General features: G+C 27.9%; 52 protein-coding genes (1 of these 52 cut by a window edge). 5 read left to right on the top strand and 47 right to left on the bottom strand.

Features of this window, described 5'->3' with window-relative positions:
* On the bottom strand, positions 1 to 343 hold the start of the coding sequence (gene pepF / locus B3603_RS04535; protein ID WP_291561243.1) for an oligoendopeptidase F. Its footprint begins 1,622 nt before the window's first position; only the first 343 of its 1,965 coding nucleotides appear in the window; the start codon lies at positions 341 to 343; the stop codon falls past the left edge of the window.
* A gap of 195 nt (positions 344 to 538) precedes the next feature.
* Complete coding sequence (locus B3603_RS04530; RefSeq protein ID WP_291561241.1) at positions 539 to 1,513, bottom strand: MBL fold metallo-hydrolase; 975 nt, start codon at positions 1,511 to 1,513, stop codon at positions 539 to 541.
* 647 nt (positions 1,514 to 2,160) lie between these two features.
* Here B3603_RS04530 and B3603_RS04525 point away from each other — a divergent pair.
* Positions 2,161 to 3,474 (top strand): sodium-dependent transporter, encoded by a 1,314-nt coding sequence (locus B3603_RS04525; RefSeq protein WP_291561239.1) that lies wholly within the window; start codon positions 2,161 to 2,163, stop codon positions 3,472 to 3,474.
* A gap of 186 nt (positions 3,475 to 3,660) precedes the next feature.
* Here the strand turns inward: B3603_RS04525 and B3603_RS04520 are convergent, their stop codons facing one another.
* The 3 genes from B3603_RS04520 to B3603_RS04510 are packed head-to-tail and all read right to left on the bottom strand — an operon-like array spanning position 3,661 to position 6,297.
* Positions 3,661 to 4,218, bottom strand: coding sequence for a GNAT family N-acetyltransferase (locus B3603_RS04520; protein WP_291561237.1), 558 nt, complete (start codon positions 4,216 to 4,218; stop codon positions 3,661 to 3,663).
* Between the two features lie 51 nt (positions 4,219 to 4,269).
* Complete coding sequence (locus B3603_RS04515) at positions 4,270 to 4,734, bottom strand: aminoacyl-tRNA deacylase (RefSeq protein ID WP_291561235.1); 465 nt, start codon at positions 4,732 to 4,734, stop codon at positions 4,270 to 4,272.
* A 42-nt stretch (positions 4,735 to 4,776) separates the two neighbouring features.
* A complete protein-coding gene (locus B3603_RS04510; RefSeq protein ID WP_291561233.1) occupies positions 4,777 to 6,297 on the bottom strand; it encodes a serine hydrolase domain-containing protein in 1,521 nt (506 codons plus the stop codon).
* A 640-nt stretch (positions 6,298 to 6,937) separates the two neighbouring features.
* Between B3603_RS04510 and B3603_RS04505 the strand changes: the two genes are divergently transcribed.
* Positions 6,938 to 7,501: a hypothetical protein gene (locus tag B3603_RS04505; protein ID WP_291561231.1), complete on the top strand. Its 564-nt coding sequence runs from the start codon at positions 6,938 to 6,940 to the stop codon at positions 7,499 to 7,501.
* A 249-nt stretch (positions 7,502 to 7,750) separates the two neighbouring features.
* Here B3603_RS04505 and B3603_RS04500 read toward each other — a convergent pair whose 3' ends face one another.
* From B3603_RS04500 to B3603_RS04440, 13 genes are all read right to left on the bottom strand, one after another.
* On the bottom strand, positions 7,751 to 8,566 hold the full coding sequence (locus B3603_RS04500) for a DNA alkylation repair protein (RefSeq protein WP_291561229.1): 816 nt from the start codon (positions 8,564 to 8,566) through the stop codon (positions 7,751 to 7,753).
* Between the two features lie 253 nt (positions 8,567 to 8,819).
* Positions 8,820 to 9,272 carry a hypothetical protein gene (locus tag B3603_RS04495; RefSeq protein ID WP_291561227.1) on the bottom strand — a complete coding sequence of 151 codons (453 nt, stop codon included), beginning with the start codon at positions 9,270 to 9,272 and terminating at the stop codon, positions 8,820 to 8,822.
* 300 nt (positions 9,273 to 9,572) lie between these two features.
* The gene (locus tag B3603_RS04490) at positions 9,573 to 9,992 is read right to left on the bottom strand and encodes a GNAT family N-acetyltransferase (protein ID WP_291561225.1); all 420 of its coding nucleotides are present in this window, start codon (positions 9,990 to 9,992) and stop codon (positions 9,573 to 9,575) included.
* A gap of 30 nt (positions 9,993 to 10,022) precedes the next feature.
* Positions 10,023 to 10,460 carry a DUF523 domain-containing protein gene (locus B3603_RS04485; RefSeq protein WP_291561223.1) on the bottom strand — a complete coding sequence of 146 codons (438 nt, stop codon included), beginning with the start codon at positions 10,458 to 10,460 and terminating at the stop codon, positions 10,023 to 10,025.
* A 179-nt stretch (positions 10,461 to 10,639) separates the two neighbouring features.
* A complete protein-coding gene (locus B3603_RS04480) occupies positions 10,640 to 11,839 on the bottom strand; it encodes a hypothetical protein (protein ID WP_291561221.1) in 1,200 nt (399 codons plus the stop codon).
* A gap of 15 nt (positions 11,840 to 11,854) precedes the next feature.
* Entirely contained in the window at positions 11,855 to 12,361 is a 507-nt protein-coding gene (locus tag B3603_RS04475) for a GNAT family N-acetyltransferase (RefSeq protein WP_291561219.1), read from the bottom strand.
* Positions 12,362 to 12,533: 172 nt separating this feature from the next.
* Complete coding sequence (locus B3603_RS04470) at positions 12,534 to 15,623, bottom strand: GNAT family N-acetyltransferase (protein ID WP_291561216.1); 3,090 nt, start codon at positions 15,621 to 15,623, stop codon at positions 12,534 to 12,536.
* Between the two features lie 19 nt (positions 15,624 to 15,642).
* On the bottom strand, positions 15,643 to 17,076 hold the full coding sequence (locus B3603_RS04465) for a serine hydrolase (protein WP_291561214.1): 1,434 nt from the start codon (positions 17,074 to 17,076) through the stop codon (positions 15,643 to 15,645).
* Between the two features lie 21 nt (positions 17,077 to 17,097).
* Positions 17,098 to 17,493, bottom strand: a complete 396-nt coding sequence (locus B3603_RS04460; protein WP_291561212.1) for a GNAT family N-acetyltransferase — start codon at positions 17,491 to 17,493, stop codon at positions 17,098 to 17,100.
* 879 nt (positions 17,494 to 18,372) lie between these two features.
* Positions 18,373 to 18,693, bottom strand: coding sequence for a hypothetical protein (locus B3603_RS04455; RefSeq protein WP_291561210.1), 321 nt, complete (start codon positions 18,691 to 18,693; stop codon positions 18,373 to 18,375).
* 18 nt (positions 18,694 to 18,711) lie between these two features.
* On the bottom strand, positions 18,712 to 18,846 hold the full coding sequence (locus B3603_RS04450; protein WP_291561207.1) for a hypothetical protein: 135 nt from the start codon (positions 18,844 to 18,846) through the stop codon (positions 18,712 to 18,714).
* A gap of 67 nt (positions 18,847 to 18,913) precedes the next feature.
* A complete protein-coding gene (locus tag B3603_RS04445) occupies positions 18,914 to 19,294 on the bottom strand; it encodes a GNAT family N-acetyltransferase (protein WP_291561205.1) in 381 nt (126 codons plus the stop codon).
* 270 nt (positions 19,295 to 19,564) lie between these two features.
* On the bottom strand, positions 19,565 to 20,437 hold the full coding sequence (locus B3603_RS04440; RefSeq protein WP_291561204.1) for a transglutaminase domain-containing protein: 873 nt from the start codon (positions 20,435 to 20,437) through the stop codon (positions 19,565 to 19,567).
* Between the two features lie 520 nt (positions 20,438 to 20,957).
* On the opposite strand from B3603_RS04440, the gene B3603_RS04435 reads away from it, so the two are divergent.
* Positions 20,958 to 21,995, top strand: a complete 1,038-nt coding sequence (locus B3603_RS04435) for a zinc-dependent alcohol dehydrogenase (protein ID WP_291561202.1) — start codon at positions 20,958 to 20,960, stop codon at positions 21,993 to 21,995.
* A gap of 168 nt (positions 21,996 to 22,163) precedes the next feature.
* Here B3603_RS04435 and B3603_RS04430 read toward each other — a convergent pair whose 3' ends face one another.
* The 6 genes from B3603_RS04430 to B3603_RS04405 all read right to left on the bottom strand — a co-directional run bounded on the left by B3603_RS04430 (position 22,164) and on the right by B3603_RS04405 (position 28,499).
* A complete protein-coding gene (locus B3603_RS04430; RefSeq protein ID WP_291561192.1) occupies positions 22,164 to 24,197 on the bottom strand; it encodes an FtsX-like permease family protein in 2,034 nt (677 codons plus the stop codon).
* Positions 24,187 to 24,951: an ABC transporter ATP-binding protein gene (locus B3603_RS04425; protein ID WP_291561190.1), complete on the bottom strand. Its 765-nt coding sequence runs from the start codon at positions 24,949 to 24,951 to the stop codon at positions 24,187 to 24,189. The genes B3603_RS04430 and B3603_RS04425 overlap by 11 nt, the downstream gene beginning before the upstream one ends.
* Before the next feature lie 69 nt (positions 24,952 to 25,020).
* Positions 25,021 to 25,893, bottom strand: a complete 873-nt coding sequence (locus B3603_RS04420; RefSeq protein ID WP_291561189.1) for a sensor histidine kinase — start codon at positions 25,891 to 25,893, stop codon at positions 25,021 to 25,023.
* Positions 25,894 to 26,032: 139 nt separating this feature from the next.
* Positions 26,033 to 26,752 carry a response regulator transcription factor gene (locus tag B3603_RS04415; protein WP_291561187.1) on the bottom strand — a complete coding sequence of 240 codons (720 nt, stop codon included), beginning with the start codon at positions 26,750 to 26,752 and terminating at the stop codon, positions 26,033 to 26,035.
* Between the two features lie 224 nt (positions 26,753 to 26,976).
* Positions 26,977 to 27,939 (bottom strand): DUF4367 domain-containing protein, encoded by a 963-nt coding sequence (locus B3603_RS04410; protein ID WP_291561186.1) that lies wholly within the window; start codon positions 27,937 to 27,939, stop codon positions 26,977 to 26,979.
* Between the two features lie 2 nt (positions 27,940 to 27,941).
* A complete protein-coding gene (locus tag B3603_RS04405; RefSeq protein ID WP_291561184.1) occupies positions 27,942 to 28,499 on the bottom strand; it encodes a sigma-70 family RNA polymerase sigma factor in 558 nt (185 codons plus the stop codon).
* An 865-nt stretch (positions 28,500 to 29,364) separates the two neighbouring features.
* Here B3603_RS04405 and B3603_RS04400 point away from each other — a divergent pair.
* Positions 29,365 to 30,633, top strand: coding sequence for a radical SAM/SPASM domain-containing protein (locus tag B3603_RS04400; protein ID WP_291561182.1), 1,269 nt, complete (start codon positions 29,365 to 29,367; stop codon positions 30,631 to 30,633).
* 271 nt (positions 30,634 to 30,904) lie between these two features.
* Here B3603_RS04400 and murC read toward each other — a convergent pair whose 3' ends face one another.
* From murC to B3603_RS04310, 18 genes are all read right to left on the bottom strand, one after another.
* Positions 30,905 to 32,320: a UDP-N-acetylmuramate--L-alanine ligase gene (murC, locus tag B3603_RS04395; protein ID WP_291561180.1), complete on the bottom strand. Its 1,416-nt coding sequence runs from the start codon at positions 32,318 to 32,320 to the stop codon at positions 30,905 to 30,907.
* A gap of 1,056 nt (positions 32,321 to 33,376) precedes the next feature.
* Positions 33,377 to 35,350, bottom strand: coding sequence for a S9 family peptidase (locus tag B3603_RS04390; protein WP_291561178.1), 1,974 nt, complete (start codon positions 35,348 to 35,350; stop codon positions 33,377 to 33,379).
* Positions 35,337 to 35,603, bottom strand: a complete 267-nt coding sequence (locus B3603_RS04385) for a TnsA endonuclease N-terminal domain-containing protein (protein ID WP_291561461.1) — start codon at positions 35,601 to 35,603, stop codon at positions 35,337 to 35,339. The genes B3603_RS04390 and B3603_RS04385 overlap by 14 nt, the downstream gene beginning before the upstream one ends.
* A 134-nt stretch (positions 35,604 to 35,737) precedes the next feature.
* Positions 35,738 to 36,019 (bottom strand): hypothetical protein, encoded by a 282-nt coding sequence (locus tag B3603_RS04380; RefSeq protein WP_291561176.1) that lies wholly within the window; start codon positions 36,017 to 36,019, stop codon positions 35,738 to 35,740.
* 63 nt (positions 36,020 to 36,082) lie between these two features.
* A complete protein-coding gene (glmS, locus tag B3603_RS04375; RefSeq protein WP_291561174.1) occupies positions 36,083 to 37,909 on the bottom strand; it encodes a glutamine--fructose-6-phosphate transaminase (isomerizing) in 1,827 nt (608 codons plus the stop codon).
* Positions 37,910 to 38,794: 885 nt separating this feature from the next.
* Positions 38,795 to 39,994, bottom strand: a complete 1,200-nt coding sequence (locus B3603_RS04370) for an ABC transporter permease (RefSeq protein WP_291561172.1) — start codon at positions 39,992 to 39,994, stop codon at positions 38,795 to 38,797.
* Positions 39,995 to 40,003: 9 nt separating this feature from the next.
* The gene (locus tag B3603_RS04365) at positions 40,004 to 41,188 is read right to left on the bottom strand and encodes an ABC transporter permease (protein WP_291561169.1); all 1,185 of its coding nucleotides are present in this window, start codon (positions 41,186 to 41,188) and stop codon (positions 40,004 to 40,006) included.
* A 10-nt stretch (positions 41,189 to 41,198) separates the two neighbouring features.
* A complete protein-coding gene (locus B3603_RS04360) occupies positions 41,199 to 42,152 on the bottom strand; it encodes an ABC transporter ATP-binding protein (protein WP_291561167.1) in 954 nt (317 codons plus the stop codon).
* A gap of 463 nt (positions 42,153 to 42,615) precedes the next feature.
* The gene (locus B3603_RS04355) at positions 42,616 to 43,284 is read right to left on the bottom strand and encodes a response regulator transcription factor (protein ID WP_291561164.1); all 669 of its coding nucleotides are present in this window, start codon (positions 43,282 to 43,284) and stop codon (positions 42,616 to 42,618) included.
* Between the two features lie 2 nt (positions 43,285 to 43,286).
* A complete protein-coding gene (locus B3603_RS04350; RefSeq protein WP_291561161.1) occupies positions 43,287 to 44,453 on the bottom strand; it encodes a sensor histidine kinase in 1,167 nt (388 codons plus the stop codon).
* A gap of 141 nt (positions 44,454 to 44,594) precedes the next feature.
* A complete protein-coding gene (locus B3603_RS04345; RefSeq protein WP_291561158.1) occupies positions 44,595 to 46,010 on the bottom strand; it encodes a hypothetical protein in 1,416 nt (471 codons plus the stop codon).
* The gene (locus tag B3603_RS04340; protein ID WP_291561156.1) at positions 45,989 to 46,555 is read right to left on the bottom strand and encodes an RNA polymerase sigma factor; all 567 of its coding nucleotides are present in this window, start codon (positions 46,553 to 46,555) and stop codon (positions 45,989 to 45,991) included. Before B3603_RS04340 ends, B3603_RS04345 begins: the two co-directional genes overlap by 22 nt.
* A gap of 173 nt (positions 46,556 to 46,728) precedes the next feature.
* Positions 46,729 to 48,297: a putative ABC exporter domain-containing protein gene (locus tag B3603_RS04335; RefSeq protein ID WP_291561154.1), complete on the bottom strand. Its 1,569-nt coding sequence runs from the start codon at positions 48,295 to 48,297 to the stop codon at positions 46,729 to 46,731.
* A gap of 12 nt (positions 48,298 to 48,309) precedes the next feature.
* Positions 48,310 to 49,029 carry an ABC transporter ATP-binding protein gene (locus tag B3603_RS04330; protein WP_291561153.1) on the bottom strand — a complete coding sequence of 240 codons (720 nt, stop codon included), beginning with the start codon at positions 49,027 to 49,029 and terminating at the stop codon, positions 48,310 to 48,312.
* 531 nt (positions 49,030 to 49,560) lie between these two features.
* Positions 49,561 to 50,910: a phosphoglucosamine mutase gene (gene glmM, locus B3603_RS04325; protein WP_291561151.1), complete on the bottom strand. Its 1,350-nt coding sequence runs from the start codon at positions 50,908 to 50,910 to the stop codon at positions 49,561 to 49,563.
* Positions 50,911 to 51,399: 489 nt separating this feature from the next.
* Positions 51,400 to 51,753: a hypothetical protein gene (locus B3603_RS04320; RefSeq protein ID WP_291561149.1), complete on the bottom strand. Its 354-nt coding sequence runs from the start codon at positions 51,751 to 51,753 to the stop codon at positions 51,400 to 51,402.
* An 83-nt stretch (positions 51,754 to 51,836) separates the two neighbouring features.
* Complete coding sequence (locus B3603_RS04315; protein ID WP_291561147.1) at positions 51,837 to 52,457, bottom strand: YhbD family protein; 621 nt, start codon at positions 52,455 to 52,457, stop codon at positions 51,837 to 51,839.
* Positions 52,458 to 52,490: 33 nt separating this feature from the next.
* On the bottom strand, positions 52,491 to 53,282 hold the full coding sequence (locus B3603_RS04310; protein WP_291561144.1) for a polymer-forming cytoskeletal protein: 792 nt from the start codon (positions 53,280 to 53,282) through the stop codon (positions 52,491 to 52,493).
* Between the two features lie 520 nt (positions 53,283 to 53,802).
* Between B3603_RS04310 and B3603_RS04305 the strand changes: the two genes are divergently transcribed.
* A complete protein-coding gene (locus B3603_RS04305) occupies positions 53,803 to 54,048 on the top strand; it encodes a hypothetical protein (RefSeq protein ID WP_291561142.1) in 246 nt (81 codons plus the stop codon).
* A gap of 238 nt (positions 54,049 to 54,286) precedes the next feature.
* Here the strand turns inward: B3603_RS04305 and B3603_RS04300 are convergent, their stop codons facing one another.
* The 5 genes from B3603_RS04300 to B3603_RS04280 all read right to left on the bottom strand — a co-directional run bounded on the left by B3603_RS04300 (position 54,287) and on the right by B3603_RS04280 (position 57,669).
* Positions 54,287 to 54,817, bottom strand: a complete 531-nt coding sequence (locus tag B3603_RS04300; RefSeq protein ID WP_291561139.1) for a 2-oxoacid:acceptor oxidoreductase family protein — start codon at positions 54,815 to 54,817, stop codon at positions 54,287 to 54,289.
* A 2-nt stretch (positions 54,818 to 54,819) separates the two neighbouring features.
* A complete protein-coding gene (locus B3603_RS04295) occupies positions 54,820 to 55,569 on the bottom strand; it encodes a thiamine pyrophosphate-dependent enzyme (RefSeq protein WP_291561138.1) in 750 nt (249 codons plus the stop codon).
* Complete coding sequence (locus B3603_RS04290) at positions 55,569 to 56,636, bottom strand: 3-methyl-2-oxobutanoate dehydrogenase subunit VorB (protein ID WP_291561136.1); 1,068 nt, start codon at positions 56,634 to 56,636, stop codon at positions 55,569 to 55,571. Before B3603_RS04290 ends, B3603_RS04295 begins: the two co-directional genes overlap by 1 nt.
* Before the next feature lie 16 nt (positions 56,637 to 56,652).
* A complete protein-coding gene (locus B3603_RS04285; protein ID WP_039635976.1) occupies positions 56,653 to 56,862 on the bottom strand; it encodes a 4Fe-4S dicluster domain-containing protein in 210 nt (69 codons plus the stop codon).
* 135 nt (positions 56,863 to 56,997) lie between these two features.
* Positions 56,998 to 57,669: an ATP-binding protein gene (locus tag B3603_RS04280; protein ID WP_291561131.1), complete on the bottom strand. Its 672-nt coding sequence runs from the start codon at positions 57,667 to 57,669 to the stop codon at positions 56,998 to 57,000.
* Between the last annotated feature and the right edge of the window lie 2 nt (positions 57,670 to 57,671).

Here is a 57,671-nt window from a genome sequence, read left to right as displayed (position 1 = left end):
CTTCATCCATTTTCAAGAATTCAAGTAGCTTATTAGGATCTTTTAACTTACCTTCGTATTCTTTATATTTAGGGAAATATTCTTTTCTTACTTTCTCAATATCCTTTTCCCACGCTTGTACATCTTTATAAATATCCTCCAAATTCCATTTATATTTGTCATCAATCTTCTTTTCACCTTGAGGCTTTATTGTATTGTTCTTAGACTCAGAATACATTATTGATTGTTTTTCATTTACATTTACACCACTTTTATTAACTATTGCAAAAGTATTAATCGTTAAATTCATCATCATACTAGCAGTTATGCAGATAATAACAATTTTTTTTCTTGATTTTAGCATGATACCCCTCCATTTGAATAAAATTTCAATAATTGTAATTTTATTACATATATTAGATACATTATACTCTTTATAAGTTAATTTTCAGTGTATGTATTTTAAAGAAATTATGAAAACTTAAAATTTAATTCTTCAATACTATGATAAGTTTAGATCATAAAAACCTACTATCATTAAAGATAATAGGTTTTTATTCTACTTAAGCTTATAGTATAAAACTCCATTTTCTTCTGTTCTTTCAACTTTTCCCATATATAAAAGATGTTCTAAATGTGACATAGCCTCTCCTGAAGCAAACCACTTTTGAGGATTAGGAAAATCTTCCCACTTATCATATCGCAATTCCCAATGCATAGATGCTGCAGTATCTCTAACTGTTTTCTTTTCTTCTTTTATTATATTCATAACCTCATCAAGACGGCTTTCATGATGGCTAATTAATTCATTTATTCTTGTTTTATGATCTTTTATTATAAATCTATGAGCAGGAAATAAATAATTTATATCATAATCATATATTTTCCTTAAATTTTTTAAATATACTTCCAACATATCACCATATTCAAATCCCCAAAATGCTATATTAGGAGTTATCTTTCCTAATATATGGTCTCCACAGAAAAACAATTTGTGTTCCTCTTCATAAAGCCCTATATGACCTGGCGTATGTCCTGGAATATTAACTACTTTAAAAGAAAATTCCCCTATGTTTATTTCATCATTTTCATGCAATAATATAAAATCTACTGGCTCCTTTGGAGAAAATTTATATCCAGGATGGTCATCAAAATTTATATTATCTTGAGTAAGAGAAAATAGTTTTTTATAGTCATTAAAAGTATTCCAATATTCTGCAGTAGCCATCTTATTTATCATATGGCCATCTGTTTCTCCTGAATATACCCTAAAGCCTTGTTTACTTAAAACAGCAGCAAGTCCTGAATGGTCAGCATGTAAATGAGTTACTAAAAGATCTGTCTTATCTAAATCTAAACCAAGTTCCTCTATACCATTCATAAATGCTTGTCTACATTCTTCTGTATCAAATCCACTATCTATTATTAAATTTCTATCCTCTGACAATATAATATAGCTATTTATAGCTCTTAATGGATTATTAGGCAATGGTATTTCATTCCTATAAACATTTTTATATACTTGTTCAATCATATTAATTCCCCTTTCATATTACCTATTCTTTGGTTTAACATACCTACTTATGAATAAATCCTCATTTATATCATTATACTATGACGCCTTAGAATTTACATTTAAATATTGTTTATAATTGGAATCTCACGTATATAGGGATACAATGCGAAAACTTAATATGCACTCTGGAAAATAAATTTTCTATAAAAACAGNNTTAATTTTTCATTCATAGAAAAGAATTTTTGTTATGGAAATTAAAATCATGCATAATTTAAATTTTCGTTGTGGAACCCTATAGTCATAGATTATATAAAGAAAATAGTAATTAACTAAAGATTTTTTATTGAATTATCTAAATATTTATAGTATAATTTATTAAAATATTCCATGTGAGGAGCAACTTATTATGATTACTATAAAAATGATAAATACAAATGAATATTATTATAGCTATTATAGATAAAGTTTGCTGAAATGAAAAAAATTCATAGATGCAAACTGGGAAAGTATTTTTAAAATACAGTTTGCGTCTATGATGGTTATATAGTTGTGCAATAAAACCACGTAGAGCTCTGCATGGTTTTATTTTGTTAAGAATTTAAACCACGTAGATAAAATGTCTATGTGGTTTTTTTATATAAAAAATTAATAAGGAGGAGTTAAAATGAAAGAAAGAGAGAATTTTTCAAGTAAATTTGGATTTATACTTTCCTGTATAGGTTCAGCTGTTGGGCTTGGAAACATATGGATGTTTTCTTGGAGATTAGGACAGTATGGGGGAGCCGCTTTTCTTATACCATATTTTATATTTGTATTTATATTAGGAACTACAGGACTTATGGGAGAATTCGCTTTAGGGAGAGCAAAAGGAAAAGGTTCCTTAGGCGGTATAAAAGAAATTTTAGATGAAAAGAATATATCTGGTTCATCTATCATATCTCTAATACCAACTTTAGGTGTTTGGGGAATATTTTTATTTTATAATGTAGTGGTTGGATGGGTTTTAAAATATTTTTCAATAAGCACAATCAATAATTTTAAAAATATAGATGTTGCAAATTACTTAGATAGTTTTTTAGGAAGCAATGAAACTATTTTCTGGCTTGCTTTAGCTTTGTTGATAACAACTATTGTTGTAGCCTATGGAGTTAGTAAAGGAATTGAAAAAGCAAATAAAGTTATGATGCCTGCACTATTTATTATATTTGTAATATTACTTATTAGATCTGTAACCCTTCCTGGAGCATCAGAAGGAATACAATATTTATTGATTCCTAAATGGTCTTATTTGTTAAATCCTACCACTTGGGTTATGGCTCTTGGCCAAGCATTCTTTACTGTATCTTTAAATGGAGCTGGTATGGTGGTATATGGTAGTTATATAAAGAAAGATGTTGATATACCTTCTTCTGCAATAAATACAGCTTTTTATGATAGTTTATCAGCTATGCTAGCAGCTTTTATAATAATTCCAGCAGCTTTTGCTTTTGGGCTAGATCCAGCGTCAGGTCCTACTTTATTATTTATAACAGTTCCAACTATCTTTAAATCAATGCCTGGTGGACATTTATTTGGAGCTATTTTCTTTGGTAGTATTGTATTTGCAGCTGTATCTTCAACTATAAATATGATGGAAGCAACTTCAGAAGCTTTTATGCATAAAACAAAATGGAGTAGAAGAAAAAGCGTACTATTTATTGGAGTAATTTCATTTTTAGCTGCTGTACCACTAGCTTTCAATATAGAACTATTTAATAATTTTTCCGATATAATTACTATTTATATAGCTCCTTTGGGTACAGTAATTTCAGCCATAGCTTTCTTTTGGATATATGGAATGGATAATGCTTTAAAAGAAATTAATATGGGAGCAAGAAGACCTTTAGGTAATTGGTTTATACCTTTAGCTAAATATGTTTTTGTATTTGTATCAATAATAGTTATTGTTTTAGGTGCGATATATGGAGGAATTGGTTAATACTTTAAATTAAATTTTATGTTCACTTTAAATGAATATAAAATAAAAAGCATTGCAAGATTTATATATTTATCAAAATCTTACAATGCTTTTTGTATATTCTATTTTTTATACTTAATATAAAAATACTTGGCAACTAATACAATATAATTGCTTTTACCTTAGCAATATAGTATGTAAAAGAATTTATTTAATAAATTCTTCTCTTAGTATTGAATAATAAGAAAGATTTTCAAAATAAGATAAATTTTTAGGTAAATCCTTAATCTTAAAATGATATTTCATTCCTAATTTTTCAACCAATTTAATTGAATGTGTATTTTCAGCATCTATTAGCCCAATAATTTTTTTCAGCTTAATAACTTTAAAACCATACTCAACAAGTGCATAGGCAGCTTCTGATGCTAACCCTTGACTTCTATATTCATTAGACAATCCATAATAAAGTTCAACTTCTTGTAAATCTAAATCATCAGGACCTAGGCCGCAATACCCAATAACTTTATTATCACCCTTATGAATTATAACTAAATTAAATTTATATATCTTATCTGGAGTATTCTTTTTACAACAATTCATAGACCATTTAATAATATCCTTTACCTCATCTAGTGATGGTACATCTTCAGGAATATATTTATAAAAATTATCCTCTCCCACAATTTGAAAAATTCTTTCTGCATCTTCTAAAGAATAAGGCCTTATAAGCAATCTACTAGTTTCTATTTTTGCATCTACAAACATTTCACATTTCCCCCTTCTTATAATAGTTTATTTTATACCTTCAATAATAATCTATTTTCTTACCCTAGCAATTTGACTATTATTTACTTGTTGTAGCAATTTAGTTGAAATTTTCGTTAAGGAATAAGGTGATCCTCCACCTGTATAAACAAATTCTCTTTCCATAACTTTAGGGTCAATTAAAAATATTGCCTCATATCCAAATGAGGGTACTCCTCCACAAGGATATCCAGTACTTTCAAGTATTTCTTCTGGCGTTGCAGTTCTTGGGATTTCGATATTTAATGCTTTTGCTACTCTTGACGTACTTGCTCTATGCTCCCCCTTAACTATAGCTACAATAAGCTTTCCGTTACTATCAATCATACATATATTTTTTACAAAATCTTCTGTAGATGCATTAGCTGCTGTAGCCGCTTCTTCAACAGAATGACAAGTCTCTTCAAAAATATACTGTTCTCCATATATATTATTTTTTAATAAGTATTCTTTTAGCTTATTCTCAAACTCCTTCAAATTTATCTCCTCCAAACATCTTAAAATATAGTTATCATCAGTTTAGTTATACTTATGGTTATTATATATTTTATGGTGAACTTTTTCTTTTGGAAATATCCCAGATATGGCAAATAATATACACCAAGTTGTCACTGCCCACGTAATCCACTTACATTCATATGGTAACATTGGTGCTATAGTCAACTTAATTACTACTTGTCCATAAAAAATCACCCACCAGATTATTCCAATTAATACAGGAATTATAATTCTTATAACCTTACTTAAAAGAGATTTATATTGAACTTTTGAAATAAATACTCTTTTACCCTTTCTTATCTTAACTATTATGGATAACATGTATAATGACAATACGAAAAATAGTCCAATAGACACATACTTAATAATTTTTACAAAACCATTCTCAGGTTTATAGTTTTCAATAGATTCCCCCATACTATACTTTTCCCAATAGCTCATTATATTTATAAGTAAATTAGTTCCATTATCACTATTAGTTAGAATTACAACTCCACTATTTCTCTCTGGTATTATTGTAAAATTGGAACGCCATCCTCTATTTGAACCACCATGTCCTATAGTCTTATATCCATTTTCCAATTCTTTTGTTACATATCCTAGTCCATAAGTATTTTTTACTGGAGTATGTATTAAATTAATATTCTCTTTACTTATTAGAGTTCTAGACTTAGTACTCTTATTGTATCCTTCTAAATTTGCAATCATAAACTTACATAAATCAGTTGTAGTTGTAAATAAACCTGCTGCTGCTTTTTCCGTATACATATATCCAGGAATTTCATTGCCTAAAACACCATAACTGCTTGAAATGTTTTCTTCTATATTTTTATCTAATATAAAAGAGCTATTATTTAATGTTAATTTATCAATTATCTCTTTTTTCATATAATCTTCAAAAGTCATTCCTGTAACTTCTTCAACTATCAATTGAAGAATAGTATATCCTCCACCAGAATATTTAAATTGTTCTCCTGCTTCTTTTATAATCTCTACTTTATTCTTGCTATAGTTTTCTCCTGAAAGTGATTCCTCAATTGTAGGTAGCTTTTCTTTTGGAGAATACCCTGCATAATTAACACCAGATAGACCTGAAGTATGACTTAACAATGTTCTAATTGTAATTTTATCAGTGTTATATTCAGATTCTGGCAGCTTCCATCTTGTAAGATATTTTTCAACTGGCACATCTAAATCAATTTTACCCTCTTCAACTAATTTCATTATTCCCCAAGATGTTATACTTTTTGAAATAGATGCAACTTGAAATACTGTGTTATCATCTACCATCACTTTATCTTTCTTATTTGCCATGCCATAGTTATAAATTCCTTGAATTTTTCCTTCTTCCACTATTCCAATTGAAGCTCCTGGAATATTATATTTACTCATCAATTTAGGCATTTCATCATTTAATTTGTTTATAAATTTTTCTGTATCTCCTAAATTATATTCTTTACCATAAACACTAAAGCAGGTAGTAAAATAAGTCAAAAGTATAGTTAATATTCCTAATTTAAATATAGGATTTAATTTTTTCACCCTAATCTCCCCTTTATCATTATTTTATGCTATATCTAGAACAGTTCTTTAGTTAAGTAAGTATTAAAATTTAAAAACATCTTTAATTAAAGGGTTTTAATTTCATCTGCTTACCTCTCAACAACCTGTCCACTAGTTTAATGTAATCCCTAACTTAATCCAATAATACAACTCACTTTCCTTATTATTATATTATTAAATATATCTTCTACAAATATATGCTTGTTCATTTTTTTCTCTACTTAACCTATAGTCAGCATACTCTTTAAAGAATGCCCCCTAGTTGAAAGAACTCTCATATACACCAACTCTATCAATATCTAATGCATCTTTTCATATATCTACAAGTACCTTTTCTAAATCAATTTTTGAATATATATTGCCCCTCACAATTTAACCCTCCATTTTATCTATTAAAATAGAAATTCATATTCTGTTTATTTACTATAAATTTTACCATATTTTAAAATTCTTAGTTATCTTTATTTATTATTTCTTCAAATTTTATAATTACTTCACAAAGTATATACTTTGTTTTAGAAACTTCTTTAAAGAGCACAAATAAAGGAGAAATACTTTTTTTAAAGAATAAATTATAATGTAAACAATATAAAAATACAATGAGATGCTGGAGGAAAAAATGGTTAATAAGTTAATAGCTGAATTAGAGGAGTTACTTAAGAATATTGGTTATTTTAATTGTGAAACAGAAGTAGAATCTAGGGAGGCTCTAGATAATATTTCAGTTAAGCTCTTTGGTAAAAGATATACAAACGAATCTTACGAAATATATGAAAGAACAGGAAAGTTTACCGATTTGGTATTACTAGATGAATCGGATTGTAAAAATAGGAAAGTATTAAAACCTGATTTAGATTTATCAAAATACTCTATAGAAGAATTAGCTTCATTGATCTCAATTATTAATTCAAAGATTCAACTAGAAAATAATATTAAGGAAAGTAAGGAATATAAGGAATATAAAGTGATAAGTTTTAAGGATAATTATGGTGGATTATTAGATCTTAATAACTTTGAATCACAACTTAATCTCTACGGAAAAGAAGGTTGGGAGATTAGTTTCATTGTTTCAAATGAGTTAGGCAATACGCGTTATGCTAACTTTTCAAATAAGGATGTTACAATTCATCCTAATATACAAAATACAATAGTTATCCTAGAAAGAGTTAAATATAGAGATTAATTATATATTTAAGAAAAGCTTTAAAGCTATTGAAATTTTGTTTTCAATAAAATATTATAAGGATGCTCTGATATTGTTTCAAAGCATCCTTATAATTATAAATACTAAAGCTTATATTTATAAATTATATATTTTTATAACAGTAAAAAACTTAAAATTAGCCGCTTAAAATATAGTGCTTTTTAATTTAAATTGAACCTATATATTACTTTTAATTCCACAAGAAAAATTTAAGAATAGTCTCTCATTTTATTCTTTATTTATTGAGCGCAAACCTCGTTTTATAATCCTTTCAGTATGTTTTATAGGACTTTCGTCTTTCCATTGATTACATGTTTCAATTACCCAATTAGGCTGTGTTTTACTTGCATCATTTAACCAATTTGATACGCTGTCTTGCACATATTTTGAACTATCTGATTTAAGTGGTTCTAAAATCGGAAGTCCTAGTGCTGGATTTACTTTTAATATTTCAATATGTTTGCACCATACCCCTCTAGGTCTTGTAGCTTCTGATGCAAAACGTCTAATATTTTCATCGCTATCTTTTGTCCAATTAGAAAGTATTTCTATACTTTTTTCTAGGTTCTTATCAATTTCTGGCCTTATTGCCATCCATGCAATTTCTCTAACTCCAAAATGGTAATCTGCTGCAAAAAATTTAATCTTTTTTAAATTTTCCTCAAAGGTAGCTTTATTATTAATACTAAAATATGCAGCCCAACACCTTACAGTATCAGATTTATGATTAGAAAGAATTTGCAAATTCTCTTCCCATTGATTATCTTCATGTGACAATTGAGACATTCTTCTTCCTATAATCCCAATTAAGGCCACTGTTGATTGCTTTTTAGAATTTATAATATCTGTTAAAATTAATTCTAAATAGCTTTCTTTATTCATTTCTTTTAATAAATTTTTCAACAAAAAGACTTGATCAATTTGAAGCCATTCAGTTAGGTTTACAGTTTCGATTTCTCCACTATTAAGTAGTTCTATGATCTCCTTTGGTATTTTTTCTGCCTTTGTTGCACCTTTACGGTTTAAAATTTCAGAAGATATCATTTTATAATATTACCTCCAATATTTATATCTAATTGTAAACTGAAATCATGCTCTATTGAATTATTTTTATTACGGTTTAATTTAATAAAAGATGATTTTTAATTTGGCATATAAAAGAAAACAACTAGTCAAAGATACAAAGCATATTTTGCATCAAACAGAAAGAATATATCTCCATAATAATTTGAAACGACGGAGTATGATGAAAAATACACGAGTATACTGGCTAGTTATTTTTGAATATGTTTATTAGTTATTTATATGATTTAATTAAATTATATTTGTCAAGTATTTTATTTCCTATATCTTCATTAAGATATTTTATATCACTTAAATAAATTAATGTACTTCCTTTATATTTTTGAGTTTCCCCAACAAGAGCTACTTCATAACAACTTCTTATAACATTTATTATACAATTATCATAATGATTTTCTCTACAGCTTTTACACTGTTTAAGAATATCAGCTATAGCAATAATTAAATTATCATGATCATATACTTTAGTATCAGCTAATGGTATATTCTCATATCCATTTTCAACATAAGTAACATTATTTTTTAAGCACTTTTTAACACTTTCTTCTGAATATCCTATTAAGCATTTTTCTTTAATACAGCTTGTACAACTATCTTTCTTTAAACAACAATTTCCTAAATTAGTTATTAAACTATCAAAGTTTATTTCATTTGCAAAAACCCCCATGATAATCCTCCCTTAAATTATACTTACTAATAATTATAAAAAATACTATAGTTAGCTTTTAATCATAATATTAGTGAATCTCTATACCTATATATACCGTAACAGATAACCATAAAACATTCAAGAATAGTTACTAAAAGATAACTATTCTCAAATTATAAATTTTAATTTCTATGTAAATATAAATTTTCCTTCAATAATAGAAAAAGATAGAAAAATCTCTTCTATCTTTTTTTGTAATTCATCCTATGTTTTTATTCCACAAAAAAATTAGTAGTGAAAATTCATTTTAAGTATTTCTTAATAGTATATATACATACCATATGAACGTGGATATGTATATTTAAATCCAAATTTTTCATATAAGTTATTTGCAGGGTCATCAGCAATAAGACTTACATATCCTCCCTTAGGTACTGATGTCTCTAAATAATTCATTATTTCCCTCATTATTATTTTTCCAATACCATTACCTTGAAAATTAGGGGTAACCGCTATATCAACAACTTGAAAAAAACAACCTCCATCGCCAATTACCCTTCCCATTCCAATAAGTAAATCTTTATGATATATGATTACAGAATATAATGAATTTTTTAATCCTTTTTCTGCAGCTTCTATACTTTTTTCACCTAATCCTGATATTTTTCTAAGATTTAAATAATCCTCTATAGATGGTGTACTATGTTTAATCTCAATATCCTTTATAATATTATTCATTCTTATCCTCCTTTTTAAATATTAATATAATTACAATCTATTTAAATCATTTTCTGTATATACTTTAATTCCATTATTAATTAATACCTCTGTAGTTAATCCATTTCCTTTTATTAATTTACCTGAAAAGTTTCCATCATATATAAATCCATATCCACAAGAAGGGCTTTTAGACTGTAATATTGCTTTCTTAATTCCTATAATTTTTGCAATAGCCAAAGTCTTTTCTGCACCTTCAGTAAATTCTTTAGTAAAATCTTGTCCATCTTTACTAACTACTTTCTTATTACCACTTTCATCTATAATAATTTCACAACTTGGTCTTGGTGTTGGTAATTTAGCTAGCTGTTCCGGACATAAGGCTATAGCTTTTCCTTCTTTAACTAGCTGTAATATGAATTTATTTTCACTGTTACTTCCATTATATCTACAGTTCACTCCCGCTAAACAGGAACTTACTAAATACATAATTAAAATCCCCCCTTATAACTTATATAGTGTAATACTATTAATCATTTATTATAAGCTATTAATAGATGATTTTACAATAAAATTTATACCACCTTATAGACATTATCAAGATAATCTAATATCTATTGAATTATAATATTATTTTTATTAAGTTCAATAAGTTAATGAACCGTCCCTTATTTATCTATATACAAACTTCTTAAATATCTACCTTGTCCATTTAAATCTTCTGGCTGCTGAACAAAGGATTTTTTTACTAGGTATTCATTAGCAGATCCAAAAATTTGATGCCATAGTTCATTAGTTATTTCTTTTATGTCTACTTTGTGTATTACTCCAGTTAAATCTGGAACATTAGTTTCAAAGTTTTCAAAAATCTCCTTTACTATTGGGAAAATACTTAAAAGAACAATATCTGATATTTCATTGATTATACATTTATCATTAGATTGAAATATTGGTATATTTGTAGATATACTTTTATCTTCATCATTTACAGTTATATAGTTAACTTCATTAAGAAAGTTTAATAAATTTTTATCTTGATTTGTGAGTTCATCATAATTAATAGAGTTATTATATACATCATAAATTAACTCTCCACATCTTTTTGCAATATCTTTATTAACATCATCTATAACTTTTATATAAGATAAATTCAAATCATAAAAAGGTGATGAATTTTCAATACCTTTTTGAACTAATCTAAAAAATCTATATACATCTTTCCTCGCTCCGTTTGAATCTCCAAAACTATTAAAAATAAAATCACCAGCTCTATAATTATTACTACTGCATAGTAGTTTATCACTGTGTTTTTCTACTGTGCTACTATCTTCATAAGCCACTATAATAATATAATCTCTATTATCTTGTTGAAGTTTAGATGTGCAAAAAACTTCCTTAGATTCAAAAAAATCAAAGGCAGTTCCATCAAAAATTTCATCACAGATGATATGATATAATAATCTTTCGTTAGTAAAAGCCTTATAATTTGTTAAGCATGATAGTTTTTCATAAAGTACATTCTTCAAAGATATTATTTTATCTCCAACTACTTCACCTATATTATTTAAATGCTTGTCCATACTTATTACATCTTTCTCTAAAAATGTTGGGAAATTTATTTTATATCCCTTTTCATTATCTTCTATAGCATTTATTAATTTAAGACTATCAATTGCATTATTAAATTTATTTTCTTCAATATTTAATTCTTTCATTATCTCAAATTTACATATTGAAAACGGCTTATGACTTGCAATAATGTATAGTATTTCTGGCACGTATTCTTTATTACATGCATATGCTGGATTAAATTTATCATAAGTACCGATATCCCCGAAAAAATAAAAGTTTAATTTCTTATTCCCCACTTTTTTCACTCTTTTCTAATACTTTTTAAATTGAAATCCTAAGATATCTATTTCTTCATTCTTATCTAATCTCTTATCATAATTTTTCCTAAGTTCAATCATATTTAAATGATCAAACCCACATTCTTTATAAAGCTTAATTGCAGCTATATTTCTTGGAATTACACTAACAAACATAGAGGTTATTTCTTTCTCTTCCATAAGTTCATCTAAAGCTGTCATAGCTTTTTTTCCTATACCTTGCCCTCTAAATTCTTCTGATATATATAGATCCTCTAACCATGCAACATTTTGTCCACCAAATCTTACATAAAAAAATCCTACCAATACTTCATCCTTAAACACATTGTATATTGTTCCTATTTCTTGCCACTCCTTAAGTGTTTCAATAGATTCCTCATCCTTTTGCCAGAACTCCTTTGGCGCATTATTTAATTTTCTATGATAGTTCATAAGTTCTGTTATCATCTTTGCTGTATCCATAAATAATTCTTTTTCTAATTGTTTAATTGTTATATTCATTTTAAAGTCTCCTTTTTTAAGTATCTAAGCTTTATACAAATAAAACTTAGATGCTTATTTATTCTCTTTGACTATTTTTCAAATCTCATAAGTCCTACTTTCTTTATAGAAACAGTTCTCAAATTTTTATAATTCCTAAAATTTTTAAGAACCGTCCCCTATTATTACAAGCTTAGAATCTTATATTTTTTAAATCTTTTAGAAGTTCATCTTCTATATAATCCTCAGTAAATATATAAAAGTCTGGAGAAGTAAATTTTGCTATACCTTCCTCCATGGTTATGTGTCTTGAAATTAAAGCAGTAGTATCATGCATATTTATAAATCCAATACATTTTGCTTCATCATGATTTAAATAAAGTTGAATTTTATCCTTTATATCATTACTTCCATATAGTATTGAAGAATTAGTTGGAATGTCCATAGCTTCTACTCCTACTTTATACTTATCAAAGCCTCCGTTTATATTCTTTAACTTAAGCCAATTATTTTTAAGATTCTCATCAAAATTAAAGAATGTAAAGCTCTCAAAGGGTTCAAGGCTCATAAATTCACCTGTATTTTGTACTATTTCCGCTGTATGACACAATACTGGCACTCCAGGTAGCATTAAATAATATTGATTTATTACTAAACCTTTAAACTTATCATTATTTTCTATATGAAGTTTTACTTTAATCCCTTGCCATTTATTTTTGAAATTATCTTCAATAGTAACAAAGTCTGCTTTAATATTTTCTTTTAATACTGATCTAAAACTTAAATCTTCTGGCAATGTTCCTATGCCTCCAAACCAAGGATTAAACCATGATTTTGGCACTGGCGTCGGGAATGAACTTTCAAGAAATTGATGATTATTGTATTTTAAAGAATATAATACATGGCTAAAAGTCTCGCATGCTTTAATTTCCATAACACCATTATTTACACAGTGAATTTTATTCCCCTGTTCTTCAACTATTTTCGATTCACAGAAAACATCTTTAATTTTAAATACCATTTTATATTCTTCTGAATACATACTTTTAGAATCTACCTCTAATTTCAAAATATCTCTATCAATATCATTTTTTAAAGAAGCTTCAAGTTTTGCTTCAAAGATTTTATCTTCTGCATTTATGCTTTTGCTATATTTTTTAAAATTGTTATGCTTAGATACTATTGAATATTCTCCATCTAGCCCATAATTTTGATATTGCTTAACACTAACAGCCAACTTTTCTTTTACAAAAGGATTACCTTCATTTATAATCATTTCAAAATTGTTATTAAGATGTAAATTTTCAGTATTACTTTCTTCTAGAGCAAAATTTCTAAAGTCTTTCCAATCTTTAAAGGTGTTCAATACCATAAACACAGGCTTTGTTACCTTTTTCTCACAAGCTTTCATCTTCCCAAGATTATGCTCAAAGGCAATCTTCCACCCATTTGATTTAATTTTCAAATCTTTATGCCAGCATAGTCCTATACACGCTCCTGTATCTCCAGCATATATCCAATTTTCTGTTAAGTCATCAAGATTAAAATTTTCCGTCCACATAGCTCTTGGATCTATAATTTGAACAAATTTATTTTTTATTGGCAAAATACCATTAGTTAATTTCATAAATAAATTGTTGCATAAGAAAATGTCACTAGCTATTTCAACGTCTCCATCATTATATATTTCGTAATGATATCCTACTATTCCATTTTGAGAAAGCTTTAATATAGATTCTACTCTTATATTTTTAAAGATTTCAGATATATAAGTTATTTTTAAAACTATTTTATCCTCTTCTTCATAATACTCTATATTATTGGGTCTTCCATTAGAAAATTCTTCAGAAAAAGGTCTTCCTAACATTGGATAGTATAGTTCAAAATCCAAATCATATATTCCAAAAGCTTCTATTGATATACTATTTTCTTCATCTAGTTTTAATGAATATGGTCCATTTGCAATCATATAAAAGTCTTCTGTTTTGCCACCAAATCTTCCTTCTCTACCCTTGAAAGGAGCAACCAATGCTTTTGTAAATACCACTTCTTTTCCATCTGGGAATTTAGCTCTCACTTCAATCAATTCATTATAGAAATTAAAATTATTTAATATATATTGAAGCTTTAAAGACTTTCTCTCATTGGCCTTCATATTTATATTTATTTCTTTATCTATAAACTTAATAGACTTATTATCCTTAAGTTTAATTTCAAAGGTAACATCTTTCTTATAGTTATTTTTTATATCTAAATATAAATATGAATTAACATTTTTATAGCATTCTCCTGTTGGAACTTTTAGAGATATATCTGCTGGATATTGTGAATCTATACCAATTCTAAATTCTACACTTTTTCCATTTATTAAAACTTCTGATATAACAGATGGATAAGTATTTAATGAGGCCACCTTTTCTTTAGGTTCCTCAACCGCAAATTCCCCTTCAATAATTTCTCTATCTAAAACTTCAAATTCACCATTAAATGAATACTTTATATTTTTATCATCTAAGCCCTTAATTTTAATATTTAAAGGGGTTTTAGATTTATTTAAAACTTCATATTTAATCTTATACTTCTCTCCAAATATAAGCTTTTGTTCCTCCACACAAGCCTTAATTAAGTAATCTTCTGCGTCAACTAATCTAATGCCTCGGCTTTTATTTTCAAATTGAACTTTTAATTCCTTTCCTTCTTTTTCCCAACTATACTCATAATAGGTGAATCCATCTTCTTCTATGCCATCTGGTTCCATATCTATAGTTCTCTTTAAATCTTTATACCAATTTACATTTTTAAAATATTCTTTAAATGCCTCTGTATTTAATACTTTTGGGATAAAATTCATCAAATGTGTCGTATCATCTCTCTTTTCTAAAAAAAATCCACATCTTTTATAAAGAGGAAGAGATTTTGTATTTCCCGGCCATGTAAAAAGATCAACTCTTGGCCATCCTAGCTCTGTAGTCCTCTCTACGCATTTGCATACCAGAGCTCTTCCAATACCCATCCCGTGAAGATCATATCTTACATTTAAAAGTCTTATATAAAGGGTGTTATCATCATACTGATATTTAGAAAAACCGCAATATCCTACTACCTCTTCCCCCTTTAATGCTAAATAAGTATTTATATCTGTGATGCTTTCATGTTCTTTTAAAATACTCTCTTCCGTTTCTGTACCATTATTTCCGTTCCATCCTTCAGTACTTCTTCTCCACATATCTGCTATGGATTTTGCGTAAGAGTTATTGTATTCTACTAATTTTATATCGTCCATAATATAGCCCCCATTTTTACTAAATTTCTCTAATTAATTCTTCTACTTTCTTTTTAACCTTTATATTATCAGGATCTAATTCCATTGATTTTTTATAGTTTTCTAAGGCAAGTTCTTTATCTCCATGAAGTAAATACATTTTACCAAGATTATAATAAAGATTTGATGATTCTGGAGATATTTCAGTGGAAATTCTCATAACTTCAATAGCCTTTTTTACTTTTTCCATCTCTACTAATTCATAAGCAACAAATTTAAATTCATCCTCAATAAAATTATATTTATCAAATGAATTTTCTTTTATTAAGTAATATTCTTTTAATGCTGCTTCAAAATTATTATCAAACAATTTTTTTGCCATATGGTGTGCAAGAGATTGCTTTACATATTGAACTTCTTCTCCTAAAAGTATGTCTAAAATAGCCGTGCAAATAAGTTTAAGTCCAATATAATCTGAATTAGTCATAATAACTACAGATATACCCCTTTCAGGTAAGATAATAAAATTGCTTCTAAATCCTGTATCTAAACCACTGTGAGATCTCACCTTATTTCCTTTATATTCTCCTAAAAACCATGCTAATCCAACTTCTGAAGTGTATCCGCCCCAACCTGTAGAACCATGATTATGCCAAAGTTCTGAATAACTATGGGGTTCTAATATCTTCTCTTCTCCAAAACATCCTCCATTCATATTAGCAATAGCATAGTTACACATTTCTCTTACATTTGAACATAGTGTAGAACTTGGTCCATGAGCACGATTATAAGGAAATACCTCACTTACTACTCCAGCATACCCATTTTCAACTCCAAGAATATGAGGTGTTGTAAGTAATTCTTTTGAAACATTAGGATTAAAAAAGTCACTTTCCTTCATTTGAAGAACTTCTAAAATATTTACTTTCATATATTCTTCAAAAGTTACCCCTGAAACCTTTGCAATAACATCCCCTAGAATCTCAAAAGCAATATTACTATAAGCAAATTTTTCTCCTGGCTCCCACATTAATTCTTCATTTTTAATACTTTTAACATACTTCTCTAGAGCATCTTCATCATATTGAGGCTTATCCCATCCATAATCATCAACATCTGGCATGCCTGACATATGACTCAATAATTGTCTTATAGTTATATTCTTATATCTATCATCTTTAAGCTGAAAGTACGGCAGATATTCTGTTAAATGTGAATCCAATTTAATCTTGCCTTTTTCTACTAGCTGCATTATTCCTGTAGCCGCAAAAGTTTTTGAAACTGATGCCATGTGAAAAAGTGAATTTTCATCAACTGGTTCTTTGGTATCAACATTCTTCACTCCAAATCCTTTGGTGTAAAGAATCTCATTATCATAAACTACTCCTACTGCTAGTCCTGGAATGGATTCTTTCTCTACATATTCATTTATTATCCTATCTAAATTTTTTATCATTCTATTTTTAATATCCATAATCTTTCTCCCTCTCTTTATCTATTCCCATCTAAACATTGATATAAAACCATTGCTATTTCTATCAAATCCAAACTTATTGTAAAAGGACTCTTCTGATGGCTTTGTTATTAAAACCGGATTTAATTTATTTTCATTAAGTAATTCCATCATATTCTCAACAATTTTACTTCCTATTCCTTGTCCCTGATATTCTTTATGAACTAATAATCTTAAAACATATGCATGTTTAATATCATCGGAAAGTATTTGGACAAATCCAATTAATTTACCATTGTCATCACGGGCTGTTATCCATCCCCAAGATAATTTCAAAGAATTCTCTAGCTTATCTAAATCTTTTATTCCCCATCCTATAGTACTTAGTAATTCATTTAATTCTACTAAGTCTATTTTTTCTTTTCTTTGAATTTTCATATTTCCCCTCCCAGATTATAAGTTATAAGCGCTTAAAAACCATTCCTACGAGTTTTTAAATGTAATAAAAAAATTAAGGATGCAGATGAACACACTATTCATCTACATCCTTTAAAATTCATATTACATATATCTACTGTAATGTTAAAAGTACAATTTTTTTCACCATAGTTAAACCTATAAGCTTTAAACCTATTCCCCTATGATGATGGTATAGGTATATAGTAGAAATACTATATAATTAAATTTAACTTTGTACTTTAAAATTTTATTACCAACTATTAAAAAATACTTACAAAGTAAACTTATTTATCTTTTATAAGATTAATAGCTATGGCAACTTACAATTGACATATATACTTAAACGTCTTTAAAATTAACTGGCCATTATTGTACAAAATATCGCACATCTTTGACTGGTTATTTATAGTAAACGCCTTATTTAAAATAAAAAACTGTGTTATCAAAAACAACACAGCTCTAATTTCAAATTATTATTAAATAAGCTAAAGTTAATAAATCATTATCCTCTAATAGCTAAATTCTATAAAATTAGCTTTGTAATTCATAATATTTAGTATTAATCTAAGTGACAATTAACCCTTTATATAACTTATTTTAATATGAATGAAAATTAAAGAATTGTAATTGATGTTGTTCATCTATATAATTAAAATCTTAAAATTCACAGCAAACAAACCTATTTTTTAAAAAAGGTTAAAAAATTCTTGCTATAATTTTATTATCAGATTTTTATTTACTAGAATTATAACAACATACTCATCACTAATTCTCCTTTCATTTCCAATAGTTATATTGTAATATATTATTTACCACAAATCAATGACTGACTTATAATTTTAAGAATTTTTTATCAATTTAATCGTGACTATCCCCCTTAGCAAACTCAAAAATTCTTTTTGCTAACTCTCTAGGTTCTTTACTTGTAGTATCAATACATAAATTTGCATTAATATTCTCCCACTCTGTTAACTGACGCTCTATCATTTTTTCTACAAGACTAGGTAGATTTCCTTTCATTCTCGCGGCAAATCTTGATTTAATGATTTCTGAATCAGCTGTAAATTTTATAGTAATTTTATCATTAATAGATTGAAGTTTTGGTAAAATATTTTTTTCTGAAATAACATAAATAATTGATTGACAGGATAAGTCTTTACTACTTGATGTTTCATTCAATTTTTCACTAAAAATTTTTCAAGCTTCGTTTTCATTTTTAGCCATACGTAAATAATCTTTTCCAGTGTATACCTGTACATCCATTAATTCTTTTAATTCATCTGCTGCTGATGATTTACCCGTACAGCTTGCCCCCATGAAAATAAACAACATAAATTATACACCCCCATATCGAATACCTTTTTATAGTAGGTTTTTAATCATTATTCCTTCAAAATAATCATTTACATTTTAGTCGCATAGCATTATTTATTTTTTCGAAGTTAAATTTCTTATAAAATACATCTTTGTCTGGCGTATATGTAAGATAGATATTTGTATTTGAAAATTCTTCTATTAGCATATTCATTATATTTGTGCCAATTCCTTTATTTTGAAATTCCTTTAATACTAAAACATCATGTATGGTAGTATAACAATAATAGTCAGATATAGCTCTTCCAAATCCAATTAGATTTTCATTGTTGTATACCAAAATATAATAAGAATTTTTAAAGGCACTATATATTTGTTCTTTTTCCCTTTTCCAATCAAAGCTATTAAATATATTTAAAACTTCATCAATATTAAAATTTTCATTTACTAAATATTTTACTATCATATTAGTTTTCCTTTCCTTTAGAATATCTAGTTCATATAATAATATTTTTACATAGCATTTCTATAATTCAGAATTATGGAAATATTATACAATTACTATTTTAGCATTTAATATTTCTATATGCCACTTTCCTTTGGAACAAAAAATAAGTACTGTCATAAAACTCCAGTCTTATGACAGTACTTATAAATATGTAATTATTAGTTGTATCCTCTTTATTTTTCATTAAAAAATATAAACTTTTAAGATGATTTCTATAATTCCTATATATTATTGTAAAGTATTACATACAGGATAAGACTTTCTTTCCCATGTACGAGTGCTTTCTATTTCTTCATCTGCCAAATTAAAGAAATAACCTGAAGTTTCATTATACATATGTGTATATGTAGAATCCCAAGTAGCGTCTATGTGATAATTTTTACCGTTTATTTTAACTATGTTCCATGCATGTCCAAGTTTTTCCTTATCTGGTTCTTCTGCATCAATAATATCTCCAATAACGATCTTTGACTCTATATTAGCAGCTTTTAAAAGCCTATTCATAGCTTGAGCATATCCTTTGCACATACTAAGTCCATTAATTAATGCACTATATTCATCATTGTTTTTATCCCATACCCCGGAATTAAAGGTATCCATATCATATTCACAATTATTGACTAGATAATCATATAACGCCTTTTCTTTTTCATACTCTCCCATTTCATTAGTAATTGTATTTTTAACTATCTCCTGAACTTTTTCATTTACTAATTTTTCTTTTCTCTTTAATTCCTCCACACTATCTACATATTTAAAATCAATTTTTAAAACAGTTTTAAATGTATCATACTTAGTAATTGTATATTCCTTTACATTGGAATTAAGAGTCTCTAATTCGTTAGCTTTCAATATGTTGTTCATGGAATCAACATCGTATGTTTTTTTATCAAAATCTTTAATCTTTATAGCTATAGAGCTGTCATAATTATTTACAGCTTGTTTCACTATATTACAATACTCACTATAATTTTCAGCTTCTACTGAAGTTTTCCCAGAGAGTTCAATAGTAGCATTAACCACTCTAAATATTTTAGTAGATATCAATAAAAATAAAACTATAACTATAATTTCAAATAATTTTCCTAAAAATTTTTTCATCTTTAGTTCATCTCCTTTAAATATATTTGTATAATTTTTATTTCAACTTTTATATTAATTATATAAAAGAGAAAATATTACCATAGTAAGCTATTATGTACAATCATAAAAACTCCACTTCAAGACATAAGAAGCAAATCGAAATACATATAAAGTAAATTTTATTACATAATAATTAAGTACCATAAGATTTTAACACAAAACGCAAAAAAGTTTAATAGAAATTTACTGCGCAGATAAATATTTACAATATAAAGTTATTAAATTTCTCTTTCAGCTAACATATAAATTCTTAGAGACTACTAATAAAATTGTGAGTTAAAAATCATTAAAGAAATCAATTATTAAGAGTTGATTTTCATCATAATCGTCAATTATCCATCATCAATTCTCAACTCCTTAACTGTTCCCCGAGGTGATTAATTAAGATATTTTTATAAATGTGTAAAATTTGGTTAATTTTTCGTGATTTATGTATTAGAATGTACTTATATTAAGTTATTTCAGGGGAGGTATTTTTATGAAAGCTTTTTATTTTTCTGATTTTAACAAGGTTGAATTGAGGGAAGTTGAAAAACCAACTATTGTAAATGATACTGACGTAATAGTCAAAGTATCTCTTACATCTCTATGTGGAAGCGATGTTCATATAGTAAAGGGGGTTATCCCTTCAGAGCCAGGCTTTATTTTAGGACATGAATATGTTGGTATAATTGAACAAGTAGGAAGCTCTGTTAAGAACTTTAAACCTAATGATAGAGTTATTGGTCCTCCTGCTCCATTTTGTAGAGTATGTGAAAATTGTTTAAAAGGCAATTTTTCTCATTGTGTAAACGGCTCTTCTTTAAATGTTCATGGAAGTAAAAATCTTGATGGAGTACATGCAGAATATGTTAGAGTTCCATTTGCAGATATGTGTTTAAAACATGTACCTGATAATATAGACGATGAAGAAGCTGTAATGGTTTTCGACATACTATCAACCTCTTATTCGGCTGTAAAAAGAACAAACATAAAACCTGGAGATAACGTTGTTATAATGGGAGCTGGTCCTATAGGGTTAAGTAGCATTTTAACTTCAAAACTATATAACCCAAATAAAATAATTTTAGTAGGCAGAAAAGACTTATTTAGAATGAATAAAGCAAAAGAAATAGGTGCTACTCATATAATAAATGCATCAAAAAGTGATGTTTTAAAGCAAGTATATGAACTTACAGAAGGTAAGGGAGCGGATGTAGTAATAGAAGCTTCTGGTTCAGAGATAGCTATTCAACAAGCTGTAGAATGTGCTGGAATTGGCGGTAGAGTTTCTCTTATTGGTATAGGGGCAGATATACTTTTTCCATTATCAGAAATTTTCTGTAAAAACCTTAATATAACCATGGGTCTTGGAGATTTAAATCTAGCTTCTGATCTTTTAAATTTAATAGCCTCTAAAAAGATAGATGTTAAGCCATTAATTACCCATAGAGTAAGCTTAGATGAAATAGATAGAGTCTATAATATTTTTGATAAAAGAACAGAAGATGTTATAAAAATACTTATAAGACCTTAGTCTTCTTTTATAAATAATAAATTTTAAAATTAATAGAACATAAAGTATCTTTCTCTATTATTATGTTTGAATTTTCAAAAATTCAAACATAATAATAGATTAGATTTATAAGTTAATTTTTATATGTTTTACCATAATATATAAACAAAGCTCAGAATTACTTAGCTTTTATTTATAAGCTCCACTTAAATTATCAATAATATTATTTACATATTTTCTGCTTACTATAAAATAATATATTATCTGAAATAATAAATATGCTATAAATATATAGCTACAGTTAACATATAGTTCTATAGGAATATTCATTATTTTAAATGATGTAAACAAATATAGATAAGCTATAATTCCCCCAAAAATTAATGGTGAAAAAAATATTACTTTAAGTTGGTTATAAATTATATTTTTAAACTCTTCTTCTCTCATCCCAATCCTATACAATTTATTATATTTTACCTTTTCTTCTTCCATCTCTGTATACAATTTAAAATAAATTATTACAGATGATGCAATGAAAAATAGAAAACTAATAAATACTGCTAAGAAATTAGAAAAATTCCCACCTTCAACTCTATTTCTGTATATTTCAATATTTGAAAACAGAGAAAAATGCTCATTATATTTAAAGTATTCTTCTTTTAATCTTTCAGGCAGCTTAGAATTTTGATTTTGAAGCTCTGCTTTAATCTTTTCCACTGTGTCACCAGTTCTTCTCCATTCTTTAAATCCTAGCATGTTAAATTCACCAATATATTTTTTATCTATAGTATTTTTTATCTCATTGTAATCTTCATCATTTAAAATAATTATATAATTGGATATTGGAAACTTAAGATAGTACACATTATCAACTATAATATCTTTAATTTTAAATTTTAAAGTATTTTTATCATTTTCTAATGAAATAGTTGTATCCACACTACAATCTTGTAATTCTCTATTGTAGCTTAAATTAGCTATAATTACTTCACCCTTCTTCAATTGAATATTTTTTAAAGAAGAGTCTTTATTAAAATCTTTAACTACATTATTAAAAATACATTTATTAAGCTCTTTTTGTGATACTAAAGCTACATTATTATATCCACCAGATAAATCTTTTTCTTCAGTAATCAGTGATTCAGTGTTATACAATAAAAATGGTAATTTCATATTATCAACTATTGGAGTTTTACTTTCATTAATAATATTATTAATTTTTTCTGTAGATACATTATTTATTCCTAAAACCTCACTATAACTTATATTATATGGGTACATTTCATCTACTGACCATACGGATATTTTGTCAATTGCATAAAAAATACCCAATCCAAATATAGTAACTCCAATTAAAATGCTGCATGAAAATACAATTCCTTTATTTCTATTAAATTTATGATGCATTTCATTATTAAATAATAAATGATTATGATATATTTTCTTATTCTTCTTTAAGAAATGTAATACTCCACTTCCAACCTGACCTATAATAAAATATAATCCTATTAAGGCGCAAATTATAGATAATGGCAAGTATGGGATTATGTTCTGATCTGAATTGGCCATTGTGTAAAATACAATTAAAATAGCTGTAATTACAAAAATAATTCCTAACAAAAGTATCACTGGAGTATATTTTACAATCTTGTCACCTTTACGGCCTTCTTTTATAATTTCCGTTGGTTCTAATCTGTTCATAAAAATTATTAAAATAAGTAAAACCACTGCAAATATTAATAAAAATAGTATTGAAGTATTTACATAACTTTTAATATTAAAGTGGTGACTTATCTTATCAAATTTAGAAACCTTAACTGTTACTAAAAAGAAAAGCCTAGTGAAAATACTCCCTGAAATTAATCCCATTATTAAAGATAATACAGCAATAAGTATATTTTCAATTAATACTAATTTACTTAATTCCCATTTGCTCATGCCAACTGTAATGAAAAGACCAAATTCCTTGCTTCTAGATTTTATAAAATATGTTTGAGCATATATGATAAAAAATACTGCAAACAGTGATACCACTAGTATTGCTAACCATACCACCGACGTCATAGATATGTCATTTTTAATATATTGTATAAATTCCTCATTATAATTTAAATCTAACATCATAAACAAAACCATTATAGTAAAACTGTTACATAAAAATAAGGATAAATATTTTTTTATGTTATACCTAAAATTTTTATATACTACGTCCTTAAAAGTCACTAGCTTCACCTCCAAGAACAGCCATAAAGTCTAGTATTTCATAAAAGAAATCTTTTTTACTCCCCTTTTTAACTATCTCAGAGTGTATCTTTCCATCTTTTATAAAAATAACTTTTCTACAAAAACTTGCCGCAAATGCATCATGGGTTACCATAAGAATTGTGCTGTTATTTTTTTCATTGATTTCCTGAAAGCATCTCATAACCAAATTAGAAGACTTAGAATCTAAATTTCCTGTTGGTTCATCTGCAAATATAATATCTGGATTATTAACCAATGCTCTAGCCATAGCAGTTCTTTGCATCTCTCCTCCAGATACATTATAGGGATATTTGTCCATAACTTTTTCTAGTCCAATAGTTTCTATAATCTTCTTAGAAACTTCCTCCATATCTTTTATATATCTTTTTTCTAACACCATTGGCAGTAAAATATTTTCTCTTAAAGTCAAACTATCCATTAAATTAAAATCTTGAAAAATGAATCCCATAGTTTTTCTTCTGAATTTTGTGAGTTCATCACTAGAAAATGTATTTAAATTTTTTCCTAAGAAATTAACAATTCCTGATGTTGGCATATTCATACCGCTTAACACATTAAGTAATGTGGTTTTTCCACTGCCAGAAGAACCCATAATAGCTGCAAATTCCCCTTTATTTAATTTAATATCTATCCCTTGTAATACCTCTGTCTTTTTTGTGTTTTTATCTCCTCCATATATTTTTTTAACTTTATTTGCTTCAAGTATAACCATAGTACCCTCCCCCTCATCAACTTAATTTTAGTACTAATAAACATATAGAGAAATCGAAAGAGGTTAAATTTATCTTACATTTACCTTACGTCTATATCTTATACTTACCACAGTGCCAACGCCAACTTTTGATTCAATAGTTATCTTCTGATTGAGCTTCTCAGCCACAATTCCACACATATACAATCCAATACCTGTAGAATTTTTATATATACGGCCGTTTTCTCCAGTAAAAAAGGCCTCAAAAATCCTATCCATATCATAATCAGGTATTCCAATACCTTCATCAACTATTTTAAGTATGACAAATTCTTCTTCTTTCTCAATTTTTAATGTAATATATTTAGGTGATTCTTTAGATGTAGAATATTTTATTCCATTAGATATAATCTGTTCTATAATAAATTCATTCCACTTTTTATCTGACAATACAAAAATCTCTTTTTCTTCTATTTCTATTTTTGCAAATATATTATTATAAATAAAAAAATTCTTATTCTTTTTAATTATATTATTAATAGTACCTACTAAATCTACAGAAGTAGGTACATAGTCTTTAGAGAATTCATCTAATCTAATTAAGTTTAATACATTTTGTAATCCATCATATATAACCATATTTTCCTGTTTTAAAGAGTTAATATCCCCTGCCTTTAATTTTCCACCCTTTTGCTTCTGCAGTATTAAATCTATTATTGTTACTGGTGTCTTTAAATTATGAATTAGTTGAGCTAAAAATTTGCTTTTCCTATTATTTTCTATAGCAACATCCTCTAATTGTCCTATGTAATTATTATGAATTTTATTAATTACTTTATAAATCTCCTTTTGCTCACAGGTCGACAAAACCACTTTATGACTAAAATCTTCTATAAATTTTTCTAATTGAAAATTGAACCTGTAATATCTATACCACTCTATTAATAAATAAATTATAATCAAAAAAATTGTTATAATCGTAGGATATAAAATTTCTATTTCATCCACTGTGCTATAATAAAATAAAAATATAAAAAGTGTATTGCAAAGCAATATTATTATAGATAGTAGCTTGTCCTTTAAAAAATTATTTATTCTTTTCCTATTCAAATTCTTCACACTTTCTACTACAGTTAATTTTATCTATATCAAATTTGTATCCAACTCCCCTTTTGGTCTTTATAACATCATTAAGTCCTAGTTCTTTTAGTCTATTTTTAACCCTTGTAACATTAACAGTTAAAGTATTATCATCTACAAAAACACTATCTTCCCAAAGTTCAGATAACAATTCCTCTCTTCTCACTACCCTATTGTTATCAAGAAGAATTTTCACTATTTTAAACTCATTTTTTGTAAGCTCAATACACTTCTCATTAAAACATAATATCAAATTATCTTCATCCAAATATAAATTAGGTATATTATTTTCTTTTACAATTTCTTTATTATAGTGTTCATTTTCAATTCTTCTAATTAATGATTTTATCTTTGCAATGAGAACATCCATAATAAAAGGTTTCGTAATATAATCATCTGCCCCTAATTCAAGCCCCATAACTTGATCCATGGCTGTATCCCTTGAAGATATTATAATTATTGGCACATTGCTTTTTCTCCTTAAAATTCTACACAGATAAAATCCATCATAATATGGTAAATTTATATCCAAAAGAATTAAATCTGGTTTCTCTCTTTCTATATATTCTATAATGTTTTTAAAGTCGTCACTTTCAGCTACTTCATAATCATATTTAATTAATTCATCTTTAATCAAAGTCTTAAGTCTTAAATTGTCCTCAACAATAAATATCTTATACATGAAAATCCCCCTCGTTAATCTATATTTTACATTCTTCGTAATGCTACATTTACTTCCCCATAATGGATTAATAACTAATATTTTCTAATACCATTTTAGCATTTAATATTTTTATATCACATACCTTTAATTTTAATCTGTTCCGTTCAACGCAAATAATAGGTTGTTAGCACTCGGTAACAACCTATTATTTTTGAAATGCAATTATTAAATTTTAAGAATAGTTATTTAATAGATTCCGCAATCTTTATTAATTCATTCTTTCCAATTTTTTTACCAGTAAGAGAATATATAACATCATTATATTCCCAATCGATTTCTTTACCATCAGATAATATGGCATCTGTCTCATTAATTTTTATTTTTTCTATATTACTACCATTAGATGAAAATCCAGTTTCTTCACAAGCAAATCTTTGCTGCATATATATATTTTTTCCTGTTTCTTCATTAATAAACTTTAAGTAAATATATTTGCTATCTTTTACAATTCCTGTCTTACCTTTAAAAAACTCTGCTCTATCAAATTTATATCCTTCTGGTAAATAACTAGGAAGAATAACATTAAAACAAGTGTATTTATTTAATTCATTAGCATCTTTAACTTCTAATACTTTTTCTTTTGCTTGTGATACAGTTATTATTTCACCAGTTTCCATATCAAAATTATCTATTTCTTCACCATCAGCTGTATAAAATTTTTTTATTTCTTTTGTGAATATTTCTATCAAATTTCCATCCTTATCAAACAATTTTCCTTTTAACTTCTCTGGAACAGGCATTGATTCTATTTCAGCTTCAGAATCTTTTTCGTATTCTACAACTGTAACATGTTCTAAAGATATGGATTTTATTATTTTTTCTACAAAATTTTGTGCAAAGGATGTTTGTGATAACGTAATAGTTACAATACATGCAATTCCTACCCCTGCTAATCTTTTATATAACTTATTTCTTTTTGATTTCATAATAATATTTTCTCCTTTATACTGATTTATATTTTCAAGTGTCTTCTTAAACACCGCTTCTTTATTGCTCTCTTCACTGAAATCTTTATCTGCTAAAATCTTACCTAATTCTAAAAATTCATTGTATTCTTCATAATCTGATTTACTCTTCTTTTCTATACCATTAAAATAGGCATCTATTTCTGCAGAAAATTTATCTTCAATACTCTTTTTGCTCATATTTACTCCTCCCTTTCCAACTTCTTTTTCAACTTCTTCATGGTTCTATAAAGTATTACCCCAACATTACTTTCTGTAATTTCTACTATTTCTGCTATTTCTTTATTTTTTAAATTGGCACCAAACTTAAGTGCCACAATATTTCTTTCCCTTGTATTTAAAGTATTTAGAGCCTTTGAAAGTTTATTATTAGCCTCTGCTGTAAGAACCATATCTTCAGGTGTCTTTTCTTTTGCTACTAAATCTTTAATACTATCTAGAGAAAATACTTTATGTTTTTTTAAACTTCTAAAATAATCATTTACTATATTTCTAGCTATGGCAAAAGCCCATACTTCAAAGGGTGATTTACTTTCAGAATACATATCTATGTTAATCATTATTTTTTCGAAAGCTTGGCTTGTTAGGTCTTCTGTTACATACTCACTATTAACTCGATAATATATATAGTTATAAATTCTCTTATAATAAAGCTTAAAAATATGAGCAAATTCTTCTTCATACAAATTTTCATTAATTTCTTCTTTATATAAAATATTATCCAACTCGAGTTGCTTCATCTTTTTAAACCTCCCTTCCTTATTTCCTTTAGGTACCTAATTTCATATGTTAATACGGAAAAACTTTCATTTCATTACATATATTTATAATTATTTAATTAATTATTATTTCAGTTCAATATTAAAATATATTTTCCCTTGTGTCTAAGCAATAATGATAAAATATCTTGTAAAAAGAAAAAGCTATATAATGACTACAAAAATTATCTTTGTAGCCACTATATAGCCTTGGAATTAAAGTTATCACCTTAAAATAAAGTTCCTCATTTTGTATAAAGATTAAATAATTAATTGATTTTAAAATGTCTAAATTGAAAATATTAAATTAAAATGAAATATTTTTTAAGAATAACTGCTTCAAGTTAAATTCATGGTATTATTTGTTTAGATTGTCAATCTTATATTCTGTTTAATAAATTACAATACATAACTAGTTGATTTTAGAAAGAAGAGTTTAAAATCACAATTTATAGAGAAATTTAAACAAAAATCATTTCAGTATATTTTATGATTTTTATTAATTTCTTTTTTAAAAATATTTAACTAATTTAACAAATATAAATAATTGTATTTTATAGAAATTTATGGTATTATCTGTATAAAATACTATTCTTAGATTATATTTAAGTGAATATAATTTATATAGTTATTTAATTATGGGAAGGGGGATATATAATGAAAGTTTATGGAAAAAACAAAAAAAAGAAAGTTCAATTAATTGATCCAGAAATTTGGTTGTCTCACAGATGTTGGTAAAGCATATATTAAAATTATAAAATATTTAGTTTTTAAATCTGAAAACACCATAGTAACATTATGCTTTGGTGTTTTCTCTTTATAAAATAGTGTTAAAAGAGGGTACTATATGGGAACTTTAAATGATAAGAATATTATTTTTTCAAAATATATACGATTTATGGAAAACAAAGATGAAATCATAATAATAAACGGTCGTTCTGGTGCATGGTTAGGTATTGATAATCCTATATTAAATAAAATAAAATATTGTGTAGATAACCGGATAGCACCATCAACATATATAGATAGTTTAAATAACATAACTGAAAAGCAGCAGCTAATAGAGGCATTTGAAGTTTTATTTGATGAGGGAATCCTTGTGATTTCTAATGAAAAAGAAGAAATTAATATAAAAGAAGTTGAATTTAAAATAACTAATAAATGTAATCTTAAATGCCTACATTGTTCCGCTTCTTCTGATATAAGCAAAGTGGATACTTTAGCTACTGAAGAAATTAAAGCAGTTTTAGATAAGATTTTCAAATTAGATATAGACACTCTGCTTATAAGTGGTGGAGAACCTTTAATAAGACAAGATATAAAAACTTTACTTCCATATATCAGAAATAACTTTAAAGGCGAAGTAAATTTGATAACAAACGGAACATTAATTGATAAAGAAATGGCTTCCTTATTAAAACAATGTGTAAGTGCAGTTTCCATTAGCATGGATGGATATGATAAAATATCTACTGAATTTGTAAGAGGAAAGGGTGTTTATGATAAAATTATACAAGCTATAGATAATCTTAAAGAAGTTAGCTTTAATAAAGAAAGTTTAAGTATTTCTATGACAGTGACAAATCAAAATTCAAATCATGAAGATGACTTTAATTTCTTATGCGAAAAGCTTGACGTTAATGGAGGACTTAGAAAATTTTCACCTATCGGTAGAGGCTTTGATAATTATGATAATATTGGAATCAATAATTATTCAAATTTAAAATTAGATAGCTCTAGTGATTTAGAAGAAATTAGAGAAAGTCTAGATTGCCATATAATATGCAGGGCAGGAACTGGTAAATTTTCTATTGATGAATCAGGTGAATTGCATCCATGTCTTCTTTTAGATGGTAAAGAATATAGTTTTGGAAATATTGTAAGAGATGAATTGAATGAAATATTTAATTCTAAAGAATATATAAACTTTATTAATAATAAAATTATGAGAAGTATGGTTGATGATATACCTAAATGTAAAAATTGTAATGTAAGATATTTTTGCATGGATAGCTGTTTAGGCTATAATAATTCTTATTATAATAACAATAAGCTTTACGAAGAAAAGTGTAAACATATAAAACCTTATTTAACTAAAGTTTTGTGGGATGAATAGTTTAATCTTTTTTTTATTCATTTGAAGATGTCTTATAAGGTATATTAATCAAATCTTACATCACAACTTAAAAAAGTAGACTTGAAATAGCTTTCACTATAAGTCTACTTTTTTCATTTATAACATATATGTTTATAAAAAGTTTAATAAACCTTATTCTCATAACCTCATTACTTGATATCTTATAAAAATTTCTTTACCTTATAATACTATCATCACTTTCATCCCTATGAGTGCATACTATTTTTACGAGTTTTTACTTCTCTTCGAATTATTCTTTTAGCATATTAATGATTTTTCTAGATAGTTTATAAGATTCACCAGCTCCAAAAACCATAATTATATCTCCATTCTTAACTTCATTGATAATTTTATTACATGCCTCATCATAGTCTTCTATATATTCCGTTGTATTTGAATCTATTTCATTTACCAATGTTTCTACATTTATTGGTTCAATATTTTTATTTGCCTCTCTTCCTAAGAATGGTTTTAAAATAATAACTCTATCTGCCTTTTTTAATGCCACTGCAAATTCGTGAAAAAATAACTTTATTCTTGAAATCTGATGTGGCTCAAAAATAGCAAAAACCTTTTTCCCTGGGTGACTAACTCTAATTGATTCTAATGTTGATGCTATAGCTGTAGGATGATGAGCAAAATCATCATAAATTTTAACGCCTTCTATATCTCCTGTTAATTCTAATCTTCTTCCTATTCCCTTAAAATTTTTGAAAGATTCCTTTATTACTTCAATATCAACACCTAACTCTAAGGCAGCAATTAATACACCTAAAGAATTCTCAATATTATGCTTTCCTATTAATCCTAAGTGAAATTCATATTCTTTATCTCTACTTATCACTTTATATTCTGAATATTCAGAAGTAGTTGTGCTTAAGACTACTTTATATTCCGTATCAAAAGGAAAATCACATCTATTGTTTATATGATATCCTATAACTCTTACCTGTTCTTCTTCAATCCAATCTTTTAATTCATATAATATTTCTCTAAGAGCTATGCTTTCCTCATTAACAATTAAAATTTTTGGCATTTGAAGTTTTTTCATAAACTTCTTAAAAGACTCTTTAACTTCATCTAAATCCTTAAAGAATTCTGGATGATCCATTTCTACATTGTTTATTATGGCTATGGAAGAATTATAATTAAGGAAATTATTATTAAATTCATCCGCTTCGCAGATAAAATATTTTGAGTTTCCTATCCTATATCCACCGCCCCACTTTTTAAAAGTTGTACCAGCCTCAACAATTGGATCCAACCCTGCATTTTCTAAAACAAGTCCCATTAAAATTGTAGTTGTGGATTTACCATGAGTTCCTGCAATAGAAATAACAAACTTTTCATTTTGGATATATCTAGCTGAAAATTCTTGCCACGTCATTAAAATGCCTCTTTCTCTAGCTGATATGATTTCTGGATGATTAGGTGAAATATCTAAAATAGCAGGTGAAATAGCCAAAACATCAATGCCTTCTATATGTTTTGAATCATGGCCTTCTTTAACTTCTATATTATTTTCTATAAGAGTATTGCTATAGTATCCTTTTACATTTAAATCGCAGCCACATACCTCAAATCCCATATTTTTGGCTATAATCGCTATAGGGGCAGCTCCACTTCCACATATACCCATAAAATGTACTTTAATTTTATCTTTCAATATAATTCACTCCTATTTTTATACTATGCTTTACCTTTTCTAGAGAATTTACTTCATTATTATTTTAAAAATATAATTATCAATTAAACTTGTTTTCCTACTTAAATACTATCCATAAACTTCTAGATTCTATTGTTATAATATACATATTTAATCAATAAATTCTAATTAACTATAACATGCTAATACTTTTCTATTTGCTCATTAAAATCATATAATTACAATTTTCTTATCTCTTCCTTAGCTTATTTTCAATATTTGAAATACTTATGCCTTAAATAAAACTAGTTCAAATTTTAAGACTTTTCAATATATTACTCAACAAAAATCCATCTAAATATCACATAAGAAAATAATCAATAAACTCTAACAAGCCATTATTCTATGATAAATTAATAGGATAATTTTAATTATACCAATTTATTAGAAAACACTTATTCTATAATATACTTTTTTAGAATTTAATTCCACTATTTACTTATTCCTAGTTAAATCATTTTTACCAATAAAAAAAGCGAAAACCAAGATTTGATTCCTGATTTTCTCTTCTGTAGGTGTTAAAAAAAGTTTAATCAAAACTGTGTGTGAAGTATTGTTTTTTGAGCAAAAAACAAGAGCTAAATTTTGAAAAAAGTTTGATCAAAATTTAGCTCTTTGGTATTTTACCCACATTCATTTTTTTAAGTTTGATCATTTTATTTAATATATCTTTTTTTGTCCCGTAGATAAATCAGTTGTACTGAAGTATCCATTTCTTATCTCTACTTTGTCTTCTAGGTCTAATTAATCTTTTATAAGAAGAAAACGTGGCAAATATGTAATTTTCCATATCTGAGCCACGTCTTTATCCTATTGCAGTTTTTACACGAATCGTTTCCGTACCCCTACAAAGGTACAGGGAGCTTAATGCCATAACGTTGCTATAAAATTGTAAGTCAATGTAGTTGCTAGAGTATTATACAGTGGAAATTCACATGGAAATCATAGAGCTACAATCACAGGCTAAATAAGAAAAAAAGCTTCCTTATGTATCCTGTGAGGATATCCATTTATTAATCATAAAACCCTAAAATCTTTCATACTTTCTCCAAAAATATAGTGTGAAAACCACATCAAATTCTGCTTCATAATAGCCATATTAATTCCTGGCTGGTCAGAACTATATGCCATTCCTTTAAATATAATTAATTCTGTATCAACTTCCATATCCCTTAATCCTTGATATAGCTCATATGCATTTGGAGTTGGAACTCTTGCATCCTTTTCGCCATGTTGGATTAAGGTGGGAGTACAGGCTGATTTAATATATGTCATTGGTGATGTTTTAGTATATATCTCTGGATCATTCCATGGATTATTTCCTAAATACATCTTAATAAAGTAAGGTATATCTGTATTTACATAATGGGTACTCCAATTAGTAATTCCACCTCCAACTGAAATAGCTTTAAATCTACTACTAAATGTAGAACAGAAAGCTGATATATATCCCCCGTTGCTCCATCCCATAACCCCTACTCTATCTTTATCTGCAATCCCTTTGTCAACTAGTTTATCCACTCCAGATATAACATCATCGTAGTTAGCAATTCCCAGTTTTCTATAGTTTGCTTTTAAGAATTCATTACCATAACCAGAACTTCCCCTGTAGTTTGGTTCTAAAACTATAAAGCCTTTTTCGATAAACTGTTCAATAGGATATTTCTCATTAAAATAGTCTAAAAACATTGGAAAGGATGCCCAAGCCGGGCCACCATGGATTACCACTAATAAGGGATATTTTTTATTTGCGTCAAACTCTACTGGGGTTGATAAAACTCCCTCTATTTCAATGCCATCACTACTTTGCCATGAGATTATTTCCTTGTTACTTTTAAGCTTTCCTTTGAAAAAGCTATTTTCATTCGTTATTTTCTTATCGTCTAAATAGATTTCAAAGGTTTCATTTGTTATAGCCTTATTATAGGATATATGATTTCCATCCCTTGTTATAGAAGCATCCATTATAAAGCTATCTACTTTTTTGCTTAACATTTCCACAGTGCCATCCTCAGATAGCAACCCAATAAGATAATTAGTTTTATTCTGCCATCTAATTAAAATTCCTTTAGCTGTCCACCGTAATGGAATAACCGTACTATCAAAATCTGTTAAAGGTTGAATTAGCTCTCCATTATTAATATCATATATCTCTAGTGTACTGTCTTCTATATGGGTATTATAGTAATCCTTTTCTCTTATGCTTGCTGAGTAACATATTTTGCTGCCTTCAGGAGAAAAGCAAACACTCCCTCCCAACAACTTATCTATATTCATCTTTTGTAGCTCTCCAGCTTTAATATCTAGTATGTATAGATCTCCATTAATATAATCTCTCATATTTGGGCTTGGTGTAGCCATAAATACAACCTTTTTCCCATCATTTGAAATATCAAATTCATGGATATGAAAATCCTTACCATCAGTTAGTTGATAAACAACACCATTTTCGTGTTCATATTTATCATTTTGTATCACTTTTTCTATTTCAATGTAATATAAACAATTATTCTGGTATTCCTTACCTATATGATGGAAATCTCCATATAGTTCCTTACGTTTTTTTATCACCTCAGGTTCTTTTGACTGTGTAACATAATAAAAACCCTTGCCAGTAGGCTCCCATTTGAATTTACTGACCCCTTCTTTCTCATCAGTAATTTGACCCCCCCTATAACCATCTATTGACTTAACAAAGATCTGATTTTTCTTATTATCCCCGTCACCAACTGGGCTAAGGTATGCGATATCTCTAGAATCTGGAGACCATAATGGGTATGTACTATCTATATCCTTAGTTGTTAATGGATAACACTGTCCCTTATCTTTTTCATATATACATACATAATTCCTATATTTATTGTCTTTCCAGTTAGCTGTCTTCTTGACAAATGCTACGTTTTTGCCATCATCACTTATGTTTGTACCTGATAAGGTTGGTAATGAAATAATCTCTTCTATACTTAGATATGTTTTTTCATTCATTTTCATTAATAACCCCCCTCGTAACTATAATATCATTTAACTCGTAGTAATAGCTTATATTCTTAGCTAACGTTTTATCAATTTCTTTTTCCGTGACTATTCCCCAACTAATATCTCGCTTTTCCCAATATCTTCTCTCAATTTCAAATTTCTCTAACACTCTACTATCAAGAATATCTTCTTTTCTTTTTATTGTTCTAGCTTTATTAATAAAGTTTTGGTTCATTTTATATTTATACTTTTTAAAGAAGGTAGATATATATTATTCATTAATGTTCTCCCTTATATTTTACTCAATTTATTCTATTCTTACCAAGTATATTATATCAAAATTTTCTATTAATGTAATAATTCCTTTATAATTAAGTTTTAATCCATATTTTACTCTATATGTTAATATTTCAAAATTATGTATAGCGTAAATTCTAATCCCATAATCAAACTCTCTCCTCCCATATCCACTACAGTTCTTGCTTGGTTATTTTCAATGATATACATTTTTGTATGCTCATCTTCTTTTATTCTTCTTGCTCTTCTATCACTTTTAAATTTATTTATCTTAGGCATTGTTTCATATTTATGACTTATTAGAAAAGTATTTATTCCTTCTGATGTTTCTGCATATCCATCAGTGTATGAATATAACTCTCTATCCTCATTTAGGTTTTTATTCAAAACAAAAAAGAGAAAATCAGAATTTTATTTCTGATTTTCTCTTCTTATATTTAAACTAATATTTTATTCAACTGTTACTGATTTAGCAAGGTTTCTTGGTTTATCAACGTCGCAGCCTTTTTCTATTGCCATGTAGTATGAGAATAGTTGTAGTGGAATTACTGTAATTACTGGTGCTAGTAAATCCATTACTTTGGGTATATAGATTGCTGAGTTAATTGTTTTCTGTACTTCACAATGTCCCTCTTGTGCTATCATATACACCTTAGCCCCTCTTGATACAACTTCTTGAACGTTGCTCACTATTTTATCGTATAACTCTTCTTGAGTTGCTAATGCTATTACTATGGTTCCATCTTCAATTAATGCTATTGGACCATGTTTTAATTCTCCAGCAGCATATGCTTCTGAGTGAATATAAGATATTTCTTTAAGCTTTAATGAACCTTCCATCGCTACTGCATAGTCAAGCCCTCTTCCTAAGAAGAACATATCCTTTTGCATAGATGTTTTTGAAGTCATTTTTTGTATTACTTCTTTACATTCTAATGCTTTTTCTGCTTTTTCTGGAAGTTCTAGCATTGCAGCTTTAATTTCTTCTATTTCATCATTTGATATAGTTTCTTTGTTTTGTGCAAAGAATAATCCAATTATATACATTGCTATAAGTTGAGTTACATAAGCCTTTGTTGATGCAACTGCGATTTCAGGTCCTGCCCAAGTGTATAGAACGTCATCTGCCTCTCTTGAAGCTGAACTTCCTACAACATTTGTAACAGCTATAACTCTTGCACCTTTAGATTTAGCAAGTCTTAGCGCTGACATAGTGTCTGCTGTTTCTCCTGATTGGCTTATAACTATCATTAATGAATTTTCATCTAAAATTGGATCTCTATATTTAAACTCAGATGCTATATCAAGCTCAACTGGTGTTCTAGCAAGCTTTTCTATAACATATTTTCCAACTACTCCAGCATGATATGCTGTTCCACAAGCAACTATATAAATTTTATTTAATTTATTTATTTGCTCTTTAGTTATATGAATATCATCAAGCTTTATAGGTTGTCCTAAAACTATTCTTGATGTCATTGTATCTTTTATTGCCTTTGGCTGTTCATGTATCTCTTTTATCATAAAATGTTCATATCCGCCTTTTTCAGCAGCATCTGCATCCCAAGTTACATGATAAACTTCTTTATTTACAACTTCTTCATCTTCATTTATTATTTTAACGCCATCTTTAGTTATAACAACAAATTCTTTATCTTCTAATAGATAAATATCTCTAGTTTGGTTTAAAACTGCTGGTATATCTGAAGCTATAAAAGTTTCATCTTTTCCAAGACCAACTATAAGTGGACTATCTTTTCTTACAGCCACTATCTTATCTGGTTCATGAGTTGTAACAACTCCTATTGCATAGCTTCCTTCCATTTTGGAAGCTGCTTTCATTACAGCCTTAACTAAATCTCCATCGTAGTAGTAATCCACAAGCTGAGGTATTACTTCTGTATCTGTTTCAGATGTAAATTCATATCCTTTTGATATTAACCACTCTCTAATACTGATATAATTTTCTATAATTCCGTTGTGAACAACACTTATAGTTTTCTTTCCATTTGAGTGTGGGTGTGAATTAACATCTGATGGCTGTCCATGTGTTGCCCATCTTGTATGTCCTATTCCTATTGTTCCATGAAGAGGACTATCCTTTAACTTTTCCTCAAGACAAGAAAGTCTTCCCTTGCATTTTGCTATTTCAAGATTACCTTCTTCTAAAATAGCAACTCCTGATGAATCATAACCTCTGTACTCCAGTTTACTTAAACCTTCAACTAATAATGGTGACGCTTCTCTTTTTCCGAAATAACCTACTATTCCGCACATAAAATCTTCTTCCTTCCATATTAAAATATTTTACACAAAGATAAGTAAACGCTATTTGTCACAATATTCAATAAATACCATAAAAATAGAACCGTTTCCTTATATTGCATAATAAGGTTTTAACACCAAATTGATTTTGTAACAGAAATTACTCTCTGCTTTTGTCAATCGTTAACGGTAGTGCGATACCGTGGGGCACCCGCCGAAGATTCGATACTCCCCATCCTCGTCAACTTATAAGCTCTTCAGCAATTGCTTTGTTGAAAGCTTTACTAACAAAAACTTTATAAGTTCTGGCGCTTTAAAAATTTAAGATTTAAACTAATTAAATCTCAGTTTATTATATTCAAGTAATTTAAAATGGTCAATGTTAATTTATGCCAACAAATATTCACCTCCTAAAAATAACATTATTATATCATTATATTTACGAAAGCAAATAACAATTCGTTTAAGATTAGGGATTGTTTTTGTGGCTATTTAATATAGCACATAAGTAGCATAATGCTTACTGTAAATTAATTAATACTTTAATTGTACTCTGTATCTCCATTATATTAGTTAAGTTTATTAGGTATTGCTCCAAATTTTACTGCACCTCAGGGGAACCCTAAAGGGCTTCACTACTGTTCCCCAGAGGTGGAGCTAATTCACAATGCACAATTTCAATTCCAGAAACTTTACCTTTATAAAAAAAGTTTTAATTAGCTTTTTATAAAAGGCCAGCAATAAAATTGCTAGCCTACAAAAATATATTAAAGAAATTAATTCCTTAAGAATTAATTTCAACTATAATTCTTCATTCTTAATACTTAATTCTCAATTAACAAAATACTGCACCTCAGGGGAACCCTAAAGGGTTTCACTACTGTTCCCCAGAGGTTGCTAAGTTCTCAATTGATTAACTGTTAGTCCTGCTGTGAAAAATATAACTGCAAATAGTAGTAGTACTGCCGAGGGAATATATATTGAACTTATACTGCCTCCTCTAGAAATTAGGTCCGTCATTCCTTTTATAACCCATCTTTGAGGTACAAAATTAGATATGGTTATCATTATATCTGGCATTATTTCTATTGGCCACATACATCCTGCTAGTAGTGATGCAGGCATGGTAGTTATAGGCGATAATGCAGAAAGCTGAGCCTTAGAGTCTACAAGAGAAGATAGGAAAGTTCCTAACCCAATTATTGAAAGAATAAAAGTAGAAAATAATATAAATAATCCAAGTATAGAATTTCCCCAATTTATATTAAATATATATCTGCTTATAATTATTAATAGTCCAACCTGTATCCATCCAAGTATAAAATTGCCTAAGACATGTCCTCCAAGAAAACTATACTGCTTTGTTGGAGTTGATTTTATTCTATACCAAGTGTTAATATCCTTTTCTTCAAGTATTGCCCCTGAATCTCCTGATAGAAAAAGCCCTATAAACATTACTAATATGCCTAAAGATGAGTAAGATAGACTATCAATATTCTTTTCTTCATTTTCTGTGGCACTTTTTATAGAAAATTTTATTTTTGGAGAATTCATATTATTTGACAGTGAAGTTTCCATAGCTTTTTTACCATCTATTCTCTCTTTATCATCTATATTTTCAATTCCATATAAAATCGAAGACACAGCATCTTTTGCTTTATATTTAATGTTAATTTGATATATATAATTATTTATAATAGTAGTTATTGAAGCTGTACTTTCATTGTTTTGAAGTTTTAATAGCTCAATTTGAATCTTTTCTTCCTTTTCTATAGAACTTGAAAATCCATTAGGAATAATAATGCCCATAGCAGTATTGCCATCCTCAACAATTTTCTTTGCTTTTTCATAGTCGCATTCTGTTACTTCAAATGCCTTATCCTTTTTAAGCATGGTAATAAGCTCCTTTGAATAGTAGCCTTTGTCCATATTTATTATAGTTATTGGATAAATTCCATCACTTTTATCTCCTGATCCAAAACCCCAAACAAGTATTATTATGAATATTAGTGGAGCAATGAACATCCATGCTAATGCAGTCTTATCTTTAAGCGTAATTTTAACTTTTAATAATGCTATATCAATAAGTTTTTTCATATTATCCCCCTAATCAAGCTTTAGTCTTGATATTCCTAATGTAAGAAATACCATACCCATAATAAATAAAATTATTGAAGGAAGAAAAATTGAACTAGCACCATTATTTAACATAAGACTTAAATATCCTCTAAGTGCCCAATTGTTTGGAGTTATTTTTGAAACAGCTTGTAACGTTGAAGGCATTAAAAATAAGGGATACATATTTCCACCTAAAAAGGACATTATCATTATTAAAGCCGGATTTATTGAATTAACAGCCTTTGAAGTCTTAAACATAGTAGCTAATAACATGGCGAATCCACAGGATGCAAATATCATTGAAGCTGAAAGTATTATTAATCCTAAAATAGAATTACCCCAACTTACTTTAAATGCAAATTTTGTAAATAATATTAAAATAAAAACGTCTAATGTGCCAATAGCAAAAAGTCCAAGAAATTTTCCTGTAACTATAGTTCCTTTTGATACTGATGAACTCATAAGTCTTAAAAGTGTCTTTCGATTTCTTTCTTCAATTATTGAACTTGTTCCTATCATCCCTACAAATAATATAAACATTGCAATCATTGCTGCAGAATAGTACTGAATTGCGGATAATCCATTACCACTTTTAAAGCTGCTTTCTTTAAATTCAATCTTATTACTTTCTATAACCTTCTCTAAATCAGGTGCAATCATATATCCGTTCATATTATAGTCTTTAAGAACTTTATCTGCTGCATCAATTGCTCCCTGAATTGAAGAGCTTATACCTGTATAGCTTTTTACTAAGCTTTCAATTATCTTACTACTAAGTGGACTTCCTGGATCTGTATAGATTTCAATATTAGTTTCTTTTCCTTCCCTTATAGATTTTGAATACTGTTCTGGAACTATTATTAATACAGGTATATCACCATTTTTAACTTTATTTCTTGCTATATTTTCATCTAGCTCTTTTATATTAACTATAGTTTCCATATCTTTAGATTTAAAAAATTCTTTAAAGTCTTTTCCATATTCTTCTTTATCTTTATCTACCACTACAACATCAAAAGGCTTCATGATTAATTTATCTTCATTGAACATAGTTGATAAACTCATACCAAGAACAAATATCAAGACTACAGGCATAAGTATTATAGTCCCTAATGCCCCCTTATCTTTTGCATTTATGAGCAAATCTTTAAAGGCTATATTTAATATCTTCATATCTGTCCTCCTAATCTCTTAATGCTTTTCCTGTAAGGTGTATAAATACACTTTCTAAATTTGGTTCTTCAATGTTGATAGATAATATCTTTATTTTTGCCTTATTAGTTATAGAAATTATATCTGCTAAAAGCTCGCCATTACCTTTTGAATATATAGTAATATCCCTGTCTTTTATAATTAGCTTTTCTACAGAAGGAAGCTCTTTTATTGCTTCACCTATAGCTGGAGTAATTTGTGATAATTTAATTTCTATTTTTTCTTTATTAATTGCAGTTTTTTTAATATCATCTTTATTTCCAAAAGCTATTAACTTCCCTTTATCCATTATTCCGATTTGATTACAAAGATACTCTACTTCTTCCATATAGTGACTTGTATATATTACAGTCATCCCCTCTTGATTTAACTTTTTTACTGTTTCTAGAATATGATTTCTTGATTGTGGATCGATACCTACTGTAGGTTCATCCATAATTAATATCTCAGGATTGTGAAGAAGAGCTGCTCCAATGTTAATTCTTCTTTTCATACCACCAGAATAGTTCTTTATCATTTCATTTTTTCTCTCTTCAAGCCCTACTATTTGTAAAACTTCTAATACTCTATTTTTTAAAACCACTTTAGGCACTCCATACATTTTGCCCCAAAACATTAAGTTTTCTTTGGCGCTTAATGTAGGATATAATGCAATATCTTGTGGAACAAGCCCTAACATTTTTTTAACTATCATGTTTTTCTCCACAACATCATTATCATTTATATAAATATTTCCGGCTGATGGTTTTAAAATTCCCGACAGCATAGATATTGTGGTGGATTTTCCTGCACCATTAGGCCCTAAAAGACCAAATAGCTCACCCTTTTCTATATGAAAATTAATATTATCTACAGCAGTATTACATTTATATTTTTTTACTAAATTTCTAATCTCTATAAAACTCAAAATATCCCTTCTCTCCATAGCTTTTTCTACTCTATATAAATTATATAAAAAAACTCTTTACACTAAATCTACATAAGGTCATAATTTAGGATAAAAAAAACCATGACCTAAGTCATGGTTTTCAATGCACAATTCAAAATGCACAATTCATAGTTGTGGATATTTCTCAGCTACCACTGAGAAATTTAAAATTATTTATCTGCAACGCTGAACAATGTTCTCCACATAACTAGCAATATAATTGCTAGTTAGAAACATATCCAAAGAAATTATTTTGCTAAAAAAAATTTCAACCTTAATTTTAAATTGTCAATTTTGAATTCTCCATTGTTGAAGCCCCTGGGGTGTAGTTGGATATGGCACAGTATCTGCAACATTAAACAATATTTTAATTAAATTGCTTCTCTCCAAAGATCTAGTATAAATTCACTAATCTTGCTCCACACTATACTGCACCTCAGGGGAACCCTAAAGGGCTTCACTACTGTTCCCCAGAGGTGGATACAAACTTGTTTTCTGTAGCATAGAGAGCTATTTGTGTGCGATCTCTTAAATAAAGTTTACTTAATATATTAGTTATATGATTTTTAACCGTACCTTCAGATATAAATAATTCTGAAGCAATTTCTTTATTTGTTTTTCCTTTGCCTATTAGTTTCATTATTTGAAACTCTCTTGCTGTGAGGTCTTTTAATGTCTTAGTTTTACCTCCATCATATTTATTATGATTGCCTAGCTCCTTTACCACTTTTGCCGCAACATCTGGATGAATTAGCACTCCCCCCTTAGCAACAATTCTTATGGAGTTTGCAAGTTCATCAGATTGAACATCCTTAAGTAAATAACCTTTGGCGCCGGCTTTTAAGGCTTCAAAAATATAAGTATCATCATTAAAAGTTGTAAGTATTATAATTTTTATATTGGGATATTCCTCGCAAATTTTCTTTGTGCCCATAACTCCATCACAAACAGGCATTCTTATATCCATAAGCACTACATGAGGCTTTAATTCTTTCACCATTTCATATGCTTCATCACCATTAGATGCAACACCAACAACTTCTAAATCATCTTCCATACTTAAAATGAGTTTTAATCCATCCCTTATTATAGATTGATCATCTGCTATAACAATCTTTATTTTATCCATAATTAATCCTCCAAAGGTATTTCTATATATACTGTAAATCCATTATCATATAAAAATTTTATTTGTCCTCCAAGAGAATGTACTCTCTCTTCCATAGTTCTAAGTCCTACACCTTTTGCAAATATACCATTCCCTTTTCCATTATCCTTAATATTAAGAATTACTTTACCACTGCTAAAAATTAAATCTATTAAAACCTTATCTACTTTTCCATGTTTCGCTGAATTTGTTAATGCTTCCTGTATGGCTCTATATATTGTAACTTCGACAGTTGGAGACAACTTATATTGATTTCTAGAAACCTTAAATTCTATATCAATCTTAGAACTTTTCTCAAAATCTTTTATAAGTTCTCCTATAGCATGTATTCCTGCAAGACTTTCGCTATCTGAAGGTTTGATAGCTCTAACAGATCTCCTTACCTCAGATAAGGAATACCTAGCAAGCTCTGTTGCCTTATTGAGCTCTGTCTTTGTTTTACCAATATCTTTATCTATTAATTTATCACATATATCTAATTCCATTATTAAAGCAGTAAGACTGTGACCTATAGTATCATGAATTTCTCCTGCTAACCTATTTCTCTCATTTAATACAGCAATATTCTCAACTCTTTTAGAGTATTCAGTAAGCTTTTCATTTGCACTCTCAAGCTCGTCTCTAGATTTTTTAAGTTCATCATATAATCCTTGTATTTTCTGCCTCATTACAATTTCAATTCTCATTAAAGATGCGGATGATGACATAAATATCATAATGGAAGAATTTAAAATAAAATCTTTAAGAATAACTTCTAAAGTGTTAGGTAATAAACATATAAACATTCCAATATATATGGGAATAGATAAATAAAGCGCTTGCTTTAATTCTAAAAGCAAATATAAATCTATATTTATTATATAAAAATATACAAAAGCAATTGAATTATTACCATATTGCATATATATAACAATTAGAATTTCTACAAGTGCTGATAATATAAAAAGAGAAGGTTTATATATAAATTTACTTACTCTAAAGGAAGAATTTATTAAAATTATTATAAATAGAAAAGAAAACATTACTAATGTGTTTATATCTTTATCCATGATAACTAGAGATGTTATAAATACACCTATATAAGTTATAAATCTTGATAAAAGTAAATAAAATAAACTTGTTTCTTTCATGAAAATTACCTCCAGAGCTTCTAATTTATATGATAATTTAATTAGAATAAATAGTAAATAAAAATCACTTTGTTATAATTTATATAACAAAGTGGTATCTAAGAACCTCTTAAATACCACTATGTTTCTGCCATATTTAAATTATTTGTTAATATCCCTTATTATTGTTTCCATCGCTTTTATTGCGTCTTCTTTTTTCATATCATTGGTGGAAGATAAATGTATCTTAATTTTTTTATCTGGCATATATAATTCAAGGCATTCGCCATCATCAAAAGGTGTCATAAATATTCCATCATAAGATAGAATATTTACTTTTTCAAAATCTGAAATTGGTACTGATATATTGCCACTATTATCTTTATTATATTTTGTTATGTCTACACTAATATTATTTATACTCTTAGAAGATGCTGTCTCAAGGTTTTTATCTATATATAAATAGCTGAAATTTTCTTTATTATCATACTTTTTATATTCCATACTATCCAATTGTACTCCTAATAGCTCATGTAATTTTATAATTGATTGCTCTTTTATATATTTCTCTCCTTCTTTTACAGTATTATATTTTTTGTCAGTAACTACTTTTAAATTCTTATTTCTCTTTATTTCTCTTATTATCTGTTCCATCATTTTTATTACTTCATCTTCAAGATTTTTATCTAAATTCTTACTTAAGTAATTATCAAATCTTAATCTTATTTCTACTCCCTCTTCTGGAATAGGTATAATTATAGATTTATAATCATACGGACAGTTTTCGTACTCAAAGGTCCCATCTTGAAAAGCACCCTCATAAGATAATACCTTAACCTTTTTAAATTTACTATTTCCTTCATAACAAATAGTATTATTAACAGGTCCTTTATCGTATTTTTGTATTATAACATTTATATCGCCATAATCCTCTGAGCCATCATTTCGATATGCATTTGAAAAAAAATATTGAAAAAATTTGCTATCGTTATAATCATAATATATCATCTTATCTAATTCTAAATCTCCAAGATTATACAATTGTATTATTGATTCATTCTTAAGGTATTCTTTTGCTCCTTTTGAATCAAAAAATCCTTCTGCTCCTTTTAAATTAGCATTAATATATTCTTTGCTACAGATTGGTCTAATCCGTTTTATTTTTTCATATTCACTTACTTTTATTTCTTTACAACTTTCCTTCCAAGCCTCTATATCCTCCACATTTTTAAAAGTTTGTGATATTCCATCATTTGTGATAGTTATACTTCTTACCCATTGTTCAATAGCATCTACTATAACTTTGTTATAAGGCAATATTATTATTAAAGCTATTATAACTGCACAAACTGCTATTAAGGATTTTTTATTTTTTTTCAACTTTTTATTTTTAAATTGGACATCTTCTTTATCTATTAATTCCATTACGTTACTTCTAAAATCTTCATCCGGCATTTCTTCCTCAAATAGTTCTAAAAGTTCACCTTCAAGAATAGCTTCTTCTTCAGAATTTATATCATATGTTTTTTCTATATTAAATAACTTATTTATAAGTTTTAATTGTCTTTTATCATGCATAAATTCTTCACCTTCTTTTCATTATTCTTATTTCTCGTGGATATAAGTTTTTGCCTAGCTATATAAAGTCTTGATTCTACTTTACCTTTTGGCAGGTTTAGAACTTTTCCTATATCTTCTGCAGTTAATTTTTCTACGTATTTAAGTAATATTAGAACTCTATATTTTTCAGGCAGACTATGAATTAATTCATATAGTTCTTTCATTTTTTCTTTATTTTCAATAACTACTTCCGGTGTTAAATCATGAGCAAATTCTTCGTCAATTTTTTCAAAGCTTTTAGCTGCATTGCTTTTTAAATAATTGAAACTGGTATTCTTAGCTATAGTAAAAAGCCAAGTTATAAAATTTTTATTGCAATCAAAATTATAAAGATTTCTATATGCCTTAAGAAAAGTCTCTTGAGCCAAGTCTTGAGCTATATGTTTATCTCCTATAAGTTTACATATAAATCCATATACTTTTTTATCATATTTAATGAGTATTTTTTCAAAATCGTTCTTATTTCCCTCTAATATTGATTTGATAATTTCTTTATCATCCACAATACCCCTCCTCCCAAAATTTATTAATTTGAAAAGCCTTTCATATAGTAATACAACTTTAAAGCTTAAATTTTGGAAAAATAATAAGATTTTATGTATTATAGCTATTAATTTAATCATAAAAAAAGATAGCCTCTTTCAAAGCTATCTTCTATTGCTATTCTTAAATCCCTTTATTCTAATTCCATATTATTAAATATAGCTTTTGCCCATATCATAAATATGAAACATAAAATTGTTATATATATTAATGCTATTATTTTACCATAAATAACAGTGAATGCTTCACCAATGTAAGCTGCCATTACTCCAATTATTAATCCACCTAACACTAAAGTTATAACCAAAAGTAAGGAATATATAAGTGGTTTTAATTGTTTTGTTAATATATTTCCTAAATACTTACTAAATATTATTTCATTATATCTTAAATAATAATGGAACATTGAATATATAGCTATATTTAATACTATATTAATTATACTTATTCTAAATATAATAGCAGGAAGTAAGAAAATTACTAATCCATTAAAAATAGTGATTAAGTTATCAAATAAAGTACTATAAAATAACTTATTAAAATTACTATCTGGAATTAAATAAATATAGTGTTTTTTTCTTTCTCCGCCTATTGCTCCAGACATTGTCATTATAAAAGCAAAATATAAATTTATTCCAAGTGCTATATTAAAGCCGTTTTCTCCTGATTTATATGTTGCTATAATAGTGATTAACGTAAATGCTAATAATTTTAATCCTTGAGTATATACTCCACGCTTTTTAAATTCTAATATCTGTCTTTTAAAGATTGTTGCAGCACCACTTTTGTTGTAATTAACTTTAGCTTCTCTTAGCATTTTTGCCTTTCCCTTTTTGCTGAAGACATTCATTTGCTTACCATCTTTAACAGATTCTAGCGCTTCCTCAAACTCTTCTGCTTTTTGTACCATTTCTTCTGTATACTCTAAGTTCATTCTATTTATAGTATAAATTATTACAGCTATAAATAATAAAAATGCTCCTATGAAAATAATAATGTTAACTTCAAAACCAACTAATCCACCTTTAACTATCTGCATATTCCATCCCAGTAGTGGAACATAATATAAAACATTACTATTAAAGGTGTTTATAAATGCTTCATATAAGCTATTAGTAGAAAAATAACTAAATCCAAATTGTATAACAAGAGCTGCACCTAGTATATATGCTATATACTTAGTTATTTTATCTAACATCGGATATTTAGTATTTAATGATATTAATAATACAGATACCGCACTAGTTGAAATTAAGCAAAAAATTATTGATACATAAATATTTATTAAACCTGTATCTTTTAAATTAAAGAACCTCACCAATGTAGCTGAATTAAATGCAATCATAATAACAAATATAAGAAGCTGTGCCATATTTTTAATGCAGGCATAAACAATTGCCTTTTGTGGCTTAATAGGAGATGTGAATACAAAGTTTACATCACTTTTTCTAAATAGCCCCTTACTACTTCCGCTACCAAATAAGGTTAATCCATAAAAGAAAATACAAACGCCTGATGTTATAGCTAAAAGTATTTCTGGTGATTTATAATCACCACCTGTTGCACTTTTTAACCCTCCAATTATTGCAAAGACTAATAGTCCAACATAAAAAATTACACCTAAAAGCTTTAGAGGTTTTTTAACCATATCCTTAAAAAAATTAATGAAGCTTCTATAATGTATATAAAGTAATGGTTTCATTTATCCCACCTCCTACTTTTCTTCTGCTTCTTTATTACTTTTTTCTGTTACTCTAAAGAAAATTTCTTCTAGTGATTCTCCACCTTCTTCAACTTCGGATCTTAACTTAGACACTACAATTTCACCCTTGTCCATTATTAAAGCTCTATCCCAAAGTTCATCTACAGAGTCTATCATATGAGTTGAAATAACAATAGTACAACCATTATCTTTTAATTCTTTAACAATTGCTTTAATCTCTTTTATTGCCTTAGGATCAAGTCCTATCATTGGCTCATCAAATAAAACTACTTTTGGATTTGTAATTAGAGCACAAATAACTGAAACCTTTTGTTGCATACCTTTAGATAGTTCTCTACCAAGCTTGCTCCTTTTATCTTTTAAATCAAATCTCTCAAAATACTCTTCCATTTTTTCTTTATAATCTTTTATTCCATAAGCCTTAGATACAAACTCAACATGTTCCTCTATTGTTAACCAATCATATAAAACTGGCATCTCTGGAATGAATCCTAAGTCTCTTTTAGCCTCTATAGACTTATTCTCATATCCATTCACCTTAATTTCTCCCTTAGTTTTTAATAATCCTAAGATTGATTTTATAGTGGTTGATTTTCCTGCACCATTTGGTCCCAAAAGTACAGCAATCTCTCCATCATTAACCTCAAAGGATACATCCTTTACCACTAAGGTTTTACCATATTTCTTTGTTAGATTTTCAACCTTTAACATTGTTTTCCCCCTTATCAATAACATGTAATACATATTATTTTATATCGTTTAATACAGTATATAATAACTCATTACTTTTATAAATACAAGTAAATTTTAAACAATTATGAATTTGCGGATATTTTTTCATAAAATTGAAGAAACTCATAATTAATTTCCGCCATAATTGTCAATTCTCCATAGTCAATTCTCAATTGGCTAAGTTCCCTAGAGGTAAGATTAAATTCATAATTTAATTGCCAACTTATAATAAATAGAGCTATGTGATAAATTTGTTTCTCTTCTATTATTGCATATAAAAACTTTAAATTTAGTAACTTAATGAATTTTTAATAATTAAATAATGTTATTGAATTAACAATGTACAGTTTATAATCTGCAATTTTTGAATATATTAATTTATTAATAATTAAGTTCCAACACAATTATTTATTAACTTAGGTACTATACCTCACGAGAACCCTTTTATGGCTACACTACTATTCTGCTAAAGCAAAAAACTAGCAATAAGATTATTGCTAGTTAAAAAGTTTATTTATTTGCTTTTTCTTCTATTAATTTAGCTAATGAATGTGCCATTTCATCTAATTCGCTTTGAACTTTTCCTTCAAGCATTACTCTTACTAAAGGTTCTGTTCCTGAAGGTCTTATTAATACTCTTCCACAACCTTGAAGTCTTGCTTCTATTTTAGCTATTTCATCCATTATTTCCTTATCTTCATTATGAATATTTTTCATATCATTTGGAACTTTAGCATTAACTAATATCTGTGGAAGTTCTGTCATAACTGAGGCAAGTTCACTTAAAGTTTTTCCACTTGCTTTAACTGTTGAAGCAAGTTGTAATCCTGACACTAATCCATCTCCTGTTGTATTATAATCTAGGAATATAACGTGTCCTGACTGTTCTCCACCTATACTATATCCGCTCTTTTTCATTTCTTCTAAAACATATCTATCTCCAACCTTAGTTTTGATAGTTTTTATATTTTCTTCTTTTAATGCTATATCTAATCCTAAATTACTCATAACAGTTACAACTACTGTATCCTTATTTAACTTTCCTTGCTGTTTTAAATGCTTTGCAGCAATTACCATCATAAAATCTCCGTTAACAAGGTTTCCCTTTTCATCAACTGCTAAACATCTATCAGCATCACCATCAAAGGCTAGTCCTAAATCACATTTGTTATCAACAACGAATTTCATTAATCCTTCAGGATGAGTTGAACCAGAGTTTAAATTTATATTACATCCATCTGGAGTATTGTTTATAGTTAAAACCTCTGCTCCTAATTTTTTAAGAGCTAATTCTGAAGTTTTGTATGAAGCACCATGTGCACAATCTATTGCTATTTTTAATCCTTTTAGATTTCCTTCAACTGTTGAAATTGCAAAATTAACATAATCTTCAATAGCTGTATCAACTATAGATTTTTTTCCTAAGTCTATACCTACAGGAACAGGTACTTCTTTAAAGCTATTTTCTATAGTAGATTGTATTTTATCTTCTAATTCATCACTTAATTTAAATCCTTCTTTATTAAAGAATTTTATACCATTATACTCAACAGGATTATGAGAAGCAGATATAACTACTCCTGCATCAGCATTATATTTCTTAATCAAATAAGCAACAGCTGGAGTTGGAACAACACCTAAACAAACAGCTTCTGCACCAACAGATAAAATTCCAGCAACTAATGCTGCTTCAAGCATATGTCCTGATATTCTAGTATCCATTCCAACCAATATTTTAGGCTTATGCGCTGTTTCAGTTAATACATAAGCTCCTGCTCGTCCTAAATTGTACGCAAGTTCTACCGTTAACTCACTATTAGCAATGCCTCTAACACCGTCAGTACCAAATATTCTACTCATATTTTTACCTCTTTTCTAATCCGTTTTTCTCTAATTTTGTATAAGACATCTTCACCAGTCATTTTATTTTAGATGTCTAACATCAAATTTTATATAAATATAGTTTCTTTCATAAATTATTAATGAATATACATTGTTATTATAATATAAAACCCTTACCTCTACAATATGAGAAGAAATTGGAAATTGCGACAATGATCTTAAGTAAAAAAAGCATGACTATACATCATGCTTTTAAATATATCTATAGCTATACCAGTTGAAACTTAATTTATATGTTAAAAAAGCTGGCATTTTGAGTATTCTAATGAAAACTTTTTCAGTTTACAATTTGAGACACTTCTCAGCAGAAATTGAGAAATTTAAAATTGATTCTTCTTTGAAGTTACGCAGTAACTTTTTATAAAAAACTAGTAATTTCATGCTAGCAAAAATTAATTTTAACCATAATTGTCAATTTTCCATTCTCAATTCTCCATTGATTAAGGTTTACACTATAGAAATCTTAATTATATTATGATCATCTGTTTCTACCTCTAAAATTTCACCTGTAATCTTCTCTTGTACTGCTACTGATACAAGTTTTGAAAGTTTTTTTAAGTCAATAGATTCTAATTGTTTTATTCCTAAATTTGGTATTGTACCAAAGGTTTTAATTACAGAAAGTACAAATTTTATAGGCAATTTAAGTTTAACAGGCTCTTTTCCACTTTGAAATACTATAATATTTATATTTTTTCCTTTATAAGGAGTATATAATCTTTCAATTAACATCTTGGCATTATCAACAGATATATTATTTTCCTTAAGTGAAATTAATATATTAGTTAATTCATCCCTCATTGATTTCCTCCTAAATTAGTACTACTTATAAAGTATATGATAATACAATTATAGTAATTCTAAAAAATAGGATTATTCTTAAGTTACACTAGCTTTAATTTTAACTCTTCTATGTAATTAGATAATTCTAGTTTTAACACAACTTTTACGGTTTCATCTAATATTACGTTGTCATTCTCAACAGTAGCTATACAGAAAGAAACTCCTAATTTTCTCATTAAAAATATTTTATAATTATTATTTTGAAACTCCATATAATTATTATTTATAATAGCTATTATAGATTTAGCTTCATCTAAGATTATCTCTCCCTTAGGTAAAATATTATCTAAAATATACATTGAGAGTATATGATGAAAATCGTATATTTCCTTTTCACCATATATTTTCCTATAGATTTCTAGAGTAGAGTTATCTATAATCTTTAGTTTTAAAAGTTCTTCTTTACTCTTCTTATCAATCTGAACCTTAGGTGAAAACATTTCTGCCAAATCATCCAGTTGCATATCTTCTTTAAAGGATAAAATTTTTTCTATTCTGTCTAATATTTTTTCCTTTGGAAAGTAGGTCTCCTGCCCTGTGAAACTAGATTTTTTTATAAACCATTCCTCAGGAATTAATTTTTTCCTTTTCCACCTATATAGTTGACCATAGGAAATATTAGTCACTTCTAGAAGTTCTTTTTTAGATATTAAATCCTCCAAGTTATCACCTCCCACTTTTCTTTGGTTTTAATTTTATATATGTCTTTCTTCACCAACTATCCCATCGCCTAATATTTTAAGTTCATTTTTGTATTCTACCAACTTTATGTTACAACCATCACCTATTATAACATTTTTTCCCCTAACAACTTCCGCTCTAGTATTCTCAAGATAAATTTCGTCTGCTTCAATAACTTTAGTAGTTAGTGTTCCAAAATTATTTCCAATAACTTTAGCTATTAATGATACTATATTATTTCTTGAAGGTCTTCTTAAAATTTCAATATTAGTAGCACCTATTTCTTCCACATTAGAATTTCCACTTAAATATATATTAACATTCTCAGCATTTAACATACCTCTTGATTTAAAGCTACCAGTCATTTGAAAATTATCTGTTTCTACATTCTTTTCAATATCAACTCCACCAGAAATTTTAACATCAGTTCCATAAATACTACCTAAAACCTTTGCTGAGCCAGAAATTGTAATCTCTTTTCCACTTAAATCTCCTTCAATTTTTCCGCTTCCACTTATCTTAAAATCTTCTGAATTAACATGTCCTAGCACTTTACCTGAACCACTAATTTTCCCTGATTTACATTTTAAATTTCCTTCTACTCCACCACTACCACTTATTCTAAATTCTGATGCATCTAAATTTCCAATTACTTTCCCACTACCACTTATTTTGAAATCATTACACTCCGTATCACCGTATATTTTTCCACTTCCGCTTATACTTACTTCATCGTATTTACCGCCTGAAGAACTTCCACTGCCTGTAATTTTTAGTTCTCTTAATTCATTTTTATTAAATGACATATACATTCCCTCTTTCTCAAATATAAATCTATCCTCTAACATAACTTTCTGAAGTGATTTACGTCTAAAATTTATCAAAATTATTATTTAAGCTGTAGCTATTTAATTATAAAAATTATATTTTTTATAACTAAAATATTCACTTTAAAATATTTACAAAAATATTATCTGCTTTTTATAAACTGATTGTAACATAACATTGTTTTATTGTGCAATATTATTTTAAAATTTCTTTAAACAGGATGTAAATTATCGTTTATTTTAATATAATATAATTACAACAAAATCATAACTTTTAAATTAATAGTTCACAATTCTGCACCTTTATTTGAAATAGTAAGAAAGTTAATACTTTATTTTTCTATATGATAGAAGTAATTTTTAACTAGTTTTAAACTACTAATCTACTATGATAATTATATTTAAGATGCCTAATTGTGGAATGTTCTTGCTTAAAGTTATTATTTTCGGTAATATATAATTTATTATTGGTTTAATCATAAAGGGGGATTATTGAAGAATGCATTCTTCTATTATTGGTATATTGCCTATAATTATAGTAATATCTTTAACACTAATTATTATTTTTATCTTTAAAAACACTATTAAGAAATACTATTTTATTTGTCCAGAATGTGGCTTTATCTTTGATTCTAAGACAAATAAATCATTTCTTACTTATAACAATTATAAAATTCAATGTCCAAACTGTAGCTATAAAGGCTATATTAAAGCACATGAAGATAAAGACGTTAAAAAGATATAAAACTTTATAAGATGTTTTATATTTTAATCAGAATTACTGGTAAAACCGGTAGTTCTGATTGATTTTTTTGGCAACCAATAGAATTGTTAGTTTTTTCATTTGAGGGAAACTTAATTAGTGAGAATTCTATAGAAATTAAGAATTAAGTATGAGGAATTATAGTTGAAATTAGTTTTGATTAAACTTATTTTTTAATTGTATAAAAAAGTCCCATTGTTTAAACAATGGGATCCTTTTATTATTTAGTGTATGAAGCTCCTATTTCTAGTGCTTTTTTATTAATTTCAAAGAATTTTTCTTTTCCATGTCCTCTTAAAGCTTCTAATAATTCATCCATAGAAACTATTTGAGTTTTAGCTACTAATGCTCCTAAAAGCACCATGTTAGCTATTTGACTGCTTCCTACTTTAGTAGCCTCATCTTGTGCTGGAATTTTTATAACTTCAATATCAGTTCTCTCAATATCTCTATCTACTAGGTTACTATCTATTATTAATAATCCACCTTTAACTAATGTTTTTTCAAACTTATCTAATGATGGTCTATTCATTACTACAACAGAAGTTGGTTTAGTAACTATAGGAGATCCAACTTGCTCATCAGTAACTATTACAGAACAGTTAGCTGTACCTCCCCTCATCTCTGGACCATAAGATGGTAGCCAAGAAACGTTTTTATTAGCGTCCATTCCTGCATAAGCTAAGAATTTACCCATTGAAAGAATACCTTGTCCTCCAAATCCAGCAAATATAATTTCTTGTGATGCCATAATTACTTCACCTCCACAGTTGCGTCTTTTTTAACTCCTAAAGTATAGAATGGCATCATATTGCTTCTTAACCATTCCATTGACTCCTTCGGAGATAGTCCCCAGTTAGTTGGGCATATTGATAATACTTCAACTAATGAGAATCCTTTTCCTGCTATAGCATTCTCAAAAGCCTTTTTTATAGCCTTTTTAGTTTTAAGTACATTTGGTACACTATCTACAGACACTCTTTCAACATAGCAAGCACCCTCTAAAGTAGCTATCATTTCTGAAACTCTTATAGGATGTCCTTGAGTTTTTACATCTCTTCCATACGGTGAAGTTTCTGTTACTTGTCCTGGTAATGTAGTTGGAGCCATTTGTCCTCCTGTCATACCATATATACAGTTATTAACGAATATAGTAACTATATTTTCTCCCCTTGTTGCAGCATGAACTATTTCTGCAGTTCCTATTGCAGCAAGATCTCCATCTCCTTGATATGTGAATACTACTGAATCTGGTTTTGATCTTTTTATTCCTGTTGCAACTGCTGGTGCTCTTCCATGTGCTGCTTCAAACATATCACATGCAAAATAATCATATGCTAAAACTGAACATCCAACTGGAGCAACTCCTATTGTTTTATCTAAAACATTTAATTCTTCTAAAACTTCTCCTACCAATCTATGGATAACTCCATGGGTACATCCTGGACAATAATGTGTAGGAACATCTAATAATGCTTTTGTTGGTTCAAATACTATAGCCATTACTTAGCACCTCCTACTATTTCTCTTACTTTATCTAAAATTTCATCTGGGTTTGGAACCATTCCACCACTTCTTCCGAAGAAGCTTACTGGCTTTCTTCCTTCAACTGCTAATCTTACATCTTCAACCATTTGTCCACAGCTAAGTTCAACTGATAAATATCCTTTTGTATTATTTATAGTTTTATCAAAAGCTTCTACTGGGAATGGCCATAAAGTTATTGGTCTTATTAAACCTAATTTAATACCTTCTTTTTCTGCCATTTTAACAACATTTTTGCAAATTCTTGAAGTTGTTCCATAAGCAACTAACACTAATTCATTTTCTCTATCGCAATTAAATAATTCATATTTAACTTCATTTTCTTTTATAGCTTTAAATTTAGCTTGTAATTTTTTATTATGATCTTCTAAACCTTCTGGTTTTAAGTAAAGAGAATTTATTACGTTATGAGTTTTTCTTCCTCTTAGTCCTTCAGCAGCCCAAATTTTGACTGGAAGTTCTCTAGCTTCTCTTTCTTTAAATTCAACAGGCTCCATCATTTGACCCATCATACCGTCTCCCATTATCATTACAGGAGTTCTGTATATTTCAGCAACATCAAAAGCATCTTGAATTATATCAACCATTTCTTGTATTGAAGCTGGAGCATATACTGGCATATTAAAGTCACCATGAGCTCCGCCTTTGGTTGCTTGGAAATAGTCCGATTGTGCTGGTTGAATACCACCGAGTCCTGGACCCCCTCTTACAATGTTAACGATTACGCAAGGAAGTTCGGCACCTGCTATATATGATATTCCTTCAGCCTTTAAGCTTATTCCTGGCGAACTTGAAGATGTCATACATCTTGTTCCTGTTCCTGCTGATCCATAAACCATGTTTATAGCTGCAATTTCACTCTCTGCCTGTAAAAATACTCTTCCTATTTGAGGCATTCTTCTTGAAAGATATGCTGAGATTTCTGTTTGTGGTGTTATAGGATATCCAAAGAAGCATTGACATCCAGCTTTAATAGCTGCTTCACCGATAGCTTCATTTCCCTTCATTAATACTTTTTCTGCCATGAATCTAACCTCCTCTTTACTTTTCAACTGTAATTACAAGATCTGGACACATTCTTCCGCATGACGCACATCCAATACATTCATCTTTTTTATCCTCAGTGATTGTAGCTGGATGATAACCCTTTAAGTTTAGTTTTTCAGAGAAGCTTATTATTTTCTTAGGACATGCTGCTATACAGTTACCACATCCCTTACATCTTTCTTCTCTAAAGATAACTTTTGCCATAACTTCTACCTCCTTATAATGCCAAACCCTATACTTCAATAATTTGGCATTTCAGATAACTATTTTTATGGTTGTCCACTCCATTTTAACGCTGTATGAATTCGCTGTCAATTTTCTTAATTGTTAAAATTCTAACTATTCATACTTTCGCCATGGTGGTAACATAAAAATGTCTATTGGGAATAATTTTCCACTGATCTCATCTTTTACTTCATCCACTAAATCTTTAGTGCAAACTGTAAATGCATGAGGTATGTTAAGATCTTTACTTAATTTTGAAACTTCCTTATCACCTTTAACTATATGTTCTTTAGTTGTTTCATAGGATAAGTTAGTATTTGATATTAAGTAAGATACCTTAAGTCTTGAAGCTCTTTGTATCATTTCTATATATTCTTTAGTATTTATATTATTTGATGTAAATGGTCTATTTCCATTTATAACAAAATACATATCATAAGGCTCTTCTTTAAAATATCGGTTATATTGACCTAAACCTATTGCCCCTGAGTCGTCTCCTCCTACATCAAATACAACATCATAGCTTTTATCATTAAATACAGAAAGTACTTCTGCTGGTACTACCATAAGCTCTGCATTTACGAAATCTGGATTAGAAGATATAACTCTTATATTATACTTTTCTAATTCGGTTCTTAAATCTCTAACACAGAAATACGGATTTACAATATCTAAATCAACTATTGCAACCTTTTTACCTTCTTTTGCTAGGTTTATGGCATAATTTATTGCTATTTCTGTTTTTCCACTTCCAAAATGTCCTGTAAAAACCCTAATTCTACTCATAT

It is taken from the genome of Clostridium sp. UBA2485 (genome assembly GCF_002341865.1).
GTDB lineage: Bacteria > Bacillota > Clostridia > Clostridiales > Clostridiaceae > Clostridium_J.
This window is presented reverse-complemented; position numbering and strand designations above follow the sequence as displayed.

Coding starts and splice junctions, on each gene's coding strand:
- B3603_RS04530 (WP_291561241.1), bottom strand. CDS start 1,513: ATGATTGAACAAGTATATAAAAATGTTTATAGGAATGAAATACCATTG.
- B3603_RS04525 (WP_291561239.1), top strand. CDS start 2,161: ATGAAAGAAAGAGAGAATTTTTCAAGTAAATTTGGATTTATACTTTCC.
- B3603_RS04520 (WP_291561237.1), bottom strand. CDS start 4,218: ATGTTTGTAGATGCAAAAATAGAAACTAGTAGATTGCTTATAAGGCCT.
- B3603_RS04505 (WP_291561231.1), top strand. CDS start 6,938: ATGGTTAATAAGTTAATAGCTGAATTAGAGGAGTTACTTAAGAATATT.
- B3603_RS04500 (WP_291561229.1), bottom strand. CDS start 8,566: ATGATATCTTCTGAAATTTTAAACCGTAAAGGTGCAACAAAGGCAGAA.
- B3603_RS04495 (WP_291561227.1), bottom strand. CDS start 9,272: ATGGGGGTTTTTGCAAATGAAATAAACTTTGATAGTTTAATAACTAAT.
- B3603_RS04490 (WP_291561225.1), bottom strand. CDS start 9,992: ATGAATAATATTATAAAGGATATTGAGATTAAACATAGTACACCATCT.
- B3603_RS04485 (WP_291561223.1), bottom strand. CDS start 10,460: ATGTATTTAGTAAGTTCCTGTTTAGCGGGAGTGAACTGTAGATATAAT.
- B3603_RS04475 (WP_291561219.1), bottom strand. CDS start 12,361: ATGAATATAACAATTAAACAATTAGAAAAAGAATTATTTATGGATACA.
- B3603_RS04470 (WP_291561216.1), bottom strand. CDS start 15,623: ATGGACGATATAAAATTAGTAGAATACAATAACTCTTACGCAAAATCC.
- B3603_RS04465 (WP_291561214.1), bottom strand. CDS start 17,076: ATGGATATTAAAAATAGAATGATAAAAAATTTAGATAGGATAATAAAT.
- B3603_RS04460 (WP_291561212.1), bottom strand. CDS start 17,493: ATGAAAATTCAAAGAAAAGAAAAAATAGACTTAGTAGAATTAAATGAA.
- B3603_RS04450 (WP_291561207.1), bottom strand. CDS start 18,846: ATGTTGTTTATTTTCATGGGGGCAAGCTGTACGGGTAAATCATCAGCA.
- B3603_RS04445 (WP_291561205.1), bottom strand. CDS start 19,294: ATGATAGTAAAATATTTAGTAAATGAAAATTTTAATATTGATGAAGTT.
- B3603_RS04440 (WP_291561204.1), bottom strand. CDS start 20,437: ATGAAAAAATTTTTAGGAAAATTATTTGAAATTATAGTTATAGTTTTA.
- B3603_RS04435 (WP_291561202.1), top strand. CDS start 20,958: ATGAAAGCTTTTTATTTTTCTGATTTTAACAAGGTTGAATTGAGGGAA.
- B3603_RS04425 (WP_291561190.1), bottom strand. CDS start 24,951: ATGGTTATACTTGAAGCAAATAAAGTTAAAAAAATATATGGAGGAGAT.
- B3603_RS04415 (WP_291561187.1), bottom strand. CDS start 26,752: ATGTATAAGATATTTATTGTTGAGGACAATTTAAGACTTAAGACTTTG.
- B3603_RS04410 (WP_291561186.1), bottom strand. CDS start 27,939: ATGAGCAAAAAGAGTATTGAAGATAAATTTTCTGCAGAAATAGATGCC.
- B3603_RS04405 (WP_291561184.1), bottom strand. CDS start 28,499: ATGAAGCAACTCGAGTTGGATAATATTTTATATAAAGAAGAAATTAAT.
- B3603_RS04400 (WP_291561182.1), top strand. CDS start 29,365: ATGGGAACTTTAAATGATAAGAATATTATTTTTTCAAAATATATACGA.
- B3603_RS04390 (WP_291561178.1), bottom strand. CDS start 35,350: ATGAAAATGAATGAAAAAACATATCTAAGTATAGAAGAGATTATTTCA.
- glmS (WP_291561174.1), bottom strand. CDS start 37,909: ATGTGCGGAATAGTAGGTTATTTCGGAAAAAGAGAAGCGTCACCATTA.
- B3603_RS04370 (WP_291561172.1), bottom strand. CDS start 39,994: ATGAAAAAACTTATTGATATAGCATTATTAAAAGTTAAAATTACGCTT.
- B3603_RS04365 (WP_291561169.1), bottom strand. CDS start 41,188: ATGAAGATATTAAATATAGCCTTTAAAGATTTGCTCATAAATGCAAAA.
- B3603_RS04360 (WP_291561167.1), bottom strand. CDS start 42,152: ATGGAGAGAAGGGATATTTTGAGTTTTATAGAGATTAGAAATTTAGTA.
- B3603_RS04355 (WP_291561164.1), bottom strand. CDS start 43,284: ATGGATAAAATAAAGATTGTTATAGCAGATGATCAATCTATAATAAGG.
- B3603_RS04350 (WP_291561161.1), bottom strand. CDS start 44,453: ATGAAAGAAACAAGTTTATTTTATTTACTTTTATCAAGATTTATAACT.
- B3603_RS04345 (WP_291561158.1), bottom strand. CDS start 46,010: ATGCATGATAAAAGACAATTAAAACTTATAAATAAGTTATTTAATATA.
- B3603_RS04335 (WP_291561154.1), bottom strand. CDS start 48,297: ATGAAACCATTACTTTATATACATTATAGAAGCTTCATTAATTTTTTT.
- B3603_RS04330 (WP_291561153.1), bottom strand. CDS start 49,029: ATGTTAAAGGTTGAAAATCTAACAAAGAAATATGGTAAAACCTTAGTG.
- glmM (WP_291561151.1), bottom strand. CDS start 50,910: ATGAGTAGAATATTTGGTACTGACGGTGTTAGAGGCATTGCTAATAGT.
- B3603_RS04320 (WP_291561149.1), bottom strand. CDS start 51,753: ATGAGGGATGAATTAACTAATATATTAATTTCACTTAAGGAAAATAAT.
- B3603_RS04310 (WP_291561144.1), bottom strand. CDS start 53,282: ATGTCATTTAATAAAAATGAATTAAGAGAACTAAAAATTACAGGCAGT.
- B3603_RS04305 (WP_291561142.1), top strand. CDS start 53,803: ATGCATTCTTCTATTATTGGTATATTGCCTATAATTATAGTAATATCT.
- B3603_RS04300 (WP_291561139.1), bottom strand. CDS start 54,817: ATGGCATCACAAGAAATTATATTTGCTGGATTTGGAGGACAAGGTATT.
- B3603_RS04295 (WP_291561138.1), bottom strand. CDS start 55,569: ATGGCTATAGTATTTGAACCAACAAAAGCATTATTAGATGTTCCTACA.
- B3603_RS04290 (WP_291561136.1), bottom strand. CDS start 56,636: ATGGCAGAAAAAGTATTAATGAAGGGAAATGAAGCTATCGGTGAAGCA.
- B3603_RS04285 (WP_039635976.1), bottom strand. CDS start 56,862: ATGGCAAAAGTTATCTTTAGAGAAGAAAGATGTAAGGGATGTGGTAAC.
- B3603_RS04280 (WP_291561131.1), bottom strand. CDS start 57,669: ATGAGTAGAATTAGGGTTTTTACAGGACATTTTGGAAGTGGAAAAACA.